This window comes from Listeria grandensis (genome assembly GCF_014322885.1).
Classification (GTDB): domain Bacteria; phylum Bacillota; class Bacilli; order Lactobacillales; family Listeriaceae; genus Listeria_A; species Listeria_A grandensis.
Map to the genome: position 1 here is coordinate 1 of NZ_JAASUG010000012.1, position 57,671 is coordinate 57,671.

A 57,671-nucleotide genomic window follows, 5' to 3' on the forward strand; every position below is an offset into this window, starting at 1 on the left:
TACGCGCGAACCACAATGATGTCTTTCGGTGATTTCGTTTTATCGAAAGAATAGAACCTGAATGTACCATTCGCTACCGTACCACCTTTGTATAATTTACTCACGCCGTCTTCATCTGTGATCGTTACTTCAATTCTAGAGACGTCTCCTGTGTATGTTCCGGTGATATTAGCATCACCTGGAATCGTCATCGCTGTTGGCGTGATTTGTCCTGTTGAGACTGAAGCAATGTTGACTTTCTCGCGAGCAATTTCTCTACCATTTTTGTCATAAGCTACCATGTAAAGTGATTGGTCTTTTTGGATGCCAGGGCCTACGTAGAATCTGAATGTACCGTTTGTTTTGGTTGCATTTCCGGATTCAACGCCATCTTTGCTAAGGGTAATGCGGTCTACATCCCCTGAATAGCTACCTGTAATCGATGTAGTTCCCAAAACGAAATCATCTGGTTTTAGCGTCCCTTTGCTAGCAAATTGTGCTTTCGCTTTATCTAGATCTTTTTGTAGTCCTGCTTTTTTCGTTGGATCAGTTACTTGGTTGACTAAGGCTTGCGCTGCGTCAATAGCTGCTTGTGTCACAGTACTCGTGATGTTGCCGTTTGGATTTTTGTTGGTAAATAAGTTGTTGACTGCTTCACGCGCTTTGTTTTCTGCTTCTGTTTGTGTCGCATTATCATTCAGTTGTTTTTGTGCTTTGTTCAAATCTGCTTGTAACGCAGCTTTCTTCGTTGGATCGGTTACTTTGTTGATTAATGCTTGTGCTGCATCAATGTCCGCTTGTGTCATCGTACCCGTGATGTTGCCGTTTGGATTTTTGTTGGTAAATAGGTTGTTGACTGCTTCACGCGCTTTGTTTTCTGCTTCTGCTTGTGTTGTATTATCATTCAGTTGTTTTTGTGCTTTGTTCAAATCTGCTTGTAACGCGGCTTTCTTCGTTGGATCGGTTACTTTGTTGATTAATGCTTGTGCTGCATCAATGTCCGCTTGTGTCATCGTACCCGTGATGTTGCCGTTTGGATTTTTGTTGGTAAATAAGTTGTTGACTGCTTCACGCGCTTTGTTTTCTGCTTCTGCTTGTGTTGTTCTATCATTGAGTTGGTCTTGTGCTTTGTTCAAATCAGTTTGTAACGCAGCTTTCTTCGTTGGATCGGTTACTTTGTTGATTAATGCTTGCGCTGCGTCAATGTCCGCTTGTGTCACCGTACTCGTGATGTTGCCGTTTGGATTTTTGTTGGTAAATAAGTTGTTGACTGCTTCACGCGCTTTGTTTTCTGCTTCTGTTTGTGTCGCATTATCATTCAGTTGTTTTTGTGCTTTGTTCAAATCTGCTTGTAACGCAGCTTTCTTCGTTGGATCGGTTACTTTGTTGATTAATGCTTGTGCTGCATCAATGTCCGCTTGTGTCATCGTACCCGTGATGTTGCCGTTTGGATCTTTATTGGTGAATAAGTTGTTGACTGCTTCACGCGCATTATCAAATTCCATGCCATTATTAGAGTCTAATGCTTTCTCTTTAGATTCATACACATCTGTTACTTTAATATCACTATACGCTGGCTGACTTGGTGTCATCCATCTCAGTGAAGAAAATCCAATTGTCCCTTCGTTAACGACTGTTTGCTCAATCTTGATAGTCGTTCCTTTTTCCAAATAAAGATTCCCTGTTTCAGCAAAGTTTGGATACTTCAAACTCTTAATCAGTTCTTTTCCATCGATAACTAACGTGTAATAGTCATCTCCGCCCCCGTTAAAGCGATAATTACCAGTTTCAGAGATGTAAATATAACCAGTCTTCTTCACTGTATAATAATCACGCCCTAATCCAGGGTATGGTTCTGATGTTCCGTAGTGCTTTGTGAAACTTTCAGGCTCAATTTCTTGACCTTTAAAAATATTAGATGAAGTGCCATCAAAATATTCAGTCAAGACGCCATGGCCCTTCATCTTAGCCGCTGCTTGTTCTGCCATCTCTCTTGTTGGGAACGTATTAGCAAGAGGTATGTCTGTTCTTATACCATCCGGATTTTCTACTACTAAATTTGGCTTGCCCCATTTTAAGAACATGGAACCAATACCTGCATCATTGTCTACAGTCTGTGAAATTTCAACGACATCTCCACCTTTAAAATGTCCCAAATTCTTTTCAGAAACTGCATTAAAATTGTCTGTTGACAATTGCTTCACGCCATTGATTCTAACGGAGGTTCTGTCATCCCCTTTTGACCAAAAAATATATGCTCCAGACACTGGAATCACAACAAAAGCTGTTTTCTGCACGGAATAATTTGTGTTTCCTAATCCGGGGAATGGCTCATTAGTACTAAAATCTTCACTGAATTTTTTTTCGACATATTCCGTTGCAAATAGATTTCCTTGCCATGGATTAGTTTTAATAATTTGTGTATACTCTGCCTTTACACCATTCTGGATGGTAATTTGCTCATTTGCCACTTGTGTCGCCTTTACATCAGCGGCTAACGTGTTAAATGGAATTGTCCCTAAGCTGGACAATACAATTGCTCCTGTTGCCATTACTTTTAATGCTTTACTCATAACCTTTTTTTGCTTCTGCATTGATCATTCTCCTTTTAAGTGAAGTAATACCATCATATCCCCATACTGCTCTCCCTCTCAGATTTAAGTTTTTTTGCGGGTGGGATGAACTTATAAACCCAAATCTTCTGCATCATAAACCAAAATAGGCTTACCCTTCTCATATATAATTTTATTTGCCCGTTCTAGTTCTTGTACTGCCTTCTTAGCAGTATGCGGTGATATTTGGCAACACTTAGACAGAAGCAAATAATTGACCATTTTGGGGATATAAAAACCCGTATCTTCCCTATTAGAAAGTAGCTTAATAATATCCATCACTCGTTCTTGTACGCTTTTGGTCAGCATAAGTGAATATCGATAAAACTGAGATTCTTGGCGCTTTAACGTATCAATTAAAAGGTCTGGGAAGAAAGGTTGCCTAGAAAGTTCTTGAAGTACTGCATTGGCATCATAAATAGCTAGTTCCACACTTCCAAAGGCAACATATTCATACGGATTAGACTGAAAAACATTATGGAAGATAAAATCATTCTCCATCCAAATAGCATTAACGTGTTGTTTCGAGTTATTAATTTGCTGCAGTAATTGTCCGTTTATGACATGAATCAATTTACCTGAATCCGTCAAAACAAGTTCTTGATGATTTTTTAATACTTTTACCTGGCAAAAATCCGAATTGTTTTTGTTTATATTCGATAAATCTAACAAAGGTAACAACAAGTTAGGTTCTCTGAGCAATAAACCGTGAACCTCAAGAAAATCCATAGGACGCCTCCCTGTAATGTAAACTATACTACTTAGAATAAAGCATAAAATTTTGACGTGATATACTTAAAAAATACTAATTTGCATGCTAATTTCGAAATTGCATAAATTTAAAATTGCAATTTCGTTTTTAGTCTCGTAAACGACTGCTACTCCTTCACTAATTATGTGTTCATTTTATGTCTAAAATGAAATTTTTATAGAGAAATGATTAAAAATCATCCTATAAATCGATAAAACCGAGTAACAAAAGTTACTATACTATGAAGATAGCGGGGAAATAATTTTAAATATGTAGCACTAAATCTATTCTTTAACCAATATAAAAATAGACACTTAAACAAGTTAACGTTTAAGAGCAACAAACGAAGGGGAAACCTATATAAGGAAGCCATTTCACGAAAGGATGTAACACACATGCCACTAAAAAACCAAACAAAAACCAAACTAAAACAAGTAGGAGAAATCGCCAAAGCAAACTGGAAAAGCGCACGAATCACCTCCCATGCTGCCCAGCTCACCTTTTACATATTGCTATCCATTCTTCCAATGTTACTCGTATTCGGCAATCTGATACCACTCTTGCCAATCCCAAAAGAGGACATCTACACCACACTCCAAACATTCATGCCACCAGAAGTGTACGATATCCTGCACCCAATCATCGAAAGCATGCTCACCAACGCAAGCGGCACCGCCATCTCACTCGGTTTAATCACCGCCATTTGGTCCGCTTCGAAATGTTTCAGCGCCCTACAAGAAGTCCTAAACATCGTCTACCAAGCCCCTGACCGCAAAAATGTCATCGTGACCCGCATCATGTCTTTCCTTATGATGCTCGTTATCATCGTGATTCTCGGCGCTGTCGTCTTCATTTTTGCATTCGGTGAGCAAATCGTAGGTTTCCTACAAGACCAATTCGACTTGAATCTTGATGCCCTCGCCAATTTAGGCGCCGCAAAATGGTTCATCACGCCCATTTTTCTATTCATCCTGTTCCTCATCATCTACTGGCTCGTTCCAAACGTCAAATGGAAAATCAGAAAAAGCGTCATCGGTGCCCTATTCGCCACAATCGGCTGGCTCGTTGCAACCGAACTACTCTCCGCCTATGTTAGTTTTCAAGGTGATAAAATCCTAGGGTTCGGCAGTCTCAGCATCATGATCGTCATCATGCTCTGGCTCTATTTCGTCTCGATTATCCTACTACTCGGCGCGTTTATAAACGTCATCATCGACTCCTACAAACAACAACATTTGTAATCAATGCCCGGATATATTACAATGAAAACGAGAGAAAATCGCTATTTAGGAGGAATTTTATCATGAGTATTAAAATGCTACATACATGTATTCGCGTCAAAGACTTGGACAAATCGCTAGCCTTTTACACCGAAGCATTTGGTTTAAAAGAAACGCGTCGCAAAGACTTCCCAGATCATAAATTCACACTTGTTTATTTGGCATTTGAAGAAGGTGGCTTTGAATTAGAATTAACGTATAACTACGATCAAGCAGAACCTTATGACCTTGGTAACGGCTACGGGCATTTAGCAGTTGGCGTTGACGACCTTTCCGCAACCCACGAACAATTCAAAAAAGCCGGCTACAGTGTAACCGACTTAAAAGGTTTGCCAGGAACGAAACCAACGTACTTCTTCGTGATGGACCCAGACGGCTACAAAACCGAAGTCATCCAAAACCGCTAAATTAGCACGCAAAAAAAAAGAGAGCAGTTTCCATCATTGCTCTCTTTTACTATATAAATAGGAGGAAACGTATCATGCAACATGCCGAATTTCAGCAAAATATCTACAATCTTGTCCGCCAAATCCCCAGTGGAAAAGTCACGACATACGGTCAAATCGCGTACATGCTCGGTCGTCCGAAAAATTCACGTCTTGTAGGCGTTGCCATGCGTGTAACACCAAGTAATGCTAATATTCCAAGTCATCGTGTCGTTGGCGCAAATGGACGCCTTGTTCCAGGCTGGCACGCCCAATATGAACTACTGCAAGCAGAAGGCGTTACGTTTACACCAGGCGGTAATGTCCAATTAAAACGCTGCTTTTGGCAAGGTTGAGTTGCCAGATTCCAGACGCAGCAACTGTTCTTTCATCGCGATACTGCCGCGGTACCCCGTTATTTTGCCATTTTTTCCGATCACGCGATGACACGGCACCACCATCAAAACCGGATTCGCCCCGATTGCCGTCCCAATTGCGCGCACAGCTTGCGGCTTGCCGATCTCTTCTGCGATCTCCGAATACGTACGCGTTTCTCCGTAAGGAATGGCGCATAACGCTTGCCACACAGCCTCTTGAAACGCAGTACCCGCAATATCAAGCGGTAAATCGAACTTCCGTCTGGTCCCCATCAAATACGCTGAAAGTACCTCCATATAGGGCTTCACTCTCACTCGATCCTCCATCAAATCCAAGCCGCGCTTCCCAGACCATTGTGCAAGTTCCGACATGTCCGCCTGATCCGAGCCAATAAACACCAATCCTTGCTCACTGACCCCAACATACATCGCCATCCCAGCCACACATAACCGATCATAATACACCATCTTCATTATTTTTCCCCGTCCTTCCTGCTATTTCGATACATACTCGGCGTCACGCCCTCCATCCGCTTAAACCATGTCGCAAACTGTGCCGCATTCGGCATTCCGACCGCCACACCAATCTCCATCACACTCATCTCGGTTGTTTCCAACAACACACGCGCCTTTTGCATCCGAACCAAGTGAACAAATCCAAGCGGCGTCATCCCCGTCTGAGCCTTAAAAACCCGATGCAAATGATACGGGCTACCATGACACCCATCCGCGATGACCGGCAACGTCAAATACTCCCCATAATGCTCCTCAATAAATGCCTGCACTTGCGCCGCCCATTCCACATCCGGCAACCGCTCCCCGCCAGACTTGCACCGCTTACACGGCCGATACCCAGCACGAATCGCATCCTCCGCCTGCATAAACACCTGCACATTCTCAAACTTCGGCGTCCGCGACTTACACGAAGGCCGACAAAAAATCCGCGTCGAACTCACCGCATAAAAAAACTGCCCATCATACGCCGCATCATTTTCACAAATCGCACGCCACTGCTCCACCGTCACCATTTTTGCCAGCCCCTTTCCATATATCCATTATACCTCCTTTCCCCGAAAAAAATAACCGTTCCAAGACATAAAAGCAAGATTTAAAAAGTCATTGTGTGGTATAACTATAAGTATCAAGCAAACTAAGGAGGCTCAATGATGCAACCATCCACCACTAAAATCACGATACAAACACCCAACACCTTCCGTTTTGCACCAAATCTAGACTATCTAAATCGCGATGCCAAAGAATGCATGCACCACATCGAAAACAACCAAATCACCAAACTCATCGAATTAACAGGACAAACCCTACTCATCCAAATCAGCGAAGCAACCCACAACACACTATCCATCCAATGCCTCGCCAGTCAAACACCCATCACAGAACTAACACGCATAGAACTAATTAATTACATACACAACTGGTTTGACATTGACCGCGATATCTCTGAATTTTACGCACTCGCCCGAACCGACGCCCTGCTTTACCAAACAACCCAATATCACTATGGCCTGCGCATCATCAGCATCCCCGACCTCTTTGAAGCCCTCTGCTGGGGCATTATCGGTCAGCAAATCAACCTCTCGTTCGCCTACACACTCAAGCGCCAATTCGTCGAAAAATACGGCACTAGCACGGTCTACAATAACATTCAATACTGGACCTTTCCAACCGCCGAAAAAATCGCAACACTCCACATAACAGACCTCACCGCCATCCAACTCACCAAGCGTAAAAGCGAATACATCATCGAAATCGCCCAACAAATCCAATCTGGAGCCCTATCTAAACAACATCTCCAAAACCTACCAACCATTGCCCATATCGAAAAAGAGCTCACCAAAATACGCGGCATCGGCCCATGGACAGCAAACTACGTCATCATGCGCTGCCTAAAACTTCCCAACGCATTTCCAATCGATGACATCGGACTCATTAACGCCATCCAACACGCCCAACAACTAGACCAGAAACCAACAAAAACAGAGATCCAACAACTCGCAAAAAACTGGTCCGGTTGGGAAGCATACGCCACATTCTATCTTTGGCGCACCCTATATTAACGCTTAAAAGTCCACTTAGTTCCAAATAATAACTTACCTCATAGCAAAAGACTTGCAATTTCAGCCCCTTTGCATTAAACTAATTTTGTTGCACTAAGGAAACACTGAGAGGATTTTTACTATGACCGATAAAAAAAAGATAATCAAACATACCCCACCCAACGGTTCAAGTTTGGGCGAAATAAATAATAGCGTCAGCATTCCAAAAAACGGCGGCTTCTGGCGGAAGCTCATTGCCTACTCCGGCCCCGGTGCGCTTGTCGCAGTTGGCTACATGGATCCTGGTAACTGGATTACCTCCATCCAAGGTGGCTCCCAATACGGCTATCTACTTCTAAGCGTCATCCTGATGTCCAGTCTAATCGCAATGCTACTACAAAGCATGTGCGCCAAGCTCGGCATCGTCACCGGACTCGACCTAGCCCAAGCAACCCGACTAAAAACTGGGAAAAAAGGCGGTTTTGCGCTCTGGATCGTAGCTGAACTTGCCATCATGGCAACCGACATCGCCGAAGTCATCGGTAGCGCCGTGGCCCTCAACTTATTATTTGGCATCCCGCTCATACTCGGCGTCATCATCACCGTGCTCGACGTATTCCTACTTCTCGTCCTAGCCAAATTCGGCTTCCGCAAAATCGAAGCCATCGTCGTCACACTTATCATCACCGTCCTTGTCATCTTTTTGTACGAAGTTATCCTATCCGATCCCAACATGTCAGACATGCTCGGCGGCTTCATCCCACAAAAACAAGTAATTACAGACAAAGGCGCACTATTCCTAGCACTAGGTATCATCGGAGCCACCGTTATGCCACATAACCTATACTTACACTCATCCATTGTCCAAGCCAGAAAATACGACCGCAACGACAAAAAATCATTAAAAGAAGCCATCAAGTTCTCGACGATCGACTCCAACATACAGCTAACTGCAGCATTCGTCGTCAACTGCCTACTTCTAATTCTCGGAGCAGCCCTATTCTTCGGACAAGACACCAGTAATCTCGGACAATTCACACAACTCTACGATGCATTACAGAACAACGCCATCGTGGGCGCCATAGCAAGCCCAGTTCTGAGTGTACTATTCGCAATCGCACTACTCGCATCCGGACAAAACGCCACGATCACAGGTACACTAACCGGCCAAATTGTTATGGAAGGCTTCATTCATATGAAATTACCCGTCTGGATTCGCCGTCTTATTACACGTATACTCGCTATCATTCCAGTCATCATCTGCATCGTAATCTATGGCGACCAAGAAAACGCAGTCGAACAACTCCTAATTTATACACAAGTATTCCTAAGCATCGCCCTACCATTCTCGATGATCCCACTCACCATCTTCACAAGCAGCAAAAAGCTAATGGGCGATTTCAAAAACCATATTTGGGTTACCGTTCTAGCTTGGGTCATAACCGTTGCTCTCAGTATTCTAAACATCCAACTAATCATTCAAACACTTGCAGGAATCGGCTGAAATTAAAAATCCAGAAATACTCATCTCACCCGAGTATTTCTGGATTTTTTATATACCAAAAAAATTTAGGGCAACTAATCGAAAAAAGCCGCGACACAAGGTCACGACTTTTCTCAGCGCAATCAAAAGGAGAAATTCACACAATCAAATAAAGGGGGTATTTGTATTGTGATTTATTTCACGTTAATAATATACCACATCTAAATTAATAATTCAACATTTCACAAAGATTTTTTTAATAAATATTTGTATATGTAGCTCCCACATAGTTTTTATTTTTATATAACAACCATCGCTAACAAACAATCATTCGTAGATCAGCATTAATTCTAAATAAAATTATATATTTCCGACTTCAAATGCCCTAAAATGCGGTAAAACATGCGATAATCATCCATTTATCCTCTAAAAAAATAAAACAGGATTCTCAATAAAGAACCCCATTTTATCAATAATAAAAATAAAAAATATTTTCTAAGTCCACCATTTTTCACAAAGCTAATCAGAATAAAGTCTTATCTCACTAATTTCTCAAGCTCATTCAGACGCTGCTCAAAGACCTTAAGCGCATCGGTCACAGGTTTGGAAGTGGCCATATCTACACCCGCTTTTTTCAATACTTCGATTGGGAAGTCAGAACTCCCGGCTTTCAAGAACGCTAAATACTTATCCACAGCCTCTGCACCACCATGCAAAATAAGGTCGCTGAGTGCCGAAGCAGCACTGAATCCAGTCGCATATTGGAAAACATAGTAATTCATGTAGAAATGCGGAATTCGCGACCATTCAAGTCCAATTTCCTCATCATACACAATCTCGCTACCATAATATTTCTCATTCATTGCAAAATAATTCTCCGTCAAAAATTCAGCTGTTAATGCCTCACCATTTTGATCTGCTTGATAAATAAAATGCTCAAACTCCGCAAATTGCGTCTGACGAAATACAGTTCCCTTGAATCCGTCCAAATAATGATTCAACAAATACGCACGCACTTTCGGATCATCATATTTCTTCAACATGTAATCCGTTAATAAATTCTCATTCGTCGTCGAAGCAACTTCCGCTAAGAAAATCGGATAATCCCCATAAACAAACGGCTGATTCTTACGCGTATAATAACTATGCACACTATGCCCTAACTCGTGCGCCAGCGTAAACACATTATCAATCGTATCCTGCCAATTCATCAAAATATATGGACTCGTACTATACGCTCCTGAAGAATAGGCGCCACTTCGCTTCCCTTTATTCTCCACAACATCAATCCAGCGCTTGTCAAACGCTTCTTTCAAAATCGCTTGATATTCTTTGCCTAAAGGGGCAAGACCATTTAGCACGATATCCTTCGCTTCTTCATACGTAAATTCTAAATGTACATCATTTGATAGTGGCGTATACATATCATACATCCGCAACTCATCCAAGCCCAACAGTTCCTTGCGAAGCCCAACATAACGTTGTAATAATGGTAACTGCTCATTCACAGCCTCCACCAAAGAATCATACACCGCCTCCGGAATATGGTTCCCAAATAACGCCGCATGACGTGCCGACTTATATCCATGAACCCGTGCATAGAAATTACCTTTCTTGACTTGGCCTGCCAATGTGGTCGCCATCGTATTCTTCAAGCTATCGTAAGCGCTATACATCCCTTTAAATGCAGCTCGGCGCACACCACGATTCTTGCCCTCCATCATCTTGCCATAACGACCATGCGTAATCTCAACTTGATTTCCAGACTCATCCTCAATTGTCGGAAACTTCATATCAGCATTATTTAAAATACTATACGTGCGCGATGCATTGCCCAAAACTTCTCCTGCTTGCGCTAACAACGCTTCTTCCTTTTCAGAAAGCACATACGGCCGATTCAAGCTCACTTCCTCAAGTAAATGAGAATACAATTGCAAATCAACATTCTCTGCAATAAAGCCTTGCAACTTCGCTTCATCGATCGCTAAAACTTCTGGTTCAAAATAAGAAATAGCAGCAGAGGCTTCTGTTAATAAGCTCCCCGCACGGCTGTATAAGCCTTGGTACGTTGTATTCGTCGTATCTTGGTCTTGTTTTAAATGCGCATATACATATAGATTCCCTAGTTGATCATACAGCTCATCACGATAGCGCAATGCCCGTAAAAGCGTGTCGCTGCTCTCACCCAGCTTACCTTGAAAATCTGCCGCTTCCTTCACTGTATCTTTTAACGAGACAAACGCTGCTTCCCATGTTGCATCATCTTTAAAAATCGTCGTTAAATCCCATGTTTCACTTATAGGCACCTCTTCACGCGTTGGTAGTGCCGCTACTTTTTTATCACTCATTAATCCTATACCTCCAATATTAGCTTTTTCACTTATTATGAGCTAATCCAAATCAAATTGCAAAAATCAGATATCCAAAAAACGAACCTCTTCGTTTGCCACTTCTTTCATTTGACGCAAAATCGTATATTTCTCCATCCCTACTGCTCCTAGCACACCTTGTTTACAAAGAAAATGCATATATTCCATGCAAAGCGTGCGCCTATCCTCATTCCAAATCAACGGCATCCAAACTACATGCTTGTCAAATAGAACTAACACGCGCTCCAGTTGAAACGAGTCTCCGATATCTAACATCCGCAAAAACGACTGCCAAATATAAAATTGCCACTCAAGCGCTGGTGTCTTCACCCGAAATTGCGTCGGCAAAACAACACCGACCTCCATCGGCAAATTCTGCAAATAATAACCTTGTTCATATACATCCCTCAAAAATGGACTCTGCTTCTTGAATCGTGCATAAAAATAGCACTGTTTCTGCCGCTCAAAGGCTAACTCCCGCTTCACAAAAAAAGTAGCATATTTGATTCGTTGAACTCCTTTTTTTATCACATCCAACCGCACACGCCCATCAAAAGTCATCGCCCTCGCATAAAAACGATTCGCCGTATCCATCGTAATTTGATACAACAATGTCCATCTATTATTCTCCGGCAAATATTGCACTAAATAATAACCCAATTTCGGATCACACTTAATAAAAGCTTGCTGAAAAGCAGTCAGATAATATCGACCCTTCACCATCCGAATATCCTGTCCAAGAATCCAGTGTACACAAAGTCCCACCATAAGATAATCTTCTGTTCGCTGCTGTAACTCTTTCACAGGGACCGTAGAGCACTGATATTCGATCACAGTACGTCCATCCACAAGAATATCTGCTTGACGCTTAATATCGCGTAAATACACCTCTACATCCGCCTGACGATCCTGCAAAATGAGCCATTCCAAAAAATACTTCTTTCCTCCTAAATGACGATCTGATTCTCCCTCAGAAGCAAATCGACACTTACTAGATGCCAAGTGAGCAAAATGCGGCATATTGATCTCACCAGCCTTCAAAATGAGCCGTTCCGCGCAGCAGCCACACGAATATTGATTTCTTTGTTTCTTCAAAAATGCCACATTTCCCCGGGTGACAACCACATCATGCCCAAACTGATCCTTTGCTGTAAACATAGTTTTCACTGCCTCTCTTATGTCCTATACTAACTATATTCGCCCAAAGTATCCCTTCTCCTCCCTATTTTTTCAAAAACGCAAAAAGACTCGATTCACGTGTTTTTCACAACGCAAATCGAGCCAAAAAGCTTTTTTAGTTAAAATATTTCTTTACTTGTGGTAAGGCAGGGTCTTCGAAAATAACTTTGGCATACTCATCTAGAACATAACCAGTTAAATTCGTTTCGTCCCCATACTCTAATAAAATACTGACAACATTGTCAATGTTTCTTTCATCAAATTTCGCTTCAGGAAACTCCACATACAGATAATAACTATCCTTGTAGTGGTACAGCTTCGTTGATACTTGATCTAGCCCCGTCGCTTTAGACAGCGTAATCAAGTCCTCAAAATCACGGAACTGCAAAATAAATTCTAACGTATCTTCATCCCCGCCCTCAATAATCGTTGCAGGGGTAAAATGTTCTTCCAGTAGTTTCTCAATACGTTCCTCAGCTAGCTCATCGGCCTGATCCATATTGATCTCAAAGCCCGAATCCCCTTTACCAAGGTTGGCTTTCGTCACGAGTACCTCTAAGCCATGCTTCAAAGCCTGTACCTGAATCCAGAGTGGTCCATCAGGAGAGAACTCTTCTTCATACTTAAGTTCATCCATCATATCCCAGAAAAGCTCCTCGCTCTTCTCACGATCATACCATATTTCCTCATGATTAAAACCGCGTTCTTCTAGATCCATGTAAGAGATATAAAACTTTATTGTATTCTCATTAATACGTTCAATTTCCATCGTCACACACTCTCCCTTCCATCTTCAACATTGACAATGAAGGGTAATTCATTTGTTGTTAGTATCATTGTAGCCTAATTCAAAAAAAAGGGCTAATAATTGACTCTACATCTAGCCGCTATTTTATTGAAGAATACTATCTTAGCCTATATTTACCCACAATTCAAGGGTAGAAACTCCTTATTTGCTAAAAAAAGCCTAAATTTATAAAAAAATTATGATAATAAGCACAAAAACACCCAATCCGCTCCAAAAAAACTACCAATACCTAAAAGCATTGGTAGTCCAAATAAGATTAATTAACCAGTTTCTGAGCTTCACGTAATTGATACGTGCGAACTCGACGTGGTAGGAAACGACGAATCTCGTCTTCGTTATATCCTACTTGCAGACGTTTCTCATCAATGATAATTGGACGTCTTAGCAAACCTGGATTTTTTTGGATTAGTTCAAATAATTCTTGTAGTGGCAAACTATCTAAATCCACATTTAATTTTTGGAATGTCTTAGAACGTGTGGAAATGATTTCATCCGTACCATCCTCTGTCATTCGTAAAATTTCTTTAATTTCGCCTAAACTTAGTGGCTCTGAGAAAATGTTTCTCTCTTTGTACGGGATATCATGTTCCTCTAGCCATGCACGTGCTTTACGACAAGACGTGCAACTTGGTGAAGTGTATAACGTTACCATTAGACATTCACACTCCTTATTGGTTTATTGTTTCATTCAATGTAACGAATTCCCTAACAATATATCTATTGGAAACGATCTCTTTTTAAGATCTACTTTCATTATACACCAAAATAGCAAAAAGCAATATACTATTTTAAAAAAAGTTCTCCAAATCGACATTTATTAAAAGCAAGCCGTTATATGTATGTTACCCTTACTATAACGCTTTAAAACTAGAATCTGATTAAAATATGAGCACTTAAATGAGATTCTAGTGAGAATATTGTTAAAATGTCATTGGATTTCTCTCTAGGAAAAAGAACCATCTCGTTTGTGAGATGGTTCTTGCAATTATTCAGCTGTTACTACGGCCGCAGCAGACAATTTTGCATGTTTCTCTTGGTAAGTTGCTACCTCTTCTGGAGAACAATAAACAAAATGCCCTGGTGCAATTTCACGCATTTGTAAATCTTCATTCCCTGTATAATTATGAATCGCTGGATCGTATGTTTTACGAACACGAGTACGTTCATAGTTCGGATCAGGCAATGGAATCGCCGAGAGCAATGACTCTGTATAAGCATGCAACGGTGCACGATATAAATCATCTGCTGGTGCAAGTTCCACCAACTTACCGAAATACATAACACCAATCCGATCGCTTATATATTTTACCATCGATAAATCATGCGCAATAAACAAATACGTCAAGCCTTTTTCTTTTTGTAATTGTTTTAACAGGTTGACTACTTGTGCTTGAATTGAAACGTCAAGCGCTGAGATAGGCTCATCGGCAATGATAAATTCTGGTTGAACCGCTAAAGCACGGGCAATACCAATACGTTGGCGTTGACCACCAGAGAATTCATGCGGATAACGGCCAGCGTGCTCCTTGCTAAGACCAACTGTCTCTAGTAATTCGTAAACTTGATTCGTTAGCTCAGACGGTGTTTTAGCAAGTCCGTGAATACGAATTCCTTCTGCAATGATATCTTTGACTTTCATACGCGGGTTTAATGAGGCATATGGATCTTGGAAAATCATTTGCATTTTACGACGGAATTCATGCATTTCAGTACGCGATTTACGACTGTGCACATTTTTCCCATCATACAAAACTTCGCCATCTGTCGCGTCATACAAGCGAATTATTGTGCGCCCAGTTGTTGACTTACCACAACCGGATTCACCAACTAGTCCTAATGTCTCTCCTTTATAAATATCAAAAGAGATACCATCTACAGCACGAACTTCACTCGCTTTTCCTTTATTAAAGTATTGCTTTAAATTCTTAATTTCGAGTAGTTTCTCAGCCATCTACTTCAACCCCCTTCGCGTGAACAGCTTGCATGCCGGGATGATCCGTTGCAAATTGCTCTTGACGACGTAATACGGCATCAGGAGGCGTTACCTCTGGTGCATCTGGATGCAATAACCAAGTGGCTGCATAATGCGTGTCAGAGACTTTGTACATCGGTGGTTCTTGTTCTAAATCGATTTGCATCGCGTATCTATTACGAGCCGCAAAGGCATCTCCTTTTGGAGGATCAAGCAAATCAGGAGGCGTACCAGGAATAACAAACAGTTCTTCCTCTTCCGTATCCAAAGTCGGCATCGAACTAATAAGTCCCCACGTGTACGGATGTTGCGGATTGTAGAAAATCTCATCTACTGTTCCGATTTCAACAATCTTACCGCCATACATAACTGCTACACGATCTGCCACATTCGCTACAACACCGAGGTCATGCGTAATGAAGATAATCGACGTATCAATTTTTTTCTGTAAATCTTTCATCAAGTCCAAAATTTGCGCTTGAATCGTAACGTCAAGTGCCGTTGTTGGTTCATCGGCAATCAAGATTTGCGGATTACAAGCAAGCGAAATCGCGATAACAACACGTTGACGCATACCACCTGAGAACTGATGTGGATATTGTTTTAAACGTTCTTCTGCATTTGGAATACCAACCAATTGAAGCAAACGAAGCGCTGTTTTCAAGGCCTCTTTTTTGCTGATTTTTTGGTGTTTGATAATCGGTTCTGCAATTTGTTTGCCGATGGTCATTGTTGGATTTAATGAGGTCATCGGATCTTGGAAAATCATCGAAATTTCTTTACCACGAATTTTTTGCATCTGTTTTTCAGATGCTTTCGCGATATCTATACCGTTAAATAGGATTTCTCCTGATTTAATTTTGGAATTGCTTTCAGGCAATAGGCGCATGATGGACTTTGTGGTTACGGATTTCCCCGAACCAGACTCACCAACGATGGCTAACGTTTCCCCTTTAATTAGGTCAAAGCTCACGCCACGAATTGCTTTTACTTCACCAGCATACGTATGAAACGAGATATGCAGGTCTTTTACTTCTAATAGTTTTTCCATTTTTCCTCACCTCACCTTTAATCACGCATTTTCGGATCAAACGCATCACGTAAGCCGTCAGCAATTAAGTTAAATGCAATCATGATAATACATAGTACGAGCGTTGGATAAAGAACCATATATGGCAATACTTGTAGCGTCTTGTACCCTTCACTAATAAGCGTTCCAAGCGACGCCTGTGGTGCAGGAATACCTAGTCCGATAAATCCTAAGAAGGCCTCGAAGAAAATCGCACTTGGAATACTAAACATAACGTTGATGATAATAACACCCGATACGTTGGGCAGCAAATGCTTGAATAAAATACTCGGCGTCGAACCACCAAGCGTTTTAGAAGCTAAGACAAACTCTTGATCTTTCAATTTCAAAACTTGTCCACGTACAACCCGCGCCATCGTTATCCAACTGGTCATCGCAATCGCAATGATAATGGACATGATACCGGGATCAAGGACGAGCAACATGAGGATAACTACAACTAAGTTTGGAATCGCCGAAGCAACCTCCAAAATACGTTGCATGAAGTTATCAACACGACCACCAGAATAACCAGAAATCATACCGTACGTTACCCCAACAAGTAAGTCAAAGAATGCGGCTACAAAACCGATAAATAGTGATATTTGCGTTCCTTTCCAAACACGTGTAAATTGGTCACGGCCAAGTGTATCTGTTCCAAACCAATAATACGTTCCTTCAGGTACATTTTTTTGTTTATAAACGTCTACTTCTTCCCCACCAATATTTTGTTTACCATTCCAAAACGGCATATTGTCAAACCCTTGAACTTTAGGTGGTAGTGAGGCATTAGCCGTTGTTTGTTCTGAGTAAGTGTATCCAGAAATAAGTGGACCAATAAAAGCCATGATGACAACAAGTGACAACACAATAATACTCACTAAGGCCGCTTTATTTTTTCTGATACGAATCCAAGAATCTTGCATAAAAGTAAGACTTGGACGGAGAATTTTCTCATGTTCTGATTCTTGTATATGCGCGGGTTGGAATAATTCTTTTGAAATTTTTGGTTCTGTCATAATTATTTACCTCCCGACACACGGATACGAGGGTCAATCAATCCGTAAAGAATATCTACCACTAGAATAACGAAAACAAGCATACCTGCGAAGAGTAGCGTAGTTCCCATGATTACAGGATAGTCATTGGTTTGTATAGATGAAACAAACTGGCTTCCGATACCTGGAATACCAAAGATATTTTCAATAACAAGTGAACCTGTCATCAAGGCCACAGTTAATGGACCGATAACGGTAATAAGCGGAATCAGCGCATTACGAATCGCATGTTTCCAAGCAACTTCCACACGGTTATTCCCTTTCGCTTTTGCAAGCAACACATAATCCGAACCGAACACATCGATGAGCTCTGTTCTCATAAAACGAGCCGCTGTGGCGAGTGGGAACATGGCGAGTGCGAGTGCTGGCAGTATAGTGTATTCGAAAGTCCCCCAACCGGCAACTGGCAACCATTGTAGTTTGGCACCAATCCAATATTGTAGCATGGCGGCAAATACGAAAGATGGTATCGATTTCCCAAGTATCGCGATAAACGTACTGGTGTAATCGGGCCACTTATTCTGGAACATGGCCGCTATAACCCCTAGTATAATACCAAATAGTAGTCCGAAAACAATGGCTTCCACGGCGATTGTAATCGATGGACCAATCAGATTTCCTAGTATTTCAGATACAGGTCGATTATCCAATTGGAAGGATACCCCTAGATTCCCCTGTAATAAGTCTCCCATGTAGCGGAGATACTGCATTGGCACTGGATCATTTAGTCCGTACTGATCGTTCATAATCTGAATTTGTTCTGGCGTCATTTTAGCTTCGTTTCTATACGGTGAACCTGGTAGATATTGCATTAAAATGAATGTCACTGTTGCAATAATGAACATCGTAATAACCATATATAAGAGCCGTTTCAATCCATATTTAATCATCTCTACACCCCCCAAAAAATTTATTTTGTAGAATATTTTCTTATTTTATCATAAGCCTGCAACCATAGCGAGCTTTGTTTTCTCAATTCATTGTTTTTTTAAATTCTCGTATCCATTTTGGTGATGAGAGAACATCCTGATGCTTCTTTCTGAATCCCAAAACATATCAAATTATCTAAAAATTCATTATGATTATTCTATACTCAAATATAATAAACTGACATCTCCGCGTGTTTACCATTCGGATATGTAACGCATCCTAATTCATCATCAAAAGAGAGAGTATATAGAATATACTCTCTCAGGTTACAGTCAAGCATTTCTTAAATCGATATGCGTTTACTTATTTTCCGTCAATATACGTTGTTTTGAACGTATAGTCTGGACCAAACGCATTTTTTTGTAGATCTTTCACGTATGGTTGTTGCAAGAATGCTTTCGCACGTTGGTAAAGTGGTTGAATCGCATAATCTTCTTCAATTAGAATTGGTTCAGCTTTAAGCATTTCATCCCAACGAGCTTGTGTATCACCAGCAAGTGGACCCGCTGCTTGATCAATAATTTTATCGTAAGCTGGGTTTGAATAGCTCATTCTGTTTTGTGTGTTGCCAGTTCTGAACAAGTTCAAGAATGTTGATGGATCTTGATAGTCAGGGCCCCAAGCGCTTAGAGCGAAGTCATAATCTTGTTTTTGGTCATTCGCTAAACGGATTTTGAATGGTACGTTTTTAAGTGACACTTTAAGACCTGATAGATTTTTTTGCCATTGGTCTTGTAAGAATTCACTTGATTTTTTCGCATTTTCCGTGTCATCACTTGTAAATTCAAGGTTTAAGGAAGTAACGCCTAGCTCTTTCAAGCCTTGTGTCCATGCTTTTTTCGCTTCTGCTAAATCGTAAACGCCAACATCGCCAACTTCATCGCGGTAGTCTTTGTTATCTTTAGGATCGAAAGTGAATTTCTTAGGAACTAATCCGTTAGCTGGGATAGAACCATTTTGTAGTACTGTATCCACATAGCTTTGTTTATCAACAGACAATGCCAATGCTTTACGGATGTTTTTATTCGCTAATGGCGTTTTCTTACCATTACGTTCTTGGTTAAATTTAATGTAGAATACAGAAGATTCTTCTTCTACTTTATAGTCATCTTTATTTTTGTTTTGTACAGCATATTCAGCTGATAATAGCGCCTTATCTAGTTTACCAGTGTTGTATAGGTTAACACTTGTTCCAGAATCTTGAACTACTTGTACATTGATTTTATCAAGTTTCACTTTATCTTTGTCGTAGTAAGTATCATTCGGCACAAACGCCCAAGTTTTACCTGTTCCGTTCCAACCTGTTAACTTGAATGGACCATTGTAAAGAATACTATCGCTATCTAAAGCGTATTTGTCACCTTTACTTTCCACGTATTTTTGGCTAAGTGGGAAGAAGGTTGGGAATGCTAGTAATGAATCGAAATAAGCTGCTGGTTGAACCAAAGTTACTTCAAATGTATTATCGTCGACTGCTTTAACGCCTAATTCAGAAGGTTTTTTCTCACCTTTGATAATTTCAGAAGCATTTTGAACTAATCCATCAAATAAGTAGGAATATGTTGCTGCTGTTTTTGGATCAACGGCACGTTGCCATGAATATACATAATCTTTCGCTGTTACAGGGTCTCCGTTAGACCATTTAGCATCATCGCGAAGTTTGAATGTATAAACTTTTTTATCATCGCTTACTGTAGCTTTCTCAGTAGCGCCTGCCGGTTGTGCTACACCATCTTTATCAAGTGCATACAGACCTTCATTTGTTTGGTTAATTACGTTTAATCCAACTGCATCATCTGCTTTTGTACTGTCCGCTGATGGGATAAGAGCTGACTCCATCAAGTTCAATTCTTGTTTGGAATCCTTTGAGCCTCCACCAGATTTGGAATCGCTTCCGCCTCCACATGCTGCCAGTACTAAGCTTAGTACTAATGTTAATCCTAAAACTAAAAATAATTTAGATTTTTTCATTAGTAAACCTCCCTTTTTTATTTTTCAGAAAAATCATTTCGATTACTATTATACTCTAAAAATTTAGGCTTTGTAAATTATTTTTTCGAAATATACGAAAACAAGGATGAAAGTTATAAGTTATTGCAAAATTTCCACAAGATGACACAATTACTCTATTGCACCATTTGAAAGCATATACAAAAACTTTTGAAATCATTCAAGTAAACTATCTTACAATTCACTTTTCCCTTTTATTAAGTTTTCTGAATAAATAAATCGATTAAAATAATATCCCCCAAAGCCTCACTGCTTCAAACACGGTATGCACTTGAAAACAATGTTATTTCTGAAAGTACAACCACTCGAAAAGCAATCCACTAATATTTAGTAGGATTATATTTATTTATATACTTTTTTTCGCCATCTGTCTACATAAATACACTAAAAAATAAATAAACTTTTAAAAAAACTTTACAAAGCCTTAATATATGCGGTTTTCAGCGCTTTATTTAATGACAGAAAATTTCACTAGTTTTGTTAGATATTCAGCTTATTTAGGATTTCATTACCATTTTTACCTTTGCATAGAAGAAAGGCACCCCAAATTCGAATTCGGAGCGCACTTTCTACCTTTTCAATTATTTAATTTCAATCCATTGATACGAATACGGTGCTCCGAATAGATGTGTTACGAAACCTGTCATTTTTGGATTTTGTAGGGCTGCTACACCGTTTTGGTATAGTGGTGAAACTGCTGTGTCTTGTGAAATCAGGATTTTCTCAGCTTCTAGTAGGACATTCCAGCGTTCTTCTGGTTTTGTTGCCAATGTTGTAGCTGCTTCTTTTAGTAGTTTGTCGTATTCTGGGTTGGAATAGCTAGAACGGTTGTAACTGCTTGTTGTTTCGAATACGCCTAGGAATGTGGATGGATCTTGATAGTCTGGACCCCAACGAGCTAGTTGCAATTCGTATTGTTGTGTTTCATCCAATTTAAGGCGTGATTTATATGGAACGGTTTTGATGTTAATTTTTAGTCCGTCAAGGTTTGTCTCTAGTTCGCTTTGGATGTACTCGGACATTTTTTTACTGAACTCTTGGTCGTCGCCTAGGAATTCTAGTGTAATGTTATCTTGACCTAGTTCTTGTTTTGCTTTTTTCCAATAGGCTTGTGCTTTTGCTTTATCGTATGTTATTAAATCGCCATTTTCTTTACGGAAGTCTTCTTTTGTCGCTGGATTGAAGGTGAATTTCGATGGTACTAATCCGTCGATTGGTTCTGAGCCATTAGCAAGGACTGTATCTACCATTGTTTCCTTGTTGATGACTGTCGCGATGGCTTTACGAGCATTTTCGTTCGCCAAAACAGTCGCTTTTCCGTCAAGCTTTTGGTTGAATTTCAGGAAGTATACGAAAGCATCAAGACTTGATGTGAAGTCTGGGTCGCTTTGTTTTTGCTTCGCGTAGTCGCCAGAAAGTGTTGCACGATCTAGTTTACCAGTTGTGTATAGATTGACTGCGCTTCCTGGGTCTTTGATTACTTGTAAATTGATTTTGTCGAGTTTAATTGTACCTTTATTCCAGTATTTCGCATTTTTTTCGTACGACCATGATTTGCTTGTGTTATTCCAGTCTTTCATTGTGAATGCACCATTATAAATCATGTGATCGCTATCTTTCGCGTAATCCTTCCCTTGTTTCTCCACGTATTCTTCATTTTGTGGATAGAACGTCGGGAATGTCAAAAGTGAATGGAAATATGGTACAGGTTGTTCTAATGTTACTTCAAGTGTTGTATCATCAATTGCTTTTACGCCTAGCTCTTCTGGCTTCATCTCACCTGCTGTGATTTTGGCAGCATTTTTAACAACGCCACTAAAGATAACAGCGTATTCGGCCGCAGTTTTTGGATCTACTATTTTTCTCCACGAATATACAAAATCATTGGCTGTCACGGGTGTGCCGTTAGACCATTTGGCATCGTCGCGCAATTTGATTGTGTAAACGGTTTGGTCGTCATTGATTTGTGGATCTTCTTTAGCAACGCCTGGTTGTACTTGATCGTCTTTATCGAGGTAATATAAACCTTCGAACACGGTGTTTTGAGCCGTAAAACTGACACCGTCTGTTCCTTTTTTAGAATCCATAGATGGAATTTCAGCGGATTCCATCAGATTTACTGTTTTCTTCGTGGATTTATTTGCGTCATCTTTCGTCGCATCATTGCCTCCACATGCTACAAGAACCGCAGCCATTATGCTTAGCACAAGAGCTAGTACCCAACTTTTCTTCAATTTCATTTTTTACACTCTCCCTTTTTTGGATGTAAGAATACTATATACTATTTTTTCAGAAAAATAAAGTATTTTTTGTGAATTAGATTTATTTTATTATTTTATATAAATGCAAAAACCTTGCGCGCGTTAGTATTTTTAAGTGCTAAAGTTTTTTGTTAAGTTTAGTGAGTTAGTCTGAAATACTTAGATTTCTCTCATACGCATTCCCAGTTACTTTTTCGCCCTCCATCTCATTTAAAGCGTTTTCATAATGGCTATATTTAGGGAAAAGTTCACATTCTATCTACAGTAATGGCATAATATATGGCTTATACTTTAGTTGGGAGGTAGGAATTGTTTGTAACTCTCGAATTCAAAATAAACACATAAAATAGAAAAGGAGATTAGAAAAATGAAAACATTGTTAGCAGTAACATTAGCAGTAAGTTCTACACTAGGCGTGCTATTAGGGGTTATTAATGATAATCCTCAGCAAGCTTATGCTCAAACCATAAAAAATAACTCGCTCCATGAAGGGGAAACAGAGTTAGGGGCCGAATTTTTAGGGACTAAGAAATTTAATTCGCCTACATTCCCTCAAGCAAAAAATGGATATACCGCAAATGAAAATCAATTTACAATAACAGCTTCACCCTATCAAATCGGGAATACCTATGTTACTGGTACGTATTCTGGAACAGACTTAAGCGCCATCACCAAAGTAATGCTATTAGTTGACGGTGTTATTGTAAAAAACGGGGCTTTCAATCAAACTACAAATACATTTCAAATACATGCCAGTAGTCTCGTCACTAGTGTTAGCCAAAAAGTAGAAGTCGCTTTGTTTAGTGGAAACACTGAATTGAAGCGGGCAGCTGTATCTGTGTCTGTTCCTCCCGTCAATGATTATGTTGTGACTCCTTCCCCGTACCAAATTGGAAGTACCACAGTCACTGGCACATATTCAGGTACTAACCTAGATAAGATCACCAAAGTGGTACTACTAGTCGATGGCGTTATCGTGAAAAATGGGACTTTCAATCAGACTGCAAAAACATTCCAAATCTCTGCAGGTGGCCTTGTTACAGATATTTACCGCAAAGTGGAGGTTGCTTTATTTGATGGGAATAAAGAATTGAAGCGGGCACCTGTTTCAATTGTCAGCGATTACAATTTAGCAGTTTCACCCTACCAACTCGGAAACGCATCTATTATCGGCACCTACTCTGGAACTAACTTGAACTATATCACCAAAGTAGCACTATTAATTGATGGAGTTGCTGTCAAAGATGGTACTCTGAATATGGCTACAAAAACATTTCAAATCCCTACAAGTGGTCTTATCAAAGATGTGAATCAAAAAGTGGAGGTTGCTTTATTTGCGGGAAATATGGAAGTGAAGCGTGCAACAGTTTCAATCATCGGTAGTAATAACTTGATTGCTTCACCTTACCAAATTGGGCATTCTTACGTCACCGGTACGTATTCTGGCACTGACGCAGATTCAATCACTAAAATAGTACTGCTGATCGATGGCGTTATCGTGAAAAATGGTAGCTTCAACGCTACTGAAAGAACATTTCAAATTTATGCGGGTGGTCTTATCACCAGTAATAAACAAAAAGTAGAAGTGGCCATGTTTATGGGAAATCAAGAGTTAAAACGTACATCAGTACCTGTATCAAGCTACGGCGATTATAATTTGACAGCTTCGCCGCATAAGATTGGAAATACCTATGTTACTGGCACGTATAGCGGTACTTCCCTAGATGCTATCACAAAGATTGTACTATTAGTCGATGGTATTATCGTGAAAAATGGAGCCTTCAATCATACTACAAAAACGTTCCAAATCTATGCAAGTAATCTTATCACTAGTGATGCCAAAAAAGTAGAGGTAGCTATATTTGGTGATAATACGGAATTGAAACGCGCAACTGTGACGATTAATGCGAAATAATCGATGTCATCAAGAGGCACCCATTGACGAGACGTGACAAATATTTCTCTTCCTTCGATATATTTAAAAATGTCTAAAATAGAGCTTGTCCTAAAGTGCCAGATTGGTTGCTTCAGGGCAAGCTTATTTTTAACACCTTATTTCAATGTATACAAAAAAATGTGGTGGTCTTTTCAGGCTTTTTATGATAGAGTGGAGGAAGAATTTTGGATTGGATGGTGACATTTCTTGCTCAAGCGGGTAACAATTTTTGCGGTAATTCAAGAGATTTTGATTTTCTTTATTATGTTGACATTTTACTGGCAGGTTTCGTTGCTTTACTATATTAATGTTTCGTTTATTGTGTCAGCAGTCGTCTTTTTGATTGGGCTGCTATTGTATGTGATGCAGTCTGGTTTCTTTGATTTAATTCATTCAGGGATGCGTAAGGCGTTGCGACGAATGAAGCGTGAGGACGAGAATGAATTTGCAAATGTGCCTTTATCGGAATTGATGAACGTTGGTTATGTCAGTTTATTGCTTAGTTCTTTAGTGGTGCTTGCCACGAGCTTTATTGCACTTGCTTTTTATTATAATTGACGAGCGTACGATTTTTAGACCCATGTTAAACCATCAACTACCACTATTTTTGGCTGTCTGAGAGATAGAAAAATAGTGCTAGTCGATGGTTTTTTAATACGTTTATTTTTCCTATTTATGATCTAACAAGCTAGCCACCGAGTAATCATTCCTTCACTTAATCTGAAGCCTTATTTTGTAATCGTTTTCAAAAAGGGTTATTTTGTCACCAATTCACAGTATGTCTACAGTAATCTAGAAATAGATACAATATAATGGCAGTAGGAGCCATGTAATTATACGTCTGTCACTCCTAATTTCGAGGAACGTTGGGGAGACAAGAGAGAAAGGGTGTTAGCGAAATGAAAACAATTCTAGCAGCAACATTAACAGTGGGAGCAGTATTAGGGATATTATGGGGAATCATGACTCATCAGCCGCAACAAGCTTTGGCACAACCCAACGTAAACGATACCTTGATTATCACGCAATCCTATGGTTTAGTCGAAGGGTTTGCCATACCGCAAGCAGAGGTTATTTTTTCGGATACAAAAGGAAATACAACATCAACAATCGCAGATAAGACAGGCAAGTTTTCCCTGAATATTTCCAAAGAACTTCCATTGCATAATGGGACAATAAGTATTCGGCAAAAAATAAACGGAGTGACAGGCCCTACTCACACATTTACCGTTGGGTGGATGATGTCTATTTCAAAATGTACGGCAACAGAACTCACTGTATCTGGAAAGCCTAATACCGATATACAAATTCGAATTGGGAAAGAAACTATGTTAAGCCAAGGAAAAACAGATAATAATGGGAATTACACAGCAAATATATCCAATGTTCCCGTAGGAAGTGACCTCACGATCATTCAAATGAACGGAGGAATAGAGTTTCACAAGTCTTATAAGCTGCCTCCTGTTCCCCCTAAGTTTACCGTCACTGAGTCAACGTTAGCTGGAATTAAAGGAATCGGTTTACCTCGTGGAATAATAAGGGAACATCAAGGTATCTATGGTTATTATACTTCCGACAATGGAACATTTCTTATAGGTTTTCCTCTATACTCGGGACAACCTGCACTAGGCTCCAAACTATATTATTATCAACTGAAAGATAACCGTTCTGGCCCTGCACAAGAAGTCCTTGTAGGATGGTCACAACACGTCAATCCAGTGACAGAAGCTACATCTGACCTGACTGGAACTGGAAAACCGAACACACAGACACGTGTCCAAACAGAAAATGGGCAACTTTTAGGACAAGGGACATCAGGCAGTAACGGGCAATACGCCATCAACATTACCAAGCAAAAAGCAAACACCAAACTTCAGGTGATTCAAACGATAGCTGGCACGGATTATATGTCCACCATAAGCGTAGAAAAAAATTCATATACAGTCAGCCCTTTCCCCTTCCAACTTGGTAATACCGCTGTTACTGGTACGTATGCTGGGACTAACCTTGATGCTATCACCAAAGTCGTCTTGTTAGTCGATGGCGTCGTCGTGAAAAATGGAGCATTCAATCCTGCGACTAAAACCTTTCAAATTTATGCAGGCGGTCTTATCACCACCCTGCAACAAAAAGTCGAAGTCGCTCTGTTCCATGGCAACACAGAACTTAAGCGGGCGCCTGTATCCGTCACTGGCACGTATAACTTAAGCCCTTCCCCGTACCAACTTGGCAATGCCTCTGTTACCGGTACGTATGCAGGGACAGACCTCACCACCATCACGAAAGTGGTACTACTCGTCGATGGGGTCATTGTGAAAAATGGGGCGCTGAATACTTCTGCCAAAACATTTCAAGTCTACGCAAGTGGCCTGATCACGAACCTACAACAAAAAGTCGAAGTCGCCTTGTTTAGTGGAAATACAGAATTAAAACGCACACAAGTATTCGTCGGTGGCAAATATAATTTGATTCCCTCCCCCTTCCAACTTGGAAATACCACTGTCAGCGGCTCGTATTCGGGCACTGGTTTAGAAGCGATCACCAAAGCAGTCTTGCTCGTCGATGGGGTTGTCGTGAAAAACGGGGCGCTAGATCCAGCTACCCAAACGTTTCAAATTTATGCCGGTGGGCTCGTTACAAGCACGAATCAAAAAGTGGAAGTCGCCTTGTTTAATGGTACGGTAGAGTTGAAGCGTGCGCCTGTGACCGTATCTGTCAAAAAGGAATATAGTCTAACCGCTTCCCCCTATCAAATGGGAAGTCCCTCTGTCACAGGTAGCTATTCTGGTACAGATCTAAGCGCTATCACGAAAGTTGTGCTACTAGTGAATGGAACTGTCGTGAAAAATGGGGCTTTAAATACGACCGCAAAAACGTTTCAAATTTATGCAAGCGGCCTCGTTACAAACGCTAATCAAAAAGTCGAAGTGGCTTTGTTTAGCGGAAATACAGAGCTAAAACGCGTGCTCGTAACAGTGAAGTAGACACCGATTTAAGAAGTAGTTCCACCGATGAGTTTTATGAAGCATTGACGCATGACACATTTCTTGCTATTATGAGGATATATATTTGAAATGTGTTAGCAAAAAGATTAGTAAATTTAGGCATCGCTTCCTTTAGAGAATCTGTGGTTGGTGAAAACAGATAGTGACCTTTTTTGAATGGACTTTTTGGCATCATTTGTGAACGGTGAAGTAGCAAATGGCGGGTTAGACCGTTATCTCTAGAAATGTTGTTACATTTCGCTAAGTGGCTTCGCGTTCGGAGCACTTAGGGTGGTACCGCGGATTTTAACGTTCGTCCCTATTTTTCATGTAGGGATGGGCGTTTTTTTGTAGTTAATTGAAGGAGGAAATGATAATGAAAAAGACAATTTTTTCGGGAATTCAACCGAGCGGTGATCTAACTTTAGGAAATTATATTGGGGCTTTGAAGCAATTTGGGCAGTTTCAGGAGGATTATAATTGTTTCTATTGTATCGTGGATGAGCATGCGATTACTGTCCCGCAAGACCGCTTGAAACTGCGCCAAAGTATTCGTAATTTAGCGGCGCTTTACTTGGCGGTTGGGCTTGATCCAGAGAAATCGACGCTATTCATTCAGTCGGAGGTTCCGGCCCATGCGCAGGCTGCTTGGATTTTGCAGTGTAATGTGTACATTGGTGAGTTGGAACGGATGACGCAATTTAAGGATAAGTCGACTGGTAAGGCTGGTGTGAGCGCTGGTTTGTTGACGTACCCACCTCTGATGGCTGCAGATATTTTGTTATATCAGACAGATCTTGTTCCAGTTGGTGACGATCAGAAACAACATATTGAATTAACGCGTGATTTGGCGGAGCGTTTTAATAAGAAAAATGAGGACGCAAATGTGTTTGTTGTCCCAGATATTTATGTTGCGAAAGCAGGCGCTCGTGTCATGTCACTGCAAGATCCGACACGCAAAATGAGTAAGTCAGATGAGAACAAGAAGAACGCGATTTTCTTGTTAGATCCGCCAAACGTCATCACGAAAAAAATTAAGAGTGCAATGACGGATTCTTCTGGAGTTGTGCAGTTTGATAAAGAGAATAAGCCTGGTATCTCGAACTTGCTTTCCATTTACTCCGCGATGACTGGCGAATCGATCAAGGATTTGGAAGCCAAGTATGATGGCAAAGGATACGGTGATTTCAAATCAGATCTTGCTGAGGTTGTCGTTGCTGAGCTGGCGCCTGTTCAGGAACGCTATGCGCATTTTTTGAAGTCGCCTGAACTCGATGATATTTTGGATCAAGGTGCAGAGAAAGCCGCTCGTGTTGCTAATAAAACGCTGAAAAAGATGGAAAATGCGATCGGTCTAGGTCGTAAAAGAAGAAAATAAGAAGAAATCCCGTCTTGATTTTTCCAATTGGAGAAGCCAAGACGGGATTTTTAGATTAGATAATGTTTAATTCTACGTCGATGTTACCGCGTGTTGCTTTTGAATACGGACAAACTTGATGTGCTGTTTCTACTAGCTTTTGCGCTGTTTCGGCATCGACGCCTTCGATATGGACGTTTAGAACAACACCGATTTTGAAGCCGTTATCTTCTGGGTCGCTGTACAAAGAGACGGTTCCTTCTACTGTGCTTGCTGCTTCGATTTTTTGTTTTGACATCACAAGTTCTAATGCGCTGTTAAAACATGCCGAGTAGCCGGCTGCAAATAATTGTTCAGGATTGGAGCCAGAACCACCTTCGCCGCCTAGTTCTTTTGGTGATGAGATGTCTTGAAAAAAGATATTGTCTGGCGAATGTACTTCGCCTTTACGTCCACCTGTGTTGATAACTGTTGTTTCATATAATTTTTTCATGTTTCGTTCCTCCATTATTTTCTTGAATTTTGGTCGTCAGTTCTTGTATTCCCTGCAACATCTGGACGTAATCTTCTTGCGTAAAGGCAAGCTTAGAAATGCAATCATCGACACTTGAGAATACGGCTTGTTTCATATCGATCGCTTTTGTTGTGAGCTCGATGTACACTTTGCGTTCGTCTGTTTTACTACGGGATCGTTTGACTAGGTCCACACCTTCCATTCGCTTCAACATTGGTGTTAAGGTTCCGCTGTCAAGCATTAGGTGGGTACCAAGCTCTTTCACGGTTTGCTTCGGTTCTTCCCAAAGCGCGAGAAGGACTAAATACTGAGGATAAGTAAGGTGAAAAGGATCTAGCGCCTGTCGATAAAATTTCGTAAATTCACGTGAGGCGGTATAAATGGAAAAACATAATTGTTCTTCTAGGATTCGTGTTTGGCTTGCCATGATTCTTCCTCCTATTTAATTTGTGCGCAATTTAATTGTAAACCATCTTTTTGATAAAGGCTATTTTTTTGCTCAGGAAAAAGGAGATACCTTTAAAATCAGGCATCTCCTTATGATTTATGATTGATATTTCTTAAATACTAATGTCGCGTTGTGTCCGCCAAAACCAAAGGAATTGGACATCGCAACGTCAACGTTCATTTCGCGAGCTACGTTTGGAACATAGTCTAAATCGCAGACTGGATCCGGATTATTTAAATGAATCGTCGGTGGTACAATACTGTCGCGAATCGCAAGTACACTGAAGATCGCTTCGATTCCGCCAGATGCGCCCAGCGTGTGTCCTGTCATTGATTTTGTGGAGCTGATGGCAAGTTTTGGAGCGTTATCGCCGAATACAGTTTTGATGGCTTGTGTTTCGTAATCGTCATTATACGGTGTACTCGTTCCGTGAGCATTGATATAGTCCACCCCATCCACGCCAATTCCAGCGTCATTTAACGCCATCTTCATCGAACGGGCGGCACCTTCTCCACCTGGAGCTGGAGCTGTGATATGATACGCGTCACCAGTTGCACCGTAACCAACAATTTCAGCATAAATTTTAGCACCACGGGCTTTGGCATGTTCTAATTCTTCTAAAATGAAGATTCCTGCGCCTTCTCCGATGATAAAGCCATCACGATCAGCATCAAACGGGCGGCATGCTGTTTCTGGATCGGGATTTAGTGACAAAGCTTTATTGGCAATGAAACCTGCTACCGACATCTTCGTGATTGGCGCCTCGGCACCACCAGTGATCATGATGTCCGCGTCTCCGCGTTGAATCACTTTGAAAGCATCACCAATTGAATTTGTCGCAGTCGCGCATGCTGTCACGGTTGCTGAGTTAATGCCTTTTGCGCCGTGGCGAATCGAAACTTGACCACTCGCCATGTCTGGGATCATCATCGGTACGAAAAACGGGCTAACGCGGCGATGTCCACGATCTAAAAAGACTTCAAATTGTGATTCAAATGTTTCCATTCCACCGATTCCTGAACCGATCCAAACACCAACACGTTCGGCATTGGAGTCGTCTATCGTTAAGCCTGCATCTGCAACCGCCATATCAGAACTTGCAATCGCGTAATGCGTAAAGCGGTCCATTTTGCGGGCGTCCTTCTTCTCAAGGTATTTCTCGATATCAAAATCCTTCAGTTCCGCAGCTATTTTGACTGGGTAATCATCTGGATTAAGCCGTGTAAGTTCTGCAACACCGTTGACACCTTTTTTGGCGTTCTCCCAAGCTGTCTGGGCGTCATTACCTATTGGAGTAACGGCACCAACACCTGTTACTACGACACGTTTCTTCTCCATTATTTCATCTCCTCTTCTACAATTATCACACAAAAAATAACTTCCGCTAAATGAACGGTAGTTGGTCATACAAAAAATGCTATTACTAATAACAAAATATAAAAAGACACCTTCATTATATCATAAATAAAATCCAATTTCTTAAAAAGTCGTTATTTGTTCGGCTGATTTAAAAAATAGTCTGGGATCAACTTATGTTATCCCAGACGTGATAGTCGCTTATTTACCCCATTTAAGGATTAGCGCGCCCCATGTTAATCCTCCGCCAAAACCAACGAGCAGGATGTTGTCATCATCATTAATGCGGCCTTCTTCTACTGCATCGACGAGCGCTAACACGATGGAAGATGCGGAGGTATTACCATATTTGTGTACGGTTTTCATCAGTTTTTCTTCTGGTAAACCTAGGCGCTCGCGTGATGATTCCATAATGCGGATATTTGCTTGATGCGGAATGAGTAAGTCTAGTTCTTCTTTTTCCATTCCTGCTTTTTCGAGAACGCGTAAAGATGCTTCCCCCATTTGACGCACTGCAAAACGGAAAACTTCACGGCCGTTCATGTATAATTTGCGTTTTTCATTGAGGTTGAGGTATTTTCCGCCAGATCCGTCTGAACCGAGATCAAAGGAAAGCAAACCACGACCGTCAGATACTGGTCCCATAACAACTGCTCCCGCGCCATCACCAAATAGAACGGCTGTGCTACGATCATCCCAATCTGTAATTTTGGATAGTTTATCTGCGCCCACAACGACGATATGCTTGTACGCACCTGTTTGGATGAATTGAGCCGCTGTAACTGTACCAAATGTGAACCCTGCGCAAGCTGCTTCTAAATCCATAGCTGCTGCTTTATTGGCGCCTAAACGGTCTTGAATAATGTTACCCACAGATGGGAAATTAGATTCTTGTGTGACTGTTGCAACAATAATTAAATCGATATCTGCGGGTGTCAATCCAGCATTTTCGATTGCTGCTTTGGCTGCTTCATAAGCCATATCATGTACATATTCATCATCACGTGCAATGCGACGTTCTTCGATTCCAGTTCTTGTGCGAATCCACTCATCGGACGTGTCCATTATTTTTTCTAAATCTGCGTTCGTTACCACGCGTTCTGGTACGTATTTGCCTACACCTAAAATACCTGCATTCATTTCGTATTCCTCCAAGAAAAATTAGTTTTGAAACGACTTAACTCGTTTCGGGATATGACATATAAAAAGAATAATTGCTGGTTTTGCGAACTTGTTGGTGGTAATTTCGGGATTTTTGAGCCTCGCGCATTTCGTGTAGTGAATTGGCGAGGCTTTTTGATTTTGTAGCTGTTCCCAATCTAGCCTCGCACGCCATCCCCTCGGAAATAGTGGTAAACACGGCAAAAGCTTAAGTGATAGCTTTCACCCTGCTTACCACTATTTCTGTCGGGGATGAACGGGCGTGTTCGGTTTTTTTATTACCTGGTCCTAATTTTAACAGACAATCATACATTTAACAATAGAAAACATCTGATTTGGCTTGTGAAGAAGTACATTAATATGATATCATGACCCAAAATTCTTTCATCCCATTCTCCCACTCTCTTCTTCCTAAATTAAACCAATGAAAAAAATTTTATACATCAGGAAATATTGTCTCCAAGCATGGGCGCCAAAATCCTCCTCCAGCAATACTACATTCACGTCTTCTTTTTCAAAAATGCCGAAAAAGAGCTGACTCACAATGCCAACTTTGACACCTTGAACAAGCTCCAATTAAACATATTTAAATAAAAATAATAACTAATGGAAATAGAAAACTTCCCCGTTATTTGATTACTCGAAATAGAAACATCAGCATCTATTGAAATTTGGTGCTATATAGTAATATTCCCAACAATAGCATCTGTCATACGAGCCATTCGTGCAATATTTTTTACATCATGCACTCGAAAAATACGACAACCTTTTGATATCCCGAAAACAACAGTTGCGCCCGTCCCTTCCATTCTTTCGTGCACTGGTAAATCCAATACTAAACCAATGGTAGATTTCCGACTCGTTGCCAGTAATACATCATAACCTAGCACTACAATTTCATCTATGTGGCGCAGTATCTCTAAATTTTGTTTGTCCGTTTTTACAAAGCCAAAGCCAGGATCCAGTATAATATGCTTATCAGGCACCCCTACATCTTTACATATTCCTACACTTTCCAACAAATCATTTTTTACATCTTCCATAAAATTAGTATAATTGGAATCTGAACGATTATGCATTAAACATATCGGTATGTTATGAATTTTCGCAAGTTCTGCCATACGACGATCGTATTTAGCACCCCATTCATCATTCAACATATTAGCACCTGCTTGAATTGCAAGTTCTGCAACCTCACTACGCCAAGTATCCACCGAGATAACAACATCAGGAAATGTCTCTCGGACAGCTTTAATTACTGGAATTACGCGCTTTATCTCTTCAGAAATAGAGACATAAGAATAACCAGGCCTCGTAGAAACACCTCCAATGTCGATAATATTGGCACCATCTCGAATCATCTCTCTCACATGCATAGTCGCGTCTTGTACTGTATTGTATTTTCCACCATCAGAAAACGAATCTGGAGTAATATTTAAAATCCCCATGATTAAGCTCGGCTGTTTAATTAATTCATTTTTACTCATCATTATCCCCCTCTTTGAAGAATATGTACCTCAGCTTTGTCTGCTACAGCGCTTAATTTAGTGCTTATCAATATAAACTGATCCCAAAATCAGGAATAGTTCTGGCGTAAATTTCTGATATATGGGCCACATTCCAAGCTAATTACGCCTAAACGGACTTTTTCCCAGCTGTCGAATAGTGAATCAAAGTCTCTAAATTATAAATCACTATTTTATTCCTTACTAATACTAGCAATCGATCGATAAAGTACAAACAAGCCTAAAACTTGGCACTCCATTTTCATAAACTCGACATATATATCATTTACTAAAAGCTAGGTGTAAAACACGGTTCATTAAAACAATCGTGCAACATATAACTGATGTTGCTACTACTTGAGAAATTAATACTATTATAATAAATAAAACAGCCTAGTAGCGTATTTTCATCATATATTCATAAAAGATTCACACATGAAAATTTTATGAATATATGAAAAGGCTTACAAAATTATTTTACCTTAGCTCTGTCTTTATGACCATTCTATTAAAAATAAACAAATACTTGGTCAATCTCTCACTTTTATGCTAGAATGAGTGGAAGAAACCTTGAACGGAGGTGTTGTGTCATGCGTTATATCATTACATTTTTCTGGGTGTTTATTTTGGCTCAAATGTCTGAGTATGTTGCGGCTTCAGTTATTGCAACGACTTACGACTTCACAATGGGAACAATTATGGCGGTCGCTATCTCTATCGCGATTTTCCTTATTCCTGTTTTAATGCCGAAAGAAAGCGAAACCTACGATATCAAATAAAAAAGTATGTTGACCAATCCATTTGGCCAACATACTTTTTTTGTTATTCTCCTAAATAATATTTATTTGTTGGTTTTAATTCCGCATCCAATTCGTACACTAATGGTACACCTGTTGGGATCTCGAGTTCCATTATATCATCGTCACTAATGCCTTCGAGAAACTTCACTAGTGCGCGCAAGCTATTACCATGTGCTGCAATAACTACCCGTTTACCGCTTTTGATTTCAGGGGCAATCGTGTCCATCCAATACGGAATCACGCGTTCTAATGTCACCTTCAAATTTTCGCCTGTTGGGATCGCGCTTGTATCAAGCAACTGGTAACGGCGGTCATTTTTTGCTTGGCGTTCGTCGTTTTCTTCCAACAATGGTGGCAATGTATCGTAGCTCCGACGCCATAATTGTACTTGGTCTGCGCCGTATTTGTCTGCAGTTTCTTGTTTATTTAAACCTTGAAGGGCACCGTAATGACGTTCGTTCAGACGCCATGATTTATATACTGGTATCCATAGTTGCTCGGAACCTTCTAACGCGTAATCAAGCGTCTTAATCGCGCGGGTTAGGACGGATGTGAACGCGACATCAAACTGAAGGCCCGCTTCTTTAATGAGCTCTCCTGCTTTTTTTGCTTCTTCCACACCTTGTTCTGATAGGTCAACATCATGCCAGCCTGTAAATAAGTTCAGTTTGTTCCATTCACTTTGCCCATGACGAATCAATACTAATTTCATTTCTTTCATCCTCTCCACGTTTCATTTTCGCTTCCATTTGCTTTTTTCCCTATAAAGTATAGTATAAAACTCCTCACCCAAAAAGCAAATCTGAGTAAGGAGTTTATCAACAATTATTCGCTAACTATCTCAAAATCAAACTGTCCATCTTGTAGTGTAATCGCGACCTCGGAATGTGGCATGATCTTTCCAGCAACGATTTCGCGAGCAAGTGGTGTCTCGATTTGACGCGTGATATAGCGTTTTAGAGGACGTGCACCATACACCGGATCGTATGCTTCCTCGGCGACAAAGCGTTTTGCATCATCAGTCATTGTAATTTTGATTTCTTGACCGGCTAGCCGTACTTGCAACTCAGCAACGACTTTCTCCACAATGCCTTTAATATTCTCAAGTGTTAGCGGTTTGAACAGAATAATATCATCTACCCGATTCAAAAATTCAGGCTTAAATGACGCTTGCAAAACTTCAAGGACATCTTCTTCCAGTTTTTCCGAGATCTCACCGTCTACCGTACGTTCTAGCAACATCGTTGAGCCGATATTGGATGTCATGATAATCACTGTATTTTTGAAATCGATAAGACGACCTTGTGAATCTGTGATACGCCCGTCATCGAGTACTTGCAACAAAATATTGAACACGTCTGGATGCGCTTTTTCAATTTCATCGAGCAAAATAATCGAGTAGGGGTTGCGTCGCACGGCTTCGGTTAGCTGGCCGCCCTCCTCGTATCCGACGTAACCTGGTGGCGCACCGACAAGCCTGGATACCGCGTGTTTCTCCATGTATTCTGACATGTCAATCCGAATCATATGATCTTCGGAATCAAAAAGATTGAAGGCAAGCGCTTTGGCAAGTTCTGTTTTTCCGACACCAGTTGGGCCTAGGAAAATGAACGAACCGATTGGGCGGCGCGGGTCTTTAATGCCGGCACGTGCACGAATCACAGCATCACTGACTAACTGTACCGCGTTTTCTTGACCAATCACCTTTTCGTGTAGTGAATCGGCGAGTTTCAGCAGTTTTTCCCGCTCTCCTTCGACCAATTTCGCTACTGGAATTCCGGTCCATCTGCCGACAATGTCCGCGATCTCATTCTCCGTCACTTCTTCTTGCAAAAGTCGATCCTCATTCGCGGTCTTTTCCCGGTTTTCTTCTTCCAACATCGCCAGTTCCTTTTCTACCTCAGGGATGCGACCGTGGCGAAGTTCAGCAGCTTTATTCAAATCGTAATTGTTCTCTGCTTCTTCTAGTTCATGACGCAAATGGTCAATCTGTTCGCGAACTTCACGAATTTTGCTAATCTCACTTTTCTCAGATTCCCATTTGGATTTCATTTTGTTGGCTTCTTCTTTGTAATCCGCCAGTTCTTTTTGGAGCATTTCCAAACGGCGAACACTAGCTGGGTCTTTCTCTTCTTTGAGTGCCGCCTCCTCGATTTCTAACTGCATCACTTTACGCGTTACTTCGTCGAGCTCACTTGGCATCGAATCGATTTCTACGCGAATTGTAGCACAGGCTTCATCGACCAAATCAATTGCCTTATCTGGTAAAAAACGATCCGTGATGTAGCGATTAGACAAACTCGCCGCCGCTACAAGCGCGTTATCATGAATATTAACCCCATGATGAATCTCAAAACGCTCTTTCAAACCACGCAAAATCGATACGGTATCTTCGACGGTTGGCTCTGGAACAAGTACTTTTTGGAATCGACGTTCTAGGGCAGGGTCTTTTTCGATGTATTGGCGGTATTCATCCAGTGTTGTTGCCCCAATACAATGAAGTTCACCGCGAGCAAGCATCGGTTTCAACATGTTACCTGCATCCATCGCACCGTCCGTTTTTCCAGCTCCAACGATCGTATGAATTTCATCGATAAATAGTAAAATCTCACCGTCACTATCCTTCACTTCTTGCAGGACGGCCTTCAAACGCTCTTCAAATTCCCCGCGATATTTCGCACCGGCAATCAAGGAACCGATATCAAGCGATATAATCGTTTTATCCTTCAAGCCTTCTGGCACGTCTTTGCGTACAATTCGTTGCGCCAAGCCCTCCACAATCGCGGTTTTACCAACGCCTGGTTCTCCAATTAAGACTGGGTTATTTTTCGTTTTTCGCGATAATATTCGGATGACATTGCGAATTTCGGCGTCGCGACCAATGACAGGATCTATTTTTCCGGTCCGCACTTCGGCAACTAAATCGCGACCATATTTTAATAGTGCTTCATATTGTTCTTCTGCATTTTGTGTTGTCACTCGTTTTCCTCCTCTGATTTGTAGTATCGCTTCGTTCAATTGTTTTTTCGAAATCTGAATCGCTTCCGTGATTGGGCTTTTTTTCTGATTCATAACGGCGAGTAAAAGATGTTCCGTTGATACATAGTCATCTTCTAGTTTTTGGCGTTCCTTCTCAGCGTCGGCGATTAGTTCATATAGCGAGCTACTCATTGCCTGTCCGTACTGAACATTACTTCCCGTCACACTTGGTAATTTCTCCATCGCAGCCTTTATAACGCCAACTAACTGTTTCACGTCGACTTCTGCTACCTCATATACCCGTTTGGCAAAATCGCTATGTTCTAGTAGTGCTGCAAATACGTGCAATGTGTCGATTTGTTGTTGCTTGCCTTCTACGGCTAATTGTTGGGCTGACGCGATCGTCTCTTGGACCTGTTGTGTAAATTTCTGCATTTCCATTGGATTAACGCACCTCGTTTCATCATTTTATTTACCTGCTTTTTTTCATTATAAGTGGTCTTATGTGAAAAATCCTCCGCTCTAAGATGGAGTTTTTTCTAATCTGACCTTTACTGACCATATAGTTATTATAGTCTTTTTTAACCATTTTGTCCACGGAAAGCGGCTGGAAAACTACGGCTTTTTATTTTTATTTTTTCGCGTATAATGAAAGTAACAGGAGGCGATTTGTGATGGGGAAAAAAGATGATTACAAGATTCAGTTGGAAAATATCGCGCATGTGGCACCGACAATGAATGCTGGAACAACGATTCTCTTTGTGATTCACGGTAAGCTCGTGATTGAAAAGGGGCGCCACGATTTTTCGCTTGTAAAAAATGATTTGATTGTCCTGAATCATAATGAGTACTACGCCGCGCGTGGCGATGATGAAACAATCGTCGTTCGCTTACATATGACTAGTCCCTTTTTTGCTTCGTATTATGCCGACTACTTCCAGTTTGCTTTTGATTGTGTATCCAATACGATTGATACTGGGCGCGAGCGGATGATTGCTCTGCTACGGAAGTATTTGGCGGAAATGATGATTGCCCAATCATACAAAACGGAGAGCAGTCAACTCGAGATACAGAGCGCTATGTTTCAAATCATGCTCCTCCTCACCCGCTTTTTCAAAAAGGAACTGGTACTAAAAGAAGGTGCCACTGTTCATGATACCCGAATTACGCGAATTACACAGCAGTTGGAGCAGCGCTTTGACGAGCAGATAACGTTGCAAGATATCGCAGAACAGGAATTCTTGTCGGTCTCCTATTTATCGCGTTATTTCAAAAAAGTGACAGGACTCGGATTTTTGCAATATTTGACGCAGATTCGCTTGAAGCATAGTTTGGATGATTTACGCGCAAGTTCGGCTAACATTTCACAAATTGCACAGAAAAACGGTTTTTCCTCTCCTAAAAATTTTACGACATCCTTCAAAGCCTACTATGGAAAAACACCTGCTACGTATCGTCAAGAGGCGTTAACCAGCCAAGCCTCACCGGAAAAAACGGAGGCAGCTTCGACGCAGACAAAACAAATCGCGCAATCACCTGATATTTTAGTGCAACTCGCGCAATACCGCCAAGCTGCGGAGCAAGTCAGCCTTGTCGATGAGGCTCCTTTTGAGAAAAAAGTCATTTCTTTATCTGCTAATAAAGCGACAACTGCGATTCCTGACCCGCTACATATTTTGATGATTGGTGAGCTAAAAGAAGCCTTGAAAGAGAATGTGCAGACACAACTCATGCTAGCAAAAGCGGAACTTCGCGTGCGCTATGTCGGAATCAGGCATTTAATTGGAGGCACGACGCTACTTCCTGACAAGGAAACCGATGAGAAATTACCAACCTCTTCTCCGTATGCCAACGCTGATTTGGCAATTGCCTATTTACAAAAACTCGATTTGCGGTTGTTCATCCGAATGGAATACCAGGAAACGATTGCTAATGAACCGCTTTATTTTCAAAAATTAGAGCAGTTTATGCGCCATGTTATGCAGGTTTTTGGGCGTGGTTTTGTTAGCAGTTGGCACTTCATGTACTTTGAGCCGCATCGAACGGCGGTTCCAAAAAAAGAATTGCAGCGTGTTTACTTGAAATTACAACAATTATTGAAAAGCTTTGATGCGCGAATCCAAGTTGGCAGTTATTTACCTTTTTCCGAGCGACGGGAAATGCCGCTACCCAGTCATGAATGGATGGTCGAGACGGCGGACGCCATCGATTTTGTGGCGTTTAATGCAAACCAGAACGAGGCGGTTGATTTCAGTAAAAGTGCCAATGAAGATTTCTTCGTGACGCAAGATTATGTTTTGTCAAAAACAAAAAAATTGAAGCAGTATTTGAAGCAACTTCAGATCGATAAACCCTTAATCCTAGCCAACTGGAACACTTTAACTGGGAACACGCGTTATACTAATGGCACTTTTTTTCGGGGCGCTTTAATTTTTCAAACTGTGCTCGCTGTGAGTTCAGAGGTGGCAGGGCTTGGTTTTTGGATCAATACAGAGCTTTATGAGGAGGAATTGCGCGAACATACGATTCGGCTTGATGGACTCGAATTATTCCACTTCTTCAACGGGAGGCGCCCTGCTTTTTACGCGCTACAATTCAAAGAACGTTTGCGAGGAGAAATCATAGCTCATGGAGAAGATTTTGTATTGACTGCGTTTGAGGACGGGTATCAGTTAGTTTTGCTAAACTGCACACATTTTAACCCGCTTTATTCTGTGGAGGATTCATTTTTGCGAGCACATCGGAAGGAATGGCATATTCGATTGCACGGATTTTTGGCTGGGCATTATCAATTACGAACATTCCAGTTTGATCGCGATAACGGGGCGCTGTATTCGAAGTATTGGGAACTTAACAGCAAGTATGGCTGGGATCAGGAAATGATGAATTATGTTGTCCAGGCTTCCAGGCCAACGCTTTCGGTAAGTGATGAGGCTATCAGCGATGATTGGTCCTTTTATGCTTACTTGGATATGAACGCGATTCATTTTTATGAATTTAGGCGTACAATATAGCAAATAATGAGCCTAGTACAAGAAGCTTTCAAATGAAAAATAGTGATACAAAATCCCAGTTGTAGATTTTGTATCACTATTTTTGTGATGCCAGCGCTCGATTTGCGCGTAGCAGGATCCACGTCCCACCCGAAAAAATGGGTCTCGTAATTACTGCCTATTTTGTCTCGGCCTACTTAGTTCTATACCCTTTCTCCCTCTCCATCTCTGCACACCATCCTATAAATATTTATGAAAGCTTTAAGAAATCTTTGCTTCATATTAGATTTAGTTCGCTATACTTTTAGCATGCAGGAAATTCACTCTTCTTGTATTGTCGTTACGAACAGGGGATAAAATAATTGAAACTAGCTATTTCAATCGTGGAGGTGTCATTATCATAGTAAGAAATATCAAATACAAAAAAGAAGGGGTTGAAATATAATGACAAGAACACAAATATATAAAGAAATAGATACATTCAGACTTGTAGCCGCTTTACTGGTCATCGCTATTCATACCTATCCATTTCTATCATTCAGTCCAGCGTTCGAAGTTATGTTTAGTCGCGTATTTGCTCGGGTCGCCGTGCCTTTCTTCCTGATGGTATCGGGCTACCTCCTAATCGGTCCATTTGTGAACAAGCCTTTTTATCCAAATCTTTCACGAATTAAAAACTTTTTGAAAAGAACAACTTACGTTTACTGTATTGCGATTCTTCTTTATCTTCCATTATCTGTTTACACTAATAAAATTTCTTTTGACACTTCTATTATAAGCACCTTGAAAATGATTTTTTTCAGCGGGACTTTCTATCATTTATGGTATTTTCCGGCGACGATTTTAGCCATTGCTTGGATCACTTTTTTATTAAAAAACATCTCGTTTACGTCAGTATTTGTCATTAGTATTGTATTGTACGTGATAGGGCTTGGTGGCGACAACTATTATAACTTTATTCAAGTATATCCTGTGATGGAGAGCTTTTATAATATTATTTTCCAAATTTTTGGGAATACTCGCAATGGATTATTTTTTGCCCCACTGTTTATCATGTTGGGCGCACTAGCTTACAAAAACATGCAAGTGGAACAACGAAGTTTGAAGCGATCGGAAATTATTTTATTCGTATGTAGCTTGCTGATGCTTATGCTAGAGGGCGCATACATACATTATTTAACAAAGCCAGCGTATGATGATATGTACATTTTCTTAGTACCTACCTCTTATTTATTATTTAGGTGGCTAATGACCTTACGCTTACCAGCTATTAGATATGCACGACCATTATCTTTACTACTTTTCTTATTGCATCCAATTGGAATTCTAATCGTCCGAGCTATTGCTAAAATACTCCATTTCGAAGTATTCCTTATCCACCACAGCATGCTACATTACATAGCAGTTGTCCTCATCACACTTGCTTTATCCTATATGTGCTTGTGGGTAAGTAGCAGTAGATTTTGGAAACATGCCAAACAAATCTTAAACCCGCGATAGGCTTGGCGCAAATGTGCTTCACCATATAAAAAGTCAGATGGAAGACCCCCTGTTTTTAAACCAATGAATCTTCCATCTTCTTCATGCTTTTACTGTCTGTTTCATGTTCGGAAGGAAGGCCACGATGACACATGTGATAATGGCCGCTACGGCGATCGCTATGAAAACCGTTTGGTAGCTTCCAAATGTGCCGACTAGTTGCGCAACAATCATCGGGGCAAAGACGCCGCCAAGTGTTGCGCCTGTATTGACGACGCCGGTTGCTGTTCCAACAATGGATTCGTGTAGCCGTTTGAGCGGCAAGGTGAACATCGTTGAAAAAATCATGACGGAACACATGTAGCATAGGAAAAGCCAGAATGTTAGCACGGCAATACTTTCGGAGCTGTAGACAAGAAGCGCTGCGCCCGCTGTAATGATCGATAGGACAAAAATGACACGTTTTTCGCGATGTTGGAAGTATCGACCGACAATGTAGGCTGTTCCAAAACTGCCAAGTAAGCTACCCAGCCCAGCGATGGCCACGATGACGGAAATCATGATGAGGGAAACGCCGCGCTCATCTGCTAAGTACGTTGGCGTCCAATTAGCAATCGTATAGAGCACGATATTGATACTACACATCGCGATAAATAATAAAACAACGACGGGATTGGTAAGCACTTTCCAAAATGGCATGGAGGCTTTTTGCTTTGGTGCACTGCTCTGTTGCTTTTCTTTATGCATATTAGGCAGTTTCCAGATGACTAGAATAAGTGCTAAGACAAACAGAAAAGCGATACAAAATACGGCGCCACGCCACCCAAATGCTCCGATAACAATCGGGATAAGTAGCGGTCCGATAATCGATGCGATTCCTGACGTGGAGATCAATATCGACTGAGCCCATGTTCTTTTTTCCATAGGATACGTGTCTGTGACGGTTCTTGCTGAGGACGTTGGATAACCCGCGTGACCAATTCCTGCGAAAAATCGCGCGGCAACTAAGGCTATCAGCGTCGAAGCGGAACCAAAGACGATTGATGCTATTGTAATGATGGATAGCGAGATAATAAGAACAAATTTGGAGCCTAATTTATCATTTAAATAACCAAATGGGATTTGCATGATTGAATAACCAATGAAAAAGGCCGAGAAAATATAGCTCTTTTCGTCAAGGCTCAAATTCAATTGCTCTGCAAGTGGTACCGCGATAACTCCAATTACTAGTTTATCGATGTAAATCGCGATGTATCCTAGAAATAAGATGGGCAATATCCCTTTTCTTTGTTGCGTTTTTTCCATGTCTCTCTCCTCCGATTTTTATTAATATGATTTATTTGAGGGAACTCTTTTTGGTAGAACGCTTTCATTTTTATTATAGCACCTGGATTTAATAGAACAAGGAGTTTTCTAAAAATTTGAAATATAGTTAAAAAACATGCCCCTTTTTTATGCTTCATCTTTTTTAGAACGGATCGAGGACAAAAATTAACCGTTTTCATAGCAAAAATTCTCTTATATATTACAAACCATCTGACTATAATGGCATGGAGGGAACCTTTTATATGAGGAGGAGAATGGATGAAACAGGAATTGTTAGAGAAATTGACGCAAAAGCAGGAACGAATAATCGAGATACGGCGTTATTTACATGCGCATCCTGAGCTTTCTTTTCAAGAGGAGAATACGGCGAAATATATCACTGCGTTTTATGAAGACAAAGCCTGTGATGTACAGACAAATGTTGGTGGGCACGGTATTGTAGTCACCATCGATAGCGGGAAACCTGGCCGAACCTTAGCAATTAGAGCAGATTTCGATGCCTTGCCGATTCAGGAAGAAACAGGACTTCCCTTTGCTTCTCAAAATTTCGGTGTGATGCATGCGTGTGGGCACGATGGACACACAGCGTACATGCTTATTTTGGCAGAGACGTTGATCGAAATGAAGGACCAGTTCACTGGGAAAGTTGTTGTTTTGCATCAGCCAGCCGAAGAAACGCCTCCTGGTGGTGCCATCGGGATGATTCGAGATGGTTGTTTGGATGGCGTCGATCATGTGCTTGGCATTCATGTCATGTCTACCATGCCAACCGGTGAAATTGCGTATCGCGAGGGTGCTATTCAGACTGGCAGGGCCTCTTTTAAAGTGAAAATTACGGGGCGCGGTGGACATGGTTCCTCGCCACACATGGCAAATGACGCGATCGTTGCAGCAAGCGAGTTCGTCATTGCCCTGCAGACGATTATTAGTCGCCGGCTCAATCCTTTTGATGTTGGTTCCATCACGGTTGGCTCATTTGACGGGAAGGGCAGTTTTAATGTGATTAAAGACGCGGTGGTGCTTGAGGGTGATGTGCGTGCAATGACGGAAGCAACGCGTACCTTGATTGAAAAAGAAATACGGCGCCTCTTAGATGGACTCGCTGTAATGTTTGGTATCACCTATGACCTTGATTATGAGAATGATTACCCTGTACTCGTGAACGATGTAGCGTTGACGGAATTTGTGGCAAAGACGTTGCAGGAAACGGCGATGGACGAAGTGACCACGATTACACGCTGCGAGCCACAGCCTCCTTCTGAGGATTTCGCCTACTACGCGAAAGAACGGCCAAGTTGCTTTTTCTATGTTGGTGCAATGCCGGCTGATGGTATTTTCTATCCGCATCATCACCCAAAATTCGATATCAATGAAGCATCGTTACTCATTGCAGCCAAAGCGATGGGTACACTTGTCGCCGACTACACACAAAAATAAGGAGGAAAACTACTATGCGTGAAAAATTAATGAATATGATCGAGGAACGGACAGAGGAAATGATTGCAATCAGACGCCATCTCCATGCGCATCCAGAATTATCGTTTCATGAACAGGCAACAGCCGACTATGTAGCTAAGTTTTACGAAGGTAAAGATGTCGTTATGGAGCGTGAAGTCGGAAATGGGCACGGAATCATCGTCACGATTAATGGCGGCAAACAAGGAAAAACATTAGGCTTACGCGCTGATTTCGATGCACTTCCGATTCAAGAAGAAACCGGACTCCCCTTTGCTTCACAGCATCCTGGCGTCATGCATGCGTGTGGACATGATGGGCATACCGCTTACCTACTCATCCTTGCTGACTGCCTGATTCAACTGAAAGACGAGCTCCCTGGCACTATCAAAATGATTCACCAACATGCAGAAGAAACACCACCTGGAGGCGCCAAAAGCATGATGGAATCAGGACTTTTAGATGATGTCGATACTATTTATGGTATTCATGTCTTCCCTTTTTTCAATGCTGGGGAAATCGGATATCGTAGCGGATTTGCGATGGCTGGTCGGAGTTATTTCAAACTCGGCATCCAAGGAACTGGCGGACACGGCTCCTCTCCACATATGGCCAACGACGCGATTGTAGCGGCATCCTATTTTGTCACCGCGATTCAAACCATCGTCAGCCGTCGCCTCAATCCTTTTGAGACTGGTGTCGTAACGGTCGGTTCCTTCGATGGCAAAGGTAGTTTTAATGTGATTAAGGATTACGTCGAGCTTGAGGGCGATGTTCGCTATATGACGAGTGCAACTCGCAAGCTGATTGACAAGGAGGTTCGCCGTATCGTGACCGGTTTGGAAGCGATGTATGGCATCACCACGACGCTCACTTACACCGACGACTATCCCCCACTTTACAACAATCCCGAAGCAACGAGCGATGCTGTGAACTACTTGCAAAAAGGGATTGGTGACTATCTCACATCCGTATCCGAAGCTGAAATGCTCTCTGGTTCAGAAGATTTCGCCTACTATCTCGAAAAAATCCCTGGCGCATTCCTCTATGTCGGAGCAAAACCAAAAGGCGTCGACAAACCGTATTTCAACCACCATCCAAAATTCGATATTGATGAAGATTCACTTCCAGTGGCAGCGAAATCCGTCGCGGAGATTGTGTTGGGGTATTATAATCAGAGTTGAGTTCCCCATCACTTTTGTTTGCCCTATAATCCCAATATACCTATAAAAAACTTTTCCAAATATTTTGGGAGAAGTTTTTTTACTTATATATTTTATTATTTTTTATCGTCACATTTCCCACGTATTTGTATGATAGATAATAAAAATGTAGCTATTATGAATCTTTAGTGACAACTCACTATATGAGCTATTATTATTTCTTCCACCATGCTAAAATACTTTGGTAATTGATTTTTAAATTAATCAGAAAAGAGGAGTCGACAGCAAAGTATCATATAAACACCTTTGGCAAAGCGATATCCGTCATAAAATAGCAGGTGTTGTGAAGGCGATGGGAACACTGTATACAGAAGGAACCTACAGTATCCCACAAATAGTTCCAGGAGCCAATGAAGGGCTAGCAAAACAAATGGCAGCAACAGCAGTACTTGCCCTTTTCAAAGACAACGAGCCAAACACAAATACACTCAAACCAACTACAGCCCAAAAGACAATTGATTTTGCCCAGAATATGATTAACGTAGTTCTAGATTCAGCCGTAAAAGCAAGCGTTCAAAAAGAGCTAGACAAAGCACAAAATTTACTGGATGCAGCAAATACCTCTTTAACGATAGTTCCATTTAAAATCGGTACAGACAACTATATCACTGGACAATATACTGTGATGTGGCGAAAATCAGCCTCACTGTCAATGGTGTAGAAGGTGTTAAAGTTCCTGTTACACCATCCGATCTTAAATACTACGCAAAAACCGTCATTCTGAAAGATACAGACAACGTGACGTTAACCGCTTTGACAAAAATGGTAAAATACTTGGCACCAAAGCAGTCCCCGTCGAAAAACAACCGGTCACAACTGGTTCTATCACTTCCATCAATCCGTTTAAGATTGGTACAGATAACTATATTACTGGAAAATACTCTGGTAACGTGGCGAAAATCAGTCTCACTGTCAACGGCGTAGAAGGCGTTAAAGTTTGTGTCACTCCACCAGACCTTAAATACTATGCAAAAACGGTCATTCTCCATACAACAGATACAGCGGTACTAACCGCATACGATATCAATGGTAAAGTACTCGACACAGAAACTATCAGCGCAACAAAATAATAATTTCTAATGAAAAAAGAAGAATTTCTCCTCTGCAAGATGAGATTCTTCTTTTTTTGATTACGAAATCAGCGTCGCCCTGTAATCAAATGTAACAAGAATAAATGCAAGATATCCAAATACAGACTAAGCGCCAATACTAGCACATCCTTCATCATCACATCGCGCTTCACAACCTGTATACAGCGAGAACATTAACGTGCCTGCCTCTGCGAAATTCATTGACATCAGCGAAATAACAATGACCATAAATAGCGCCGCAAATAATCTTTCTACTATGAACGATAAATTGATTTGCATTTTTTTGCCAACAAATCCGAATACTGTGAAAGTAACGGCTGCCATCGCGAAGATGGTTTGCCTTGAATACAGCTGTGATTGAGTTCACGATCATTTTATTTTTCCACAAGCTTCCAATATGCCTACTCATCTTAGCATGTTTATGAAATTTGTTTTTTTTTTATCGTCACATTTTCCACGTATTTGTATAGTAGTTAAAAAAACAGACGATATCCTGAATCTTTAGTGACAAATAACCGTATTAGCTACTATTCTCTATCGTACCATGCTAAGATACTTTGGTGGTTTATTTTTAAAAATCATCATGATAAAGAGGTATGTACAGCAAATTAAAATAAATCTTTTGTGTATAGGTACACAGATTTTCGTAGCAAGTAATAAAAAACAAAAATGAAAGAGGTTATAACAAAATGAAAAATCCAGTGAAGAAAATAGTCAGCGTATTGACTGTAACATCCATATTAGGAACGAGTATCGTCACACCGTTTAACGTATTTTCCGAAACACCAGTAAAAGCGGCATCTGTCAGCTCTAAAACGGCATCAGATGCAGTACTGGCGCTTTTCGCAAACAACAATCCAAGCACTAATGTCCTAAAATCGACCACCGATCAACAAGCAATCGATGCGGCACAGCAATTAGTAGACGCAGCGGTGGGGATCACCGAAACAGTGAGATCGAACATGCAGGCAACTATCGTGCAAGCGAAAGATTTATTGAAAGTAAGAAATACACCACTAGACTATAGCCTACTTGCGGACGACGCAGATATAACATCAACAGCCATTACAGGAATAATGGGTCAAGGCGTTACAAGTGTGCGCCTACTTATAGATGGTGTTGTGAAGGCAACTGGGACATTGAATGCAGACGGAACCTATAGCATTCCCACAAACGATTTCATCACACAAGGCTCAAAAGTCGAAGTAGCAGGATATAATGGAACGACTGAAGTAGCACGACAAACAGTAAAAGTCAGTAACAATGAAAGACCGCTTGCACCAGGAGCAAATGAAGCGTTAGCGAAGACAATGGCAGCGAATGCAGTTATGGCCCTGTTCCAAGATAACAACCCTACCTCAAATGTACTCAACCCAATGACGGCTCAAAAAACCATTGATTTTGCCCAAAATATGATTAATGTGGTCCAAACTCTAGCCGTAAAGGCCAGTTTGCAACAAGAATTAGATAAAGCACAAATCTTGCTGAATAATTCGCCCAATTTCAATTTATCCGTAGTTCCATTTAAACTCGGTAAAGATAGCTATGTCACTGGACAATATTCTGGTGACGTAGCGAAAATCAGCCTTACTGTGAATGGTGTAGAAGGCGTTAAAGTTCCTGTTACACCGTCAATCCTTAAATACTATGCAAAAGGCGTCATTCTGAAAGATACAGACAACGTGACGTTAACCGCTTTTGACAAAAATGGTAAAGTACTTGGCACCAAAGCCGTTATCATCGACAAACAACAAGTCACAACTGGAGCTATCACTTCCATCAACCCGTTTAAGATTGGTACAGATAACTATATTACTGGAAAATACTCTGGTGACGTGGCAAAAATCAGCCTCACTGTCAACGGCGTAGAAGGCGTTAAAGTTGGTGTAACTCCACCAGATCTTAAATACTACGCAAAAAATGTCATCTTAAAAGACACGGATAATGTGACGTTAACAGCATACGACACTAATGGTAGAGTACTCGACACAGAGACTGTAACCATCGCAAAACAAGTGGTCACAACTGGTTCTATCACTTCCATCGACCCATTTGTAATTGGTGCAGCAAACTATATCAATGGACAGTACTCTGGTGATATAGCGAAAATCAGCCTCACAGTCAATGGTGTAGAGGGCGTTAAAGTTCCCGTTACCCCACCAGCTCTTAAATATTATGCAAAAACGGCCATTCTTAACACAACAGATAACGCGATATTAACCGCATACGACATCAATGGCAAAGTCCTCGACACGAAAACAGTTAGTTTAAAAAAATAATAACACCTTAATAAAAACAGAAGATTTTCATATCCCGCTGAGGAGAAAATCTTCTGTTTTTTTGACTATTGAGTATTTAGCAGTTGATTTCATTCGTACACTCGAAGTTTATTCAAGGTCAATTCCCCTTATCAACTACGTCCCGTAAACAAGCGCAACAAGAACAAGAATAAATTCAAGAAATCCAAATACAGGCTAAGTGCCAAAACCGGTACATCTTGCATCGTCACATCGCGTTTCATGATTTGATTGAAATCAAACAAGATATACAGCGAGAACAATAACGTCCCTGCTCCTGCGAAAATCGTTGACATCAGAGAACTCAGCGGGAAAAAGATCGAGATTAGCGAAATAACAACGACAATCAGTAGCGCTGCGAACAATCCTTTAGCCATGAACGATAGATCGGTTTTCATTTTTGCGCCAACAAATCCGAGTACTGTGAAAGTAACGGTTGCCGTCGCGAACGCCATCAAGACCGCGTTTCCAGCTCCCGCATCTAAATAATATTGTAATGTTGGCGCCAGTACTAGCCCTGTCACAAAGGCAAAAGCTAATAATAAGCCGTATCCGATTTTGGACGCGCTCTTACTTTTACGCACGAAAATCATCGCAATTAGTAAGGCAAACTCCAACACAACAAGCGGAATGTAGAACGTCATCGGAATACCTCTCCCAATCACCGTCCCAAGGGTCGCCATCACTAAAGATATCACGAACCAGTTCAGTACTTTCTGCATAATTTCGGCTTTCGTCGCGCCTGTCACCGTGTGTTCAACACTTCTATATGTTTCACTCATTATATTCACTCCTATCCAATTCTTCCGTTAGTATACCATGTGCCATTGTCTTTGGAAATAGCTTCAACTAAGAAAACACCGCCAAATAACACTCCTTCCAAAATATTGAAACAGCGCTTCTTCTTTATTTAGCTTGCTTTCATGTTGATTAGATTAAGCTCTTCTATATGACTTCAATCATACCAAAACCCATACCACGCATAGATCCTATACCACCTTGAACAAAATGATTCAATAAATATGGCTTTCCAACGAGCTCAAACTTACCGAGCGAGCAGGCAACGTGAAGATTATAACAAATGACGACAGTTTTCTTAATCGCGACTTCGCGAAATTCTAACGCTTCGATATCTGATTTCACATATTCTCCGAACTTATCGCGCAACTGAAAATATAAATTCCGTTTTAATATGGCTTCAAAATCGTCCTCTTCCCACCAATAAAACCAATCTTTCTTCGTTTCCTTATTATGATCGCGGCACACAATTGGTGATAAGGTTTTAAAAGCCATTCGTTCAGTGACAATCTGTTCTTCTTTTACAATTTGAATGTTGGTCACTCGAATCTGGTTCATCGTTGAAAATGGTAGTAGCTTATCTCTTACATTCATTAATGCGTTGTAATAATTAATACCTAATTCAGCATCAGCAGTCGCGAAATTGATCACGATCTTCTTTTTTTCTAACTCAATAATAGCCCCGTTAAATTTTGGTTTTGGAAGGTATACAGAGAAAGTAAAATTCTTTTGTTTATTTCCGCTGTACATCTCTTTGTACTTGGCTTCATTTGATTTCGATAGGCCTGCTTTCATCACGCTGACAACTTTGCGCCTATAGTCTGCAGGAATTTTATTGGAAGCCAGCTCGCAACTAATTTTCAGTCTCATCCCAATCCTCCTCTTGATTGTTTCCACCCAATACTAATATATCACCATTTGGCATATACATCCAATGATAACCATCCCTTTCTTTCTCAAACTATTTTTAGTACAATTAATGAAGAAAGCTGTTTAAACAAGTCAGCAAAATCGGAGGGAAAGATATTGGGGAAAGCTGTATATCATGATATTTATGTAGAATTAAAAAAGGATATTGATAATGAGCGATACGCCTTCAAAGAAATGTTACCTACAGAACATGCTCTTGCGGGACGCTTTGATTGTAGCCGAAATACGGTTCGTCGTGCCATTTCAGAATTAGTGAAAGATGGCTACGTGCAAAGTGTCCGCGGGAAAGGTGTCATGGTCATTCACCAACACGAGTCTATTGAATTCATGTTTGGCGGCGTGGAGAGCATGAAGGAGTCTCTGATTCGCAATCATAAAACGTTTCAAACAAAGGTGGTTCATTTCGAGGAACTGGAGGTGGACGCAGCATTATCCGCAAAAACGTGGTTGCCAGTTGGAACTCAAGTTTACTATATCAAGCGGCTGCGTTTCGTCGAAAATGAGGCGTTGATTCTTGATGTGAACTATTTTGATCGTAACGTGGTGCGTAATTTGACACCTGAACGGGCGGCTGAATCTATCTATGAATACATTGAAGAGGAGCTCCGCGTCAAAATTGTGACTTCCAAGCGGTATATTGTCGTTGAAAAAGCGTTAGCTGATGATAAACAATATCTCGATTTAGCAGGCTATGATTGTTTGGCAGTCGTGAAGAATTACGCCTATGATGCGAACGGCACAATGTTCGAATACACCGAATCACGCCATCGCCCGGATCGCTTTGTGTTCTTTGACTCGGCTCAACGATTAAAATAAAACACTCCACCTAAACTCCACTTTCACGCGTTATAATAGAGTAAATCGTGTTTTTTTAAGGAGGTTTTTATGAAGAAAATATTAGTTGTAGAAGACGATCCCAATATTTTAGAAGTCACCAGTGCCTTTTTGCTTTCCGAAGGCTATGAAGTCGTGCCTTCGGAAAACGGTATGGAGGCTTATGGTATATTTGAGTCACAAACATTTGACCTGATTATTATGGATATTATGATGCCGAAAATGGATGGCTATACATTATGCGAGCTAATTCGCACGAAATCTGATGCACCGATTTTGATGCTCACAGCTCTTGGTGAAGAAGATTCCGAATTAAAAGGTTTCGAGCTTGGTGCTGACGACTATATTCAAAAACCCTTTTCCTATAAAGTGTTGCTAAAACGTGTGGAATCATTGTTGCGTCGCGTTTCACCTGATACAACGGATGGCTCGATTTTATTGGAGATCGCTGAAATCAGCCTAAACACAGAAACCTTCCAAGTAACAGCAGGCGGCGATCCGGTCGAGCTAACCCGCAAAGAATTCGACATTTTGCGATTGTTAATGAAAAATCCAGGCCGTGTCTTCACACGTGAAATGCTACTTGACCAAGCTTGGGATTATGAATACATTGTCGACACCAAGATTATTAACACACATATCAAAAACTTGCGCAAAAAACTAGCTACCGACAAAATCCAAACCGTGAGGGGTGCTGGCTATAAAATGGATTACTAAAATTCGCGCCAAAATCAGTGCCAAGATTTTTTTCATCACGTTAGCACTACTACTTGTCTTCACGGTACTTATTTACGCAATGTTGCTCTGGTTCCTACCTAATTTTTATTATGATTATAAGAAGCAAAAGCTAGATGATGGTGCGGAACTGGTCGTGAAAGCTTCTAAAACCGGCTCGCTTCAGGACGTAGAAACTGCGATGGACGATTTTGCAGCGACAAATAATATTTCACCATTTTTACTGAATAGCGTGAATCAAATTGTGTATATTCCATATGTTGAGGTTCAAAGTGGTCTAATGACAACGAGCATAACCGCCTCTGTACCTGTGGCCACCACCGATGCATCAGATAGTAGCACTAGCATCGAAAAAAGCATGACCATCGATAATGTGCCCTACACGTTACGCTACTTTATCAATATCCAACCACTCACAGATATTTCTTCCGTATTGCTGCTTTTTGCGCCCTATTTCTTGATTTTTGTGGTTGTTTTAAGCTTTATTTCCGCTTACTTCTTCTCAAAAAGAACAGTGAAACCACTCCTTCGCATGAATACTGTTGCGAACAAAATGGCTCGACTCGACTTTTCTGAGGAGTTACCAGTCAAATCCACTGATGAAATCGGGCAATTATCCCATCATTTGAACGATATGGCGCGCGAATTAGAAGGTACGCTGATCGATTTGCAGAAGGTGAATGTACGGTTGGAGGCAGAAATTGCGAAAGAACGTGCACAAGAAGAGACGCGCAAACAGTTCATAACCGCCGTTTCGCATGAATTAAAATCTCCAATCGCTTCTGTGATGGGACAACTCGAGGCGATGATTCACCGCATTGGACCTTACAGTGATCGCGATACGTATTTGAAACGTTCCTATGAGACGATGGAGCAAATGTCTGCGCTCGTGCAAGACATGCTGGAAATTTCGCGCGTGGATAGCGCTGATTTCGAAACGAGCAAGACGACATTTAACCTCTCAAGCTTTATCACAGACTGCATCCAACAGGAGAAATGGCATCCAGAAGCTGCCCATCGACAAATCCAAAACAATATAGCACCTGATGTATTCATCCACGCCAATCAAAAACTAGTAGAAAAAGCATTCACAAATGTGATTCACAATGCTTTTCAATACTCACAAAATGTAGATACGATCGAGATTTCTCTAAAAAGCTCCCAACAAGGTTGGTATTTTTCCATCTATAATGATTCCCCAGTCATTCCTGAGGAAGAACTCAGTAAACTATTTGATGCCTTCTATCGCCTCGAGAAATCTGGTAATAAGACGACAGGAGGAAGTGGGATTGGTCTATTTATCACCGCCACATTCTTGGAGAAATCAAAACTTTGCTATCGGATCGAAAATAAAGAGCACGGCGTTCAATTTAGCATCTGGCAAGACGAATCCATCAAAACTACACTTTAGATCCACCATATCTCCATTTTCTTTGTGTAAAGTTAGTCTTATCAAAGAAATTGGAGGTTTTTTTATATGGATTTTATCAGAAGAGCATGCATCAGCATTTGGGCTAAGAAAGGAAAATCGCTCCTAATGCTCATCCTACTATTTGTACTATGTAGCCTCGTATTCGCAGGATTCGCGATTCAGTCGGCTACCGAAAAAAGCACGGACATTGCCCGCAAAAAATTAGGTGGTGATGTGACATTAAACTTAAATATGGACAAGTTAATGAAAGAGATGGAAGCCGGCAAACAACCTGACGAAGTTCCTATCCTGAAAATAGAGGATATCGAAAAAGTAAAGAACTTAAAGCAAGTAGCAAGCCATCAATATGTGGTGGATGCCTCCGCGGCCAAAGTTGATAAGGGACCCATCAAGTCACCGAAAAAAGACGATTCAGAAGGTGGCGGTCAGATAGCGATGGCTAGTGGCTCCGATGGTAAAACACCAGACATGCCCGACTTCATGATCAGTGGAACAAACAACACAGACGGCGTCGCTAAATTTAAAAATGGTAAAGAGAAAATCGTCTCTGGAAAAGGGATCACCGACAAAGATAAGGGCAATGTCGCAGTAATTGAAAAACGATTCGCTGACCAAAACAAACTCAAAGTCGGTGATAAATTTAAACTCAAAGAAATGAAGACAGGTAAGCCCATCGAATTTACAGTCCAAGGTATTTACACGAGCAGTGAAGCCACTGGCTCACAGCAATTCCCTGTTGATTTCATGGAACCCGCGAACAAAATATATGTCCCTATCGACGCAGCTATGCCCTTTACACATGATGGTTCGTTGACTTCTGCCACTTACACCATGACCGATCCACAGCTGATCAACACCTTCAAAAAAGAAGCCATTAAGCTAAGTAACGTAGACAAAGACTTCTACAAATGGGATGCTAACGACGAAGCTTACAAGAAAATGATTACCCCCATTCAAAATGTCGCATCGTTCGCCAATGTTATCGTCGTGATTACCGCACTCGCTGGAGGACTTATTTTAGCACTACTCGTCTTGCTATCCATCCGCGAACGCCGTTTCGAAATGGGTGTCTTGCTCTCACTCGGTGAAAATAAAACCAAACTAATTGGGCAATTCCTTGTCGAAGTCATCATTATCGGTATGATCGCTTTCTCTGTCGCTTGCTTCACTAGTCAACCAATCGGTCAAGCAGTGACCAATCAAATGCTCGCAAAAGAAGTCGAGCAAGCAAAAGATGATGAAGCCAACCAACCCCAATCAGGCGCTATGGTCACCTCGTTTGCTGGATCTGGTGAAGAAGATAAACCAAAAGGAGAAGCCATTGATTCCGTCAATGTCGATATTTCCAGACAAGATATGGTAGAAGTCGGCGGTATCGGTCTACTCGTAGTCATCGTCGCAACCCTACTCCCTTGCCTATTTATCATCAGGCTCCAACCAAAAATGATCTTATCAAAAAATGATTAAAGGACAGGTGAACCTATATGGAAAAAATTCTAAGTTTAAATAATATCTCATACAAATACCAATCTGGTGGCAAAAGCCAAACCATTTTACTAGACGCATCTTATGACTTCAACGCCGGCACGTTCTACACTATTCTAGGCCCATCCGGATCAGGAAAAACAACGATGCTCTCCATCTCATCCGGCCTCGACGTGCCAAGCGCTGGCCAAGTTCTTTTTCAAAAACAGAGCATCGGTGGCTCCCTCTCTTTACAAAAATATCGAAAGAATCATTGCGCCATCATTTTTCAAGCTTACAATCTGATCCCTTACATGACCGCATTACAAAACGTCATCACCGCGATCGGTATCCAACATCCAAGCATGAAAAATAAACGCACCCATGCGATCAACGTTTTAACTGAGGTCGGATTAACCGAAGATCAAATGAAGCGCCCCGTCTTACAGCTCAGTGGTGGGCAGCAACAACGTGTCACCATCGCTCGTGCCCTTTCTGGTAGCGCCCAAATCATCTTTGCCGATGAGCCTACAGGTAACCTTGATGGTGAAACCGCTGAGAAAATCATCTACTTGTTCAAAGCTCTCGCACATCAAAAAGGAAAATGTATCATCATGGTGACGCATGACAAATCCATCGCCAAACAATCCGATATCACATTAACCTTGAAAAGTAAGCAACTAGTAGAAACAATGTAACACCAAACCCTCGCTTTTGCGGGGGTTTTTCTACCTTTCCGAAAATTTGTTTAAACAAATTTTAAAAAACGCTTGCATAAGTTGTTTAAACAACTTATAATAAACCTAATGAAATCGATTACATTTTGAGATTTAGCTTAGAAAGAGGGGAATTTAAGATGGCAAAGGTGACAAAAAAGAATGTCGCAGCGATTATTGCGGCAATTGGTGGCGAAGATAATATTAACATGGCAACACATTGTATCTCCCGCCTCCGTTTTCAGCTCAAAGACGAATCTATCGTAGATGAAGCCGCATTAAAGGAGATCGATATCGTTCGTGGAAATTTCAGTTCTAATGGACAATATCAAGTTGTTATCGGACAAGGTACCGTCGACAAAGCTTATGAAGAACTCGTTCGCCAGACCAATGTCAAAGAAGTGACAACTGCCGAACTCAAAGAAGAAAACGCAAAAAAACTCAACCCACTTCAAAAAATAGTGAAAATGCTGGCCGATGTTTTCATTCCTATTTTGCCGGCGATTGTTGCCAGTGGTCTTTTACTCGGAATTAATAATGTTCTCGTCGGTGTTGGGATTTTTGTAGAAGGTAAATCGCTTGTAGATATGTATCCGAACCTTGCTGGTATTGCTGGTATGATCAGTATGATTGCCGGAACTGCTTTTGCATTCTTGCCGGCGCTTGTCGGTTGGTCGGCCGTAAAATATTTCGGTGGAAACCCGCTGATGGGGATTGTTTTGGGTCTTGTGCTCGTCAATCCAGCCCTGATGAGTGCCTATGATATCGGCGTGAAAGAACCACATTATTGGAACTTTTTCGGGCTTGAAGTCGCACAAATTGGCTATCAAGGTCAAGTATTGCCTGTTCTCGTGGCCGCTTGGGTATACGCTTCCATTGAGAAAGCCTTACGCCGCGTTATTCCCGATGCGTTCCAGCTTTTGATTGTCGCACCAGTTACATTGCTCGTCACAAGTGCGCTATCCTTGATTGCGATTGGACCGATCACCTTATGGATTTCCAATTGGATTACAGACGGCATCGTTAGCTTGTCGAGCGTTTCGCCGATCATTACTGGTGTCCTATTTGGTGGATGTTTCGCTCTGCTTGTTATTACGGGTATGCATCACGCCTTCCTCGCTGTCAATTTACAACTGATTTCAACGACCGGCAGAACGATGTTTTGGCCAATTCAAGCGCTTTCCGATACGGCTCAAGGCTCGGCGGCACTGGCGATGGCTTTCGTCACCCGTGATAAAAAG

The 57,671-nt window shown here is 41.1% G+C and carries 48 protein-coding genes and 1 other annotated feature (1 of these 49 running past the window's edge); of the genes, 24 read left to right on the top strand and 24 right to left on the bottom strand.

What is annotated here, in order from left to right:
- The coding region (locus HCJ54_RS13470; RefSeq protein ID WP_244966960.1) for a toxin Cry1Ac domain D-VI-related protein at positions 1–2,573 on the bottom strand (2,573 nt) is incomplete at its 3' end.
- 90 nt (positions 2,574–2,663) lie between these two features.
- Positions 2,664–3,320 carry a cyclic nucleotide-binding domain-containing protein gene (locus tag HCJ54_RS13475; protein WP_187138019.1) on the bottom strand — a complete coding sequence of 219 codons (657 nt, stop codon included), beginning with the start codon at positions 3,318–3,320 and terminating at the stop codon, positions 2,664–2,666.
- A gap of 417 nt (positions 3,321–3,737) precedes the next feature.
- Here HCJ54_RS13475 and HCJ54_RS13480 point away from each other — a divergent pair, with 417 nt between their 5' ends.
- From HCJ54_RS13480 to HCJ54_RS13490, 3 genes are all read left to right on the top strand, one after another.
- Complete coding sequence (locus tag HCJ54_RS13480) at positions 3,738–4,583, top strand: YihY/virulence factor BrkB family protein (protein ID WP_187138020.1); 846 nt, start codon at positions 3,738–3,740, stop codon at positions 4,581–4,583.
- 62 nt (positions 4,584–4,645) lie between these two features.
- The gene (gloA, locus tag HCJ54_RS13485) at positions 4,646–5,029 is read left to right on the top strand and encodes a lactoylglutathione lyase (protein ID WP_187138021.1); all 384 of its coding nucleotides are present in this window, start codon (positions 4,646–4,648) and stop codon (positions 5,027–5,029) included.
- 74 nt (positions 5,030–5,103) lie between these two features.
- Entirely contained in the window at positions 5,104–5,403 is a 300-nt protein-coding gene (locus HCJ54_RS13490) for an MGMT family protein (protein WP_036067921.1), read from the top strand.
- Here the strand turns inward: HCJ54_RS13490 and HCJ54_RS13495 are convergent.
- A complete protein-coding gene (locus HCJ54_RS13495) occupies positions 5,377–5,898 on the bottom strand; it encodes a methylated-DNA--[protein]-cysteine S-methyltransferase (RefSeq protein ID WP_187138022.1) in 522 nt (173 codons plus the stop codon). The two genes, HCJ54_RS13490 and HCJ54_RS13495, sit on opposite strands and share 27 nt — an antisense overlap.
- Positions 5,898–6,452, bottom strand: a complete 555-nt coding sequence (locus tag HCJ54_RS13500) for a bifunctional transcriptional activator/DNA repair enzyme AdaA (RefSeq protein WP_185410106.1) — start codon at positions 6,450–6,452, stop codon at positions 5,898–5,900. The genes HCJ54_RS13495 and HCJ54_RS13500 overlap by 1 nt, the downstream gene beginning before the upstream one ends.
- A 135-nt stretch (positions 6,453–6,587) precedes the next feature.
- Here HCJ54_RS13500 and HCJ54_RS13505 point away from each other — a divergent pair, with 135 nt between their 5' ends.
- Positions 6,588–7,499: a DNA-3-methyladenine glycosylase family protein gene (locus HCJ54_RS13505; protein ID WP_187138023.1), complete on the top strand. Its 912-nt coding sequence runs from the start codon at positions 6,588–6,590 to the stop codon at positions 7,497–7,499.
- A 121-nt stretch (positions 7,500–7,620) separates the two neighbouring features.
- Entirely contained in the window at positions 7,621–8,982 is a 1,362-nt protein-coding gene (locus tag HCJ54_RS13510; RefSeq protein ID WP_185527540.1) for an Nramp family divalent metal transporter, read from the top strand.
- Positions 8,983–9,497: 515 nt separating this feature from the next.
- Here the strand turns inward: HCJ54_RS13510 and pepF are convergent.
- The 10 genes from pepF to HCJ54_RS13560 all read right to left on the bottom strand — a co-directional run bounded on the left by pepF (position 9,498) and on the right by HCJ54_RS13560 (position 22,596).
- The gene (pepF, locus tag HCJ54_RS13515; protein WP_187138024.1) at positions 9,498–11,309 is read right to left on the bottom strand and encodes an oligoendopeptidase F; all 1,812 of its coding nucleotides are present in this window, start codon (positions 11,307–11,309) and stop codon (positions 9,498–9,500) included.
- 66 nt (positions 11,310–11,375) lie between these two features.
- On the bottom strand, positions 11,376–12,488 hold the full coding sequence (locus HCJ54_RS13520; RefSeq protein WP_187138025.1) for a competence protein CoiA family protein: 1,113 nt from the start codon (positions 12,486–12,488) through the stop codon (positions 11,376–11,378).
- Positions 12,489–12,624: 136 nt separating this feature from the next.
- Positions 12,625–13,278, bottom strand: coding sequence for an adaptor protein MecA (gene mecA / locus HCJ54_RS13525; RefSeq protein ID WP_036066968.1), 654 nt, complete (start codon positions 13,276–13,278; stop codon positions 12,625–12,627).
- Positions 13,279–13,573: 295 nt separating this feature from the next.
- Complete coding sequence (spxA, locus tag HCJ54_RS13530) at positions 13,574–13,969, bottom strand: transcriptional regulator SpxA (RefSeq protein WP_036059428.1); 396 nt, start codon at positions 13,967–13,969, stop codon at positions 13,574–13,576.
- Positions 13,970–14,302: 333 nt separating this feature from the next.
- The gene (locus HCJ54_RS13535; RefSeq protein ID WP_185410096.1) at positions 14,303–15,268 is read right to left on the bottom strand and encodes an ABC transporter ATP-binding protein; all 966 of its coding nucleotides are present in this window, start codon (positions 15,266–15,268) and stop codon (positions 14,303–14,305) included.
- On the bottom strand, positions 15,261–16,340 hold the full coding sequence (locus HCJ54_RS13540; protein WP_036066964.1) for an ABC transporter ATP-binding protein: 1,080 nt from the start codon (positions 16,338–16,340) through the stop codon (positions 15,261–15,263). The genes HCJ54_RS13535 and HCJ54_RS13540 overlap by 8 nt, the downstream gene beginning before the upstream one ends.
- Before the next feature lie 17 nt (positions 16,341–16,357).
- Positions 16,358–17,377 (bottom strand): oligopeptide ABC transporter permease, encoded by a 1,020-nt coding sequence (gene opp3C / locus HCJ54_RS13545; RefSeq protein ID WP_036066963.1) that lies wholly within the window; start codon positions 17,375–17,377, stop codon positions 16,358–16,360.
- Positions 17,378–17,379: 2 nt separating this feature from the next.
- Positions 17,380–18,306, bottom strand: coding sequence for an oligopeptide ABC transporter permease (gene opp3b, locus HCJ54_RS13550; RefSeq protein ID WP_036066961.1), 927 nt, complete (start codon positions 18,304–18,306; stop codon positions 17,380–17,382).
- Positions 18,307–18,649: 343 nt separating this feature from the next.
- Entirely contained in the window at positions 18,650–20,317 is a 1,668-nt protein-coding gene (locus tag HCJ54_RS13555) for a peptide ABC transporter substrate-binding protein (RefSeq protein ID WP_187138026.1), read from the bottom strand.
- A gap of 620 nt (positions 20,318–20,937) precedes the next feature.
- Positions 20,938–22,596: a peptide ABC transporter substrate-binding protein gene (locus tag HCJ54_RS13560; RefSeq protein ID WP_187138027.1), complete on the bottom strand. Its 1,659-nt coding sequence runs from the start codon at positions 22,594–22,596 to the stop codon at positions 20,938–20,940.
- Positions 22,597–22,984: 388 nt separating this feature from the next.
- Here HCJ54_RS13560 and HCJ54_RS13565 point away from each other — a divergent pair, with 388 nt between their 5' ends.
- From HCJ54_RS13565 to trpS, 4 genes are all read left to right on the top strand, one after another.
- The gene (locus HCJ54_RS13565) at positions 22,985–24,532 is read left to right on the top strand and encodes an immunoglobulin-like domain-containing protein (protein WP_187138028.1); all 1,548 of its coding nucleotides are present in this window, start codon (positions 22,985–22,987) and stop codon (positions 24,530–24,532) included.
- A 228-nt stretch (positions 24,533–24,760) separates the two neighbouring features.
- Entirely contained in the window at positions 24,761–25,111 is a 351-nt protein-coding gene (locus HCJ54_RS13570) for a DUF3899 domain-containing protein (RefSeq protein ID WP_187138029.1), read from the top strand.
- Positions 25,112–25,452: 341 nt separating this feature from the next.
- Entirely contained in the window at positions 25,453–27,537 is a 2,085-nt protein-coding gene (locus HCJ54_RS13575; protein WP_187138030.1) for an immunoglobulin-like domain-containing protein, read from the top strand.
- 88 nt (positions 27,538–27,625) lie between these two features.
- Positions 27,626–27,861 (top strand) — a binding site (T-box leader).
- Positions 27,862–27,913: 52 nt separating this feature from the next.
- Positions 27,914–28,915, top strand: coding sequence for a tryptophan--tRNA ligase (trpS, locus tag HCJ54_RS13580; protein WP_187138031.1), 1,002 nt, complete (start codon positions 27,914–27,916; stop codon positions 28,913–28,915).
- Positions 28,916–28,970: 55 nt separating this feature from the next.
- On the opposite strand, the gene HCJ54_RS13585 is transcribed toward trpS, so the two are convergent.
- From HCJ54_RS13585 to folP, 5 genes are all read right to left on the bottom strand, one after another.
- Entirely contained in the window at positions 28,971–29,387 is a 417-nt protein-coding gene (locus HCJ54_RS13585) for an organic hydroperoxide resistance protein (RefSeq protein WP_187138032.1), read from the bottom strand.
- A complete protein-coding gene (locus tag HCJ54_RS13590; RefSeq protein WP_187138033.1) occupies positions 29,371–29,835 on the bottom strand; it encodes a MarR family winged helix-turn-helix transcriptional regulator in 465 nt (154 codons plus the stop codon). The genes HCJ54_RS13585 and HCJ54_RS13590 overlap by 17 nt, the downstream gene beginning before the upstream one ends.
- Positions 29,836–29,952: 117 nt before the next feature.
- The gene (gene fabF, locus HCJ54_RS13595) at positions 29,953–31,194 is read right to left on the bottom strand and encodes a beta-ketoacyl-ACP synthase II (protein ID WP_187138034.1); all 1,242 of its coding nucleotides are present in this window, start codon (positions 31,192–31,194) and stop codon (positions 29,953–29,955) included.
- Positions 31,195–31,413: 219 nt separating this feature from the next.
- Positions 31,414–32,352, bottom strand: coding sequence for a beta-ketoacyl-ACP synthase III (locus tag HCJ54_RS13600; protein WP_185410085.1), 939 nt, complete (start codon positions 32,350–32,352; stop codon positions 31,414–31,416).
- Positions 32,353–33,050: 698 nt separating this feature from the next.
- Entirely contained in the window at positions 33,051–33,863 is an 813-nt protein-coding gene (gene folP / locus HCJ54_RS13605) for a dihydropteroate synthase (protein WP_244966961.1), read from the bottom strand.
- Between the two features lie 605 nt (positions 33,864–34,468).
- Here folP and HCJ54_RS13610 point away from each other — a divergent pair.
- On the top strand, positions 34,469–34,657 hold the full coding sequence (locus tag HCJ54_RS13610; protein ID WP_036066947.1) for a YjzD family protein: 189 nt from the start codon (positions 34,469–34,471) through the stop codon (positions 34,655–34,657).
- Between the two features lie 43 nt (positions 34,658–34,700).
- Here HCJ54_RS13610 and gpmA read toward each other — a convergent pair whose 3' ends face one another.
- Together gpmA and clpB are read right to left on the bottom strand one after the other, a co-directional pair.
- On the bottom strand, positions 34,701–35,390 hold the full coding sequence (gene gpmA / locus HCJ54_RS13615; RefSeq protein ID WP_036067021.1) for a 2,3-diphosphoglycerate-dependent phosphoglycerate mutase: 690 nt from the start codon (positions 35,388–35,390) through the stop codon (positions 34,701–34,703).
- Positions 35,391–35,503: 113 nt separating this feature from the next.
- Positions 35,504–38,098, bottom strand: a complete 2,595-nt coding sequence (gene clpB / locus HCJ54_RS13620) for an ATP-dependent chaperone ClpB (protein ID WP_187138035.1) — start codon at positions 38,096–38,098, stop codon at positions 35,504–35,506.
- A gap of 233 nt (positions 38,099–38,331) precedes the next feature.
- Here clpB and HCJ54_RS13625 point away from each other — a divergent pair, with 233 nt between their 5' ends.
- Together HCJ54_RS13625 and HCJ54_RS13630 are read left to right on the top strand one after the other, a co-directional pair.
- On the top strand, positions 38,332–40,671 hold the full coding sequence (locus HCJ54_RS13625; RefSeq protein WP_187138036.1) for a helix-turn-helix domain-containing protein: 2,340 nt from the start codon (positions 38,332–38,334) through the stop codon (positions 40,669–40,671).
- Positions 40,672–41,094: 423 nt separating this feature from the next.
- Complete coding sequence (locus tag HCJ54_RS13630; protein ID WP_187138037.1) at positions 41,095–42,150, top strand: acyltransferase family protein; 1,056 nt, start codon at positions 41,095–41,097, stop codon at positions 42,148–42,150.
- 81 nt (positions 42,151–42,231) lie between these two features.
- On the opposite strand, the gene HCJ54_RS13635 is transcribed toward HCJ54_RS13630, so the two are convergent.
- Positions 42,232–43,434 carry an MFS transporter gene (locus HCJ54_RS13635; protein ID WP_187138038.1) on the bottom strand — a complete coding sequence of 401 codons (1,203 nt, stop codon included), beginning with the start codon at positions 43,432–43,434 and terminating at the stop codon, positions 42,232–42,234.
- Between the two features lie 279 nt (positions 43,435–43,713).
- Between HCJ54_RS13635 and HCJ54_RS13640 the strand changes: the two genes are divergently transcribed.
- The 6 genes from HCJ54_RS13640 (at position 43,714) to HCJ54_RS13660 (ending at position 49,503) form a co-directional block, all read left to right on the top strand.
- Positions 43,714–44,892 (top strand): M20 family metallopeptidase, encoded by a 1,179-nt coding sequence (locus HCJ54_RS13640; protein WP_187138039.1) that lies wholly within the window; start codon positions 43,714–43,716, stop codon positions 44,890–44,892.
- A 14-nt stretch (positions 44,893–44,906) separates the two neighbouring features.
- Positions 44,907–46,094 carry an amidohydrolase gene (locus HCJ54_RS13645; protein ID WP_187138040.1) on the top strand — a complete coding sequence of 396 codons (1,188 nt, stop codon included), beginning with the start codon at positions 44,907–44,909 and terminating at the stop codon, positions 46,092–46,094.
- Between the two features lie 331 nt (positions 46,095–46,425).
- On the top strand, positions 46,426–46,794 hold the full coding sequence (locus HCJ54_RS13650; RefSeq protein ID WP_187138041.1) for a toxin Cry1Ac domain D-VI-related protein: 369 nt from the start codon (positions 46,426–46,428) through the stop codon (positions 46,792–46,794).
- Positions 46,761–47,057 carry an immunoglobulin-like domain-containing protein gene (locus HCJ54_RS15735; RefSeq protein WP_425324810.1) on the top strand — a complete coding sequence of 99 codons (297 nt, stop codon included), beginning with the start codon at positions 46,761–46,763 and terminating at the stop codon, positions 47,055–47,057. Before HCJ54_RS13650 ends, HCJ54_RS15735 begins: the two co-directional genes overlap by 34 nt.
- Positions 46,958–47,203, top strand: a complete 246-nt coding sequence (locus tag HCJ54_RS13655; RefSeq protein ID WP_342354468.1) for an immunoglobulin-like domain-containing protein — start codon at positions 46,958–46,960, stop codon at positions 47,201–47,203. The genes HCJ54_RS15735 and HCJ54_RS13655 overlap by 100 nt, the downstream gene beginning before the upstream one ends.
- 710 nt (positions 47,204–47,913) lie before the next feature.
- The gene (locus HCJ54_RS13660; protein ID WP_187138043.1) at positions 47,914–49,503 is read left to right on the top strand and encodes an immunoglobulin-like domain-containing protein; all 1,590 of its coding nucleotides are present in this window, start codon (positions 47,914–47,916) and stop codon (positions 49,501–49,503) included.
- 131 nt (positions 49,504–49,634) lie between these two features.
- Here HCJ54_RS13660 and HCJ54_RS13665 read toward each other — a convergent pair whose 3' ends face one another.
- A complete protein-coding gene (locus tag HCJ54_RS13665) occupies positions 49,635–50,312 on the bottom strand; it encodes a Bax inhibitor-1 family protein (RefSeq protein WP_425324811.1) in 678 nt (225 codons plus the stop codon).
- A gap of 154 nt (positions 50,313–50,466) precedes the next feature.
- Positions 50,467–51,189: a CRISPR-associated endoribonuclease Cas6 gene (cas6, locus tag HCJ54_RS13670; RefSeq protein ID WP_187138045.1), complete on the bottom strand. Its 723-nt coding sequence runs from the start codon at positions 51,187–51,189 to the stop codon at positions 50,467–50,469.
- A gap of 156 nt (positions 51,190–51,345) precedes the next feature.
- Between cas6 and treR the strand changes: the two genes are divergently transcribed.
- From treR to treB, 6 genes are all read left to right on the top strand, one after another.
- On the top strand, positions 51,346–52,065 hold the full coding sequence (treR, locus tag HCJ54_RS13675; RefSeq protein WP_185527717.1) for a trehalose operon repressor: 720 nt from the start codon (positions 51,346–51,348) through the stop codon (positions 52,063–52,065).
- Between the two features lie 69 nt (positions 52,066–52,134).
- Positions 52,135–52,800, top strand: a complete 666-nt coding sequence (locus tag HCJ54_RS13680; protein ID WP_185410076.1) for a response regulator transcription factor — start codon at positions 52,135–52,137, stop codon at positions 52,798–52,800.
- Positions 52,775–54,229 carry a HAMP domain-containing protein gene (locus HCJ54_RS13685; protein ID WP_187138046.1) on the top strand — a complete coding sequence of 485 codons (1,455 nt, stop codon included), beginning with the start codon at positions 52,775–52,777 and terminating at the stop codon, positions 54,227–54,229. Before HCJ54_RS13680 ends, HCJ54_RS13685 begins: the two co-directional genes overlap by 26 nt.
- 66 nt (positions 54,230–54,295) lie before the next feature.
- Positions 54,296–55,717 carry an ABC transporter permease gene (locus tag HCJ54_RS13690; protein WP_187138047.1) on the top strand — a complete coding sequence of 474 codons (1,422 nt, stop codon included), beginning with the start codon at positions 54,296–54,298 and terminating at the stop codon, positions 55,715–55,717.
- A 17-nt stretch (positions 55,718–55,734) separates the two neighbouring features.
- Positions 55,735–56,412: an ABC transporter ATP-binding protein gene (locus tag HCJ54_RS13695; protein ID WP_187138048.1), complete on the top strand. Its 678-nt coding sequence runs from the start codon at positions 55,735–55,737 to the stop codon at positions 56,410–56,412.
- Positions 56,413–56,570: 158 nt separating this feature from the next.
- Positions 56,571–57,671, top strand: the 5' portion of a protein-coding gene (gene treB, locus HCJ54_RS13700; RefSeq protein ID WP_185410072.1) for a PTS trehalose transporter subunit IIBC. Its footprint extends 318 nt past the window's final position; only the first 1,101 of its 1,419 coding nucleotides appear in the window; the start codon lies at positions 56,571–56,573; its stop codon lies beyond the right edge, outside the window.

Bases quoted from the DNA above. Each gene is read 5' to 3' on its own strand.
- HCJ54_RS13475 (WP_187138019.1), bottom strand. From the start codon at position 3,320: ATGGATTTTCTTGAGGTTCACGGTTTATTGCTCAGAGAACCTAACTTG.
- HCJ54_RS13480 (WP_187138020.1), top strand. From the start codon at position 3,738: ATGCCACTAAAAAACCAAACAAAAACCAAACTAAAACAAGTAGGAGAA.
- gloA (WP_187138021.1), top strand. From the start codon at position 4,646: ATGAGTATTAAAATGCTACATACATGTATTCGCGTCAAAGACTTGGAC.
- HCJ54_RS13490 (WP_036067921.1), top strand. From the start codon at position 5,104: ATGCAACATGCCGAATTTCAGCAAAATATCTACAATCTTGTCCGCCAA.
- HCJ54_RS13495 (WP_187138022.1), bottom strand. From the start codon at position 5,898: ATGAAGATGGTGTATTATGATCGGTTATGTGTGGCTGGGATGGCGATG.
- HCJ54_RS13500 (WP_185410106.1), bottom strand. From the start codon at position 6,452: ATGGTGACGGTGGAGCAGTGGCGTGCGATTTGTGAAAATGATGCGGCG.
- HCJ54_RS13505 (WP_187138023.1), top strand. From the start codon at position 6,588: ATGATGCAACCATCCACCACTAAAATCACGATACAAACACCCAACACC.
- HCJ54_RS13510 (WP_185527540.1), top strand. From the start codon at position 7,621: ATGACCGATAAAAAAAAGATAATCAAACATACCCCACCCAACGGTTCA.
- pepF (WP_187138024.1), bottom strand. From the start codon at position 11,309: ATGAGTGATAAAAAAGTAGCGGCACTACCAACGCGTGAAGAGGTGCCT.
- HCJ54_RS13520 (WP_187138025.1), bottom strand. From the start codon at position 12,488: ATGTTTACAGCAAAGGATCAGTTTGGGCATGATGTGGTTGTCACCCGG.
- mecA (WP_036066968.1), bottom strand. From the start codon at position 13,278: ATGGAAATTGAACGTATTAATGAGAATACAATAAAGTTTTATATCTCT.
- spxA (WP_036059428.1), bottom strand. From the start codon at position 13,969: ATGGTAACGTTATACACTTCACCAAGTTGCACGTCTTGTCGTAAAGCA.
- HCJ54_RS13535 (WP_185410096.1), bottom strand. From the start codon at position 15,268: ATGGCTGAGAAACTACTCGAAATTAAGAATTTAAAGCAATACTTTAAT.
- HCJ54_RS13540 (WP_036066964.1), bottom strand. From the start codon at position 16,340: ATGGAAAAACTATTAGAAGTAAAAGACCTGCATATCTCGTTTCATACG.
- opp3C (WP_036066963.1), bottom strand. From the start codon at position 17,377: ATGACAGAACCAAAAATTTCAAAAGAATTATTCCAACCCGCGCATATA.
- opp3b (WP_036066961.1), bottom strand. From the start codon at position 18,306: ATGATTAAATATGGATTGAAACGGCTCTTATATATGGTTATTACGATG.
- HCJ54_RS13555 (WP_187138026.1), bottom strand. From the start codon at position 20,317: ATGAAAAAATCTAAATTATTTTTAGTTTTAGGATTAACATTAGTACTA.
- HCJ54_RS13560 (WP_187138027.1), bottom strand. From the start codon at position 22,596: ATGAAATTGAAGAAAAGTTGGGTACTAGCTCTTGTGCTAAGCATAATG.
- HCJ54_RS13565 (WP_187138028.1), top strand. From the start codon at position 22,985: ATGAAAACATTGTTAGCAGTAACATTAGCAGTAAGTTCTACACTAGGC.
- HCJ54_RS13575 (WP_187138030.1), top strand. From the start codon at position 25,453: ATGAAAACAATTCTAGCAGCAACATTAACAGTGGGAGCAGTATTAGGG.
- trpS (WP_187138031.1), top strand. From the start codon at position 27,914: ATGAAAAAGACAATTTTTTCGGGAATTCAACCGAGCGGTGATCTAACT.
- HCJ54_RS13585 (WP_187138032.1), bottom strand. From the start codon at position 29,387: ATGAAAAAATTATATGAAACAACAGTTATCAACACAGGTGGACGTAAA.
- HCJ54_RS13590 (WP_187138033.1), bottom strand. From the start codon at position 29,835: ATGGCAAGCCAAACACGAATCCTAGAAGAACAATTATGTTTTTCCATT.
- fabF (WP_187138034.1), bottom strand. From the start codon at position 31,194: ATGGAGAAGAAACGTGTCGTAGTAACAGGTGTTGGTGCCGTTACTCCA.
- HCJ54_RS13600 (WP_185410085.1), bottom strand. From the start codon at position 32,352: ATGAATGCAGGTATTTTAGGTGTAGGCAAATACGTACCAGAACGCGTG.
- folP (WP_244966961.1), bottom strand. From the start codon at position 33,863: ATGATGAGTAAAAATGAATTAATTAAACAGCCGAGCTTAATCATGGGG.
- HCJ54_RS13610 (WP_036066947.1), top strand. From the start codon at position 34,469: ATGCGTTATATCATTACATTTTTCTGGGTGTTTATTTTGGCTCAAATG.
- gpmA (WP_036067021.1), bottom strand. From the start codon at position 35,390: ATGAAATTAGTATTGATTCGTCATGGGCAAAGTGAATGGAACAAACTG.
- clpB (WP_187138035.1), bottom strand. From the start codon at position 38,098: ATGGAAATGCAGAAATTTACACAACAGGTCCAAGAGACGATCGCGTCA.
- HCJ54_RS13625 (WP_187138036.1), top strand. From the start codon at position 38,332: ATGGGGAAAAAAGATGATTACAAGATTCAGTTGGAAAATATCGCGCAT.
- HCJ54_RS13630 (WP_187138037.1), top strand. From the start codon at position 41,095: ATGACAAGAACACAAATATATAAAGAAATAGATACATTCAGACTTGTA.
- HCJ54_RS13635 (WP_187138038.1), bottom strand. From the start codon at position 43,434: ATGGAAAAAACGCAACAAAGAAAAGGGATATTGCCCATCTTATTTCTA.
- HCJ54_RS13640 (WP_187138039.1), top strand. From the start codon at position 43,714: ATGAAACAGGAATTGTTAGAGAAATTGACGCAAAAGCAGGAACGAATA.
- HCJ54_RS13645 (WP_187138040.1), top strand. From the start codon at position 44,907: ATGCGTGAAAAATTAATGAATATGATCGAGGAACGGACAGAGGAAATG.
- HCJ54_RS13650 (WP_187138041.1), top strand. From the start codon at position 46,426: ATGGGAACACTGTATACAGAAGGAACCTACAGTATCCCACAAATAGTT.
- HCJ54_RS13660 (WP_187138043.1), top strand. From the start codon at position 47,914: ATGAAAAATCCAGTGAAGAAAATAGTCAGCGTATTGACTGTAACATCC.
- cas6 (WP_187138045.1), bottom strand. From the start codon at position 51,189: ATGAGACTGAAAATTAGTTGCGAGCTGGCTTCCAATAAAATTCCTGCA.
- HCJ54_RS13680 (WP_185410076.1), top strand. From the start codon at position 52,135: ATGAAGAAAATATTAGTTGTAGAAGACGATCCCAATATTTTAGAAGTC.
- HCJ54_RS13690 (WP_187138047.1), top strand. From the start codon at position 54,296: ATGGATTTTATCAGAAGAGCATGCATCAGCATTTGGGCTAAGAAAGGA.
- HCJ54_RS13695 (WP_187138048.1), top strand. From the start codon at position 55,735: ATGGAAAAAATTCTAAGTTTAAATAATATCTCATACAAATACCAATCT.